Here is a 57,671-nt window from a genome sequence, read left to right on the forward strand (position 1 = left end):
GTGGATCACGAAGTATATCTTGTGGAAGAAGATAGAACAATTATAGTAAACAACTATCACAAGGACGTAGTTCCAATTGATGGATTAGCTCCGTGTTTTAAGCCTCTTGCAATTGATAAAGAAAATCAGACAATAGAGGCATTTGGTTCTGATGAAATGAAGATATTAGCTTTGCAGTGGCATCCTGAAAGAAAATTTGAAACATCGAATGCATTGGGAGAAACAAGAAAGTTAGTAGTTAATTTTATTCAGAAACATATCAAATAATAAATGCGATAAAAAGATAAAAATGTTATGTTTATAAATTGACAGTTTTTTTGACAATGCAAAAAAAACTTATTTTAGTGTATTTTTATCTGTAATTACATTCACATATAAAAAATGATACATATTTTAAAATATAAATACTATATTTATTATATTAAATATGTTAAATTACTATCGTAACAAAGTGTTACGAAAGGGTTTAGATTTTGAAAAGAAACAGGTTTTTAGAAAGATGTCTTTCATAAAACCTGTTTCTTTGTATTTACAAAAAAATGAAAGTTTTGCCTTATTGTGTTATAATTCTTAGAATAGACAATTAATAATGAATAAAGATTATGAAAAGATAAAATTTAAGGAGATAAATTTTGGAAGAGATATTAGAACAATGGAGCAAAACTTTTAATTTGAAAAATTTAAAATTGGTTGGATATCATGGCGGATATCCGATAATACAATTTGATAAAGAAGATAATATGAAATTACTTGCAATGAGTGAAAATGAAAGAAAAAGAATAATCAGAAATTGTGAGACACATGGTGGTATTGAACTTGGTGTTGGTTGGAATTTTGTAAGAACTGCCGTTTTAAGAATTAATGATGATTCAATTGTTATGGCCGGACATGAATATGTGTTAAGAAGAATGCTTGAAAAATTTATTTTATAAAGCATTTGATTTAACAGTAAAAGCATTGATATTTGACTAAATATGCCTAAAACAATGCATACTTGATGTTGAAATGGAAAAAAATTTATTGTATAATCTAATAATTATGAAAACGTTTATATTCTAAACGCTGGAGGACATACAAAATGGAAAAAGAAAACGTGAAAAGTGAAGTAACTAAAAACTTTATTGAATTGATTATCGACAAAGATTTGGAAGAAGGAAGATTTGATCATGTTCAGACAAGATTTCCACCTGAACCAAATGGATATCTTCATATTGGACATGCAAAGTCAATTCTTTTAAATTATGGTTTGGCTAAGAAATATAATGGTAAATTTAATATGAGATTTGATGATACAAATCCTACAAAAGAAAAGACAGAATTTGTAGAGTCAATTTTAAAAGATATAAAATGGCTTGGAGCTGACTGGGAAGACAGATTATTTTTTGCATCTAATTATTTTAATCAGATGTATGAGGCAGCTGTTAAGTTAATAAAAAAAGGTAAAGCATATGTATGCGATTTAACACCTGAAGAAATTAGGGAATATAGAGGTACATTAACTGAACCTGGAAAGAACAGCCCATATAGAGACAGAAGTGTTGAAGAAAATCTAGAACTATTTGAAAACATGAAGAATGGAATGTATAAAGATGGTGAAAAGGTATTAAGAGCTAAGATTGATATGTCATCTCCTAATATTAATATGAGAGATCCAATTATTTATAGAGTGGCTCATATGACACATCATAATACAGGAGATAAGTGGTGCATTTATCCAATGTATGATTTTGCTCATCCTATTGAAGATGCAATTGAACATGTAACACATTCTATCTGTACATTGGAATTTGAAGATCACAGACCTTTATATGATTGGGTAGTCACAGAACTTGAATACCCTAATCCTCCAAGACAGATTGAATTCGCAAAGTTATATTTGACAAATGTAATCACAGGAAAAAGATATATTAAAAAATTAGTTGAAGATGGAATTGTAGATGGATGGGATGATCCACGTTTAGTATCTATTGCAGCACTTAGAAGAAGAGGATTTACTCCTGAATCAATTAAGAACTTCGTTGAACTTTGTGGTATATCAAAGAGCAATAGTTCAGTTGATTATGCAATGTTAGAATATTGTATTAGAGAAGATTTAAAGACTAAGAAACCAAGAATGATGGCTGTATTAGATCCAATTAAGCTTGTAATTGACAATTATCCGGAAGACCAGGTTGAATGGTTTGATGTAGTTAATAACATTGAAAATGAAGAATTAGGAAGTAGAAAAGTTCCATTCTGTAAAGAACTATATATTGAAAGAGAAGACTTTATGGAAGAACCACCTAAGAAATATTTCAGATTGTTCCCGGGAAATGAAGTAAGACTTATGCATTCTTATTTTGTAAAATGTGTAGATTACGAAAAGGATGAAAATGGTAATGTTACTGTAGTGCATTGTACTTATGATCCGGAAACAAGAAGTGGTAATAACTTTACAGCACGTAAGGTCAAAGGAACAATTCATTGGGTATCAGCAAGACATGCTATTGAAGCTGAAGTAAGATTATATGAAAATATAGTTGATGAAGAAAAAGGAAAACTTAATGAAGATGGTTCTCTTAACCTTAATCCAAATTCACTTACAGTATTGAAGAAATGCTATTTGGAACAGGGACTTGCTGATGCAGAGCCTGAAGATAAATTCCAGTTTGTAAGACAGGGTTATTTCTGTGCAGATATTAAAGATTATACAAAAGAAAAACCGGTATATAACAGAATAGTTTCATTAAAGAGTTCTTTTAAATTACCTAAATAGAGCCAATAAAAGGTTGAGGAGGAGAAATCCTTTTCAACCTTTTATTAGTTTTAATTAAACAAAGAGAATTAACTTAAATTATACAAATAGAATTATTTTAAATTATACGCTGCGAATTAATATAAAAATGTAAAAAGATTAAAAAATGGAGAGAAGGAAGAATGGAAGAAAAATTATATACAATACCTGTAATGGATGCATTTAAGGTAGATTGCGAGTGTCCATTATGTAAAATGAGAGATGATATAGAAAATGATAATATCTCTTTTGCTATGGGACCAAGTTATATGGAGGACTATATTAGATTTGAAACTGATGAAAAAGGCTACTGCACAAGACATGTAAAAAAGTTATACGAATACAATAACAGATTAGGACTTGCTCTAATAATGGAAACACATTTAAAGAATGTAAAAAAGCAGGTTGATACGCTGCCTAAGGAGAAATCTTCAGGTGGATTATTTAAAAAGAAAGAAAAGAAGCCAATAACTGAATATCTGGATAAATTAAATGGAAGTTGTTTCGTATGCGACCGTTTAAATGATACATTTGACAGATATGTTGCCACGATACTATATTTATGGAAAAAAGAAGATAAAGATTTTTTAGAATTATATAAGAATTGTAAAGGATTTTGCTTTGAGCATTTAAATGCTTTACTTAAATATGCAGATAAAGAATTATCGGGAAATAAATTTGACGAATTTAATAAAATGACTATAGAAATATTTGAAAAAAATCTAGATAGAACAATTGAGGATGTAGAATGGTTTATAAAAAAATTTGATTATAGATATAAAGATGAACCATGGAAAAATTCAAAGGATGCATTAGTAAGAACATTGTGCAAAACAAACGGTGTTACGGATGAAGAATGAAATAAATAAAATTTTTTTGCTTGTTATGAGGTAGTGAAAAAATAATATAATAAAATAAGACTAATATGTAAAGGAGCCGTTTTTATGAAATTAAGGGATGTTTTAATTGTTGTTAATGATATAGAAAAATCAATAATGTTTTATCATGAATTATTTGGATTGGATGTAATACTAGATAATGATGGAAAATTAATAAACTTATGACAAATAGTTGGAGACAAAAAGTTGTAAGATTTTATGATTTAGATGGAAATTTAATTGAAGTTAGGACAGAAGTTTAGAATTAAATTACGAAAGAGGGATTAAAATGAATATTACAGTTTATCTTGGGGCATCAGACGGAAATGATAAAACATTTAAAAGTGCAATTAAAGAATTGGGAACATGGATTGGAATAAGTGGCAACACACTTGTGTATGGTGGATCTAAAACAGGACTTATGGGAAAACTTGCAGACAGTGTATTAAATGCAGGTGGCAAAGTTATAGGAGTTGAACCACAATTTTTTATAGATGCAAAAGTTCAACATGAGGGATTAACCGAATTATTTATTACAAAAGATATGTCAGAAAGAAGAACTAAAATGATAGAATTAGGAGATGTATTTGTGGCTTTTCCAGGTGGTACGGGTACTCTGGAAGAAGTGTCTGAAGTTATGTGTAAAATTTCAATGAAACAGCTTAATAATCCTTGTATTTTATATAATTTGGATGGATATTATAACAGTTTAAAAGAATTGTTAAATCATATGATTGAAAAAGAATTTTCGTCTAAACAAAGACAGGAAGGAATTTTTTTCGCAGACAATTTAGAGGATATAAAGCAAATAGTAAATAATATATAAAAAATATATAAGCCTAAGAAGTGTATTTATTTTCATTGTGAATTAAATACACTTCTTTTTTGGCAATCTAGCTTTAGTATGGAAAAAACATGCAGTATTTAGCAAGGCATCAAAAGTATTCTTGAAAAAATTAAAGAATTATAGAAAATATAATATAAAGTATTGTCAAATCTGTGGAAAAATTCTATAATTTTTTGTGGCGAAAACTTACAATATGTCAATTAAAGAAGACTAATGATTGCAAGTGCTGATTAAGTAAAATATATATTAACGAAGGAGACTGAAATGAAAACAAGAATTGGTATTTTAGGTTATGGAAACCTGGGAAAAGGTGTAGAATGTGCAGTTAAAGAAGCTAATGATATGAAATTAGTTGCTGTATTTACAAGAAGAAATCCTAAGAATGTAACTATTTTAACAGAAAATGTTCCGGTATGTCATATTGATGAAGTTGCAGACTGGAAAGATAAGATAGATGTTATGATTTTATGTGGTGGTAGTGCTACAGATCTTCCTGTACAGACTCCACAGTTTGCTTCAATGTTTAACGTAATTGATAGTTTTGATACTCATGCAAGAATACCTGAACATTTTGCGGCAGTTGATAAGGCAGCAAAGGAAGCTGGAAAAATAGCAGTTATTTCAGTAGGTTGGGATCCTGGAATGTTCTCGCTTAACAGAGTTTATGCAAATGCAATTCTTCCAGATGGAAAAGATTATACATTCTGGGGAAAAGGTGTTAGTCAGGGACATTCAGATGCAATTCGTAGAATTAAAGGCGTTAAGAATGCAAAGCAGTATACAATTCCTGTAGAAAGTGCTTTAGAAAGAGTTAGATCGGGCGAAAATCCGGAACTTACAACAAGAGATAAGCATGAAAGAGAATGTTTTGTTGTATTAGAAGAAGGTGCAGATGCCGCTGCAGTTGAAAAAGAAATCAAGGAAATGCCAAATTATTTCTCAGATTACAATACAACAGTTCATTTCATTAGTGAAGAAGAATTAGAAAAGAATCATAGCGGAATGGCACATGGTGGATTTGTAATCCGTTCAGGAAAAACAGGAATGAATAAAGAACATAATCATATTATTGAATATAGCTTAAAGTTAGATTCAAATCCTGAATTTACTACAAGTGTTTTAATTGCATATGCAAGAGCTGCTAAGCGTCTTTATGATGAAGGACAGAAAGGCTGTAAGACAGTATTAGATATTGCACCTGCATATTTAAGCGAAATGAGCGGAGAAGAATTAAGAGCTCATTTATTGTAAAATATATTCGTACAAATTTCGAAATTTATTTTTTCGGTTACATTGTGAAAAATCTCTATAGACCTAGAATAGGGAGATTTTTTACGGGAAGATAACAAGAGGAGCCATTACAGTATGATACTTCTTAACTAGTCAGAATTATCATACTGTAATGGCTCCTTTATATTTTTTTATTATAAATTATTTAGATTTCATCAAGTTCATCATCTAAGAAATCAGTATCTTCAGTAGAAGTGTTAACATCACTCTTATCTGATGCTTTTTTTAAAAAAGAGAAATGTTCTTCAACAATAGCAGAATCTTTTTCGCTGTTATATTTATTGCTATTTAAAGAATCATTATTTACTTCGATATTATCAAATGTATCATCGTTTAATTCGTCATCAAGTTCATTAAATTCATCAGGTTCTGTAGCAGCCTGATTTTCTGAGGTATTATTTGAAATACTGCTTTTATTATCAAGCTCATCATCGGTAATATTAGATTCAGTATCATATTCTTCATCGTCAGTTAGACTTGATTCGGTATTATGTTCCGTAACATTTGGTACAGATTCTTCTTCAAATATGTCTGTGCCTTCTTCAGAAATATTTGTATCTTCAAATGAATCATCGTCCTGCTTTATATCATCAATGTCTTCGAAAATATGATTTCCTTCAGAAGGTATGTCATTGTTATCAAATGTTTCGTCATTAAATGAAGAAGCCTCATCTTCCTCTAATTTGACAGATGAAACAAAATCATCATTATCAGAGTAATTTTCATCAAAGTCGTTATTTAAATCGTCAGATTCATCAACAAAGTCATCATCTAAAGATTCAAAATCATCAATGTCACTATAATCTGCATCAACAAAATCATTTTCATTATTATAATTCTTTACTTTATCAATTAATTCAGATGTTTTATCCTTTGCAAAATCAACGGCATCATTGAATAAATCTTTAGCGTTGTCAATTCTGTCTTCACCAACAAAATCTGTGATTTTGTCTTTTGCATCATTTGCTTTATCTTTAGCAAAAGTAGCAGCATCAGTTACTTTTTTTACAGCAGAATCATATTTTTCTTCGCCAACAGCATCTACAATTTTTCCTTTAGCAGAATCAGCAGCTTCTAATACTTTATCAGCAGCATTATTAGCCATTGATTTAGCTTTGTTAGAATTAAATGTAATTGTTATTTTCTGAGTTCCGTTTTTGTTAGAATTTGTTTTAATATCAAAAATCTTTTCGTCATCAAAGTCTTCAAAAATATCATCTTCAGTATATTTTTCCTCTTTGCGCTTCTTTAAATAAGATATCCCTCCAACAGCAGCGCCAATAACAGCGGCTGAACCAACTAATTTTTTAAAAAATCCCATAATACAGTCTCCTTTCGTTGTCAACATTTTAATATAATTATATAACTATTTTGGACTAAAATAAAGGAGAAATACATTAAATAATGTAAAGAAATTATGACAATTTTAATATTAATTATTAAAAAAAGAGGACATAATGTCATAAGTTATTGTGTGAGTAAAAAGTGAGTAAATATAAACTTATGTATATTACATACGCTAAAAAAATAGAATGTAATAAATTTACATAAATATCTATATTGAATGTGAATAATAAAAATGATACTCTACCTATTAGATTAGTTAAATATTCGTAAGAAAAGAGGAAAAACAAATGAAAATTACAGAGAATGGAAAAAATACTCTAATAAATGAACTTAAAGATTTTGATTTGGAACAGACATTAGAATGTGGTCAGTGTTTTAGATTTTATAAGTTAGATAAAGAAGAATATGTTATTGTTGCAAAAAATAAAATGCTTCATATAAAACAAGATGAAAATCAACTTATATTTTATAATACTTCAAAGGAAGATGTAGAAAAAATATGGACTAATTATTTTGATTTAGATAGAGATTATGATGAAATTAAATCATATTTGTTAAAGAAGGATAATAAATTAGAAAGTGCAATTAAAGAAAATTATGGAGTTAGAATTTTAAATCAGGATTTCCATGAAGTGTTAATATCTTTTATTATTTCACAAAACAAACAAATACCTCAAATCAAGCAGATTGTAAAAAGAATAAGTGAACAATATGGTGAATATCTTGGTGAGGTAAATGGTGAAAAATACTATAGTTTCCCAAATCCTGAAAAGTTAGGGAAAATAACAGAAGAAGCATTTAGGGAAATGAAGTCCGGATTTAGGGCACCTTATTTATATGATGCATCACAAAAACTTGCTTTGGGTGAAATAAATGAAGAATTATTTGCAAATCTAAAAGAAGAAGATGGAAGAGAATTATTAAAGTCAATAAAGGGAGTGGGAGATAAAGTTGCAAACTGTGTTTTGCTATTTGGACTTGGATATAGAAATGCATTTCCTATTGATGTGTGGATTAAACGTATAATGGAAGCCATTTATTTTGGAAAAGAAACAAGTAAAGAGGAAATACAAAAATTCGCATCTAATCATTATGGTGAGTATGGAGGCTATGCACAGCAGTATTTATTTTGCTTTGGAAGAAATGGTAAAATTGGAACGAATACAGATAAAAAGAAGAAAAGTAACAATAAAAAATAAAAATAAGGGGTTGCATATTTGAAATAATTGATATATTATTAGGTTATTGGGTTAGCACTCAAAAAGAAAGAGTGCTAACAAGCTGAAAAGGAGGTAGTTTTAAATGAAATTAGTACCATTAGGAGACAGAGTAGTATTGAAACAGGCTGAACCTGAAGAAAAGACACAGTCAGGAATTATTTTGACAACACAGTCACAGGAAAAACCACAACAGGCAGAAGTAATTGCTGTAGGTCCCGGTGGAGTTGTAGACGGTAAAGAAGTAACAATGCAGGTTAAAGCCGGAGATAAAGTAATATATTCAAAATATGCAGGAAATGAAGTTAAATTAGATGGCGAGGAATATATTATAGTTAGACAGAATGATATTTTAGCTGTAGTTGAATAGCTTTAATATCATACTTATAAATTGGAAATTTGAATGGAGGTTATAAAAATGGCTAAAGAAATTAAATTTGGAGCAGATGCCAGAGTTGCGTTAGAAGCTGGAGTAAATCAGTTGGCAAATACAGTAAAAGTAACACTTGGACCTAAAGGAAGAAATGTTGTTTTAGATAAATCATATGGTGCACCACTTATTACTAATGATGGTGTAACAATTGCTAAAGAAGTTGAATTAGAAGATGCATTTGAAAATATGGGTGCACAGTTGGTTAGAGAAGTAGCTACTAAGACAAATGATGTTGCAGGTGATGGAACAACAACAGCTACAGTTTTAGCACAGGCTATGATTAATGCAGGAATGAAAAATTTAGCTGCAGGTGCTAACCCAATTATTTTAAGAAAGGGTATGCAGAAAGCTACAGATGAAGCTGTTAAGGCAATTTCAGAAATGAGTAGTAAGGTTACAGGTAAGGAACAGATTGCTAAAGTAGCTGCAATTTCAGCTGGAGATGAAGAAGTCGGAGAAATGGTTGCAGATGCAATGGAAAAAGTTTCTAACGATGGTGTAATCACAATTGAAGAATCAAAGACAATGAAAACTGAGCTTGACCTTGTTGAAGGTATGCAGTTTGACAGAGGATATATTTCAGCATATATGGCAACAGATATGGAAAAGATGGAAGCAAACCTTGATAATCCATATATTTTAATAACAGATAAGAAGATTTCAAATATTCAGGAAATTCTTCCAATTCTTGAACAGATTGTACAGAGCGGCTCAAAGCTTTTAATTATTGCTGAAGATGTAGAAGGTGAAGCTCTTACAACATTAATTGTTAATAAACTTCGTGGAACATTTAACGTTGTTGCAGTTAAGGCTCCTGGATACGGTGACAGAAGAAAAGAAATGTTAAAAGATATTGCAATTCTTACAGGTGGTCAGGTTATTTCAGAAGAATTAGGCTTATCACTTGCTGAAACTAAGATTGAAGACCTTGGTCGTGCTAAATCAGTTAAGGTTCAGAAAGAAAATACAATTATCGTTGATGGCGAAGGAAATTCTGAAGAAATTCAGGGAAGAATTGCTCAGATTAAAGCTCAGCTTGCTGAAACAACATCTGATTTTGATAGAGAAAAATTACAGGAAAGACTTGCTAAGATGGCAGGTGGAGTTGCAGTTATCAGAGTTGGTGCTGCTACAGAACCTGAAATGCAGGAAAAGAAACTTCGTATGGAAGATGCTTTAAATGCTACAAGAGCTGCTGTAGAAGAAGGAATTATTTCAGGTGGTGGTTCTGCATATATTCATGCATCAAAGAAAGTTGCTAAATTAGTTGATACATTAGAAGGCGATGAAAAGACAGGCGGACAGATTATTCTTAAAGCTCTTGAAGCACCATTATTTACAATTGCACAGAATGCCGGACTTGAAGGTTCAGTTATCGTAAATAAAGTACGCGAATCAGAACCTGGAAACGGATTTGATGCATATAATGAAAAATATGTACAGATGGTTGATGCCGGAATCCTTGACCCTGCAAAGGTTACAAGAAGTGCATTGCAGAATGCAACAAGTGTTGCTAGCACATTATTAACAACAGAATCGGTTGTTGCAAACATTAAGGAAGATGCGCCGGCTATGCCTGCAAATCCGGGAATGGGAATGATGTAATTAAATAAAAATTGTATATAAATATATTTTATATCTTAAGAAGTGCTGACTTACATATGAATGTTTTGTCAGCACTTCTTTTTTTGACCACAATATTAAAATATGCTATGATATTTGAATACTTAAAAATTTATGAAAAGGGTTTGGAAATAAAAACAATAAGAAATTATGGAGGAAAAACAAAATCATCTTCATATTTAAATAATGCAATCAGTGTTCCTGATAAGCCTGAAGTTTCAATTACTAATGCATGTTCAGTTGTGCTAAGTGGTAAGGGTGGAATTGATAATGTTGTAAATAATGCAGGTGCTTATGCTTTATTCTCAGGAGATATAAGCAGAGTTATGTCTTATTGCAATGGTAATGCAGTTGCTGAACCAAGATTACAGAAATTCATTACTATGACAACAGTAAACGGTGTGCCAAAAAAGAAAGTGTATACAGGTAAAAATATTACATTTAAAAATATTGAAATCACATATAGAGATGTAACTTTAAGAGAAGGCATTGATTATACAATAACATATAAAAATAACAAAAAAATCGGTAAAGCCACAGTTAAAATTAATGGAATAGGTATTTACAAGGGAACACAGAATGTTACATTTAATATTGTTCCTGCAAAAGCAAATATTAAGGCAAAAGGCTTGAAGAACAAAATTAATGTAAAATTATCGAAGATTAAAGGTACATCAGGTTTTGAAATAGTATATTCTTTAAAGAAAAATTTCAAGAAAAAACATATAGTAACATGTAAGAAAAATAAATATACAATCAAGAAACTTGCAGGCAAAAAGACATATTATGTAAAAGCCAGAGCTTTTAAGAAGAATAATAAAAAGAAAATTTATGGAAGCTTTAGCAAGACTATAAAGGTAAAAGTAAAAGCGTAGAAGTAAACAAAACTAGTACTTAGAATTTAATCATAATTAAATCTTAGGAAATTGAGTGACGGAATTTAAAAATCATTAGATATTCTATAATCAAATAGAATGTGTTTTAGAAAAGGAGCAGAAAATGTACAACATATTAGTATGTGATGATGACAAAGAAATCGTAGAAGCGATTGATATTTATTTATCAAAAGAAGGTTATAATGTAATTAAGGCTTACGATGGATTAGAAGCAATTGAAAAATTGAAGTCAAACGAGGTACAGCTTCTATTAATTGATGTAATGATGCCTAAGCTTGATGGATTAAGAGCTACTTTAAAAATCAGAGAAAACAGTAGTATACCTATTATTATTTTATCGGCTAAATCAGAAGATTCAGATAAAGTAGTAGGACTTGATGTGGGAGCGGATGATTATATTACAAAGCCGTTTAATCCGTTAGAGTTGGTTGCCAGAGTTAAATCACAGATACGAAGATATACACAGTTTGGAAATATAGCCGAAAAGAAAAGCAATACATATGTTGTTGGAGGCCTTGAGATTGACGACGACAGAAAAAAGGTTACGGTTGATGGTGAACCTGTAAAAGTAACACCATATGAATATAACATTTTGCTTCTGCTTATCAAGAATCCGGGAAGGGTTTATACAATTGAGCAGATATATGAAAGTGTTTGGAATGAACCTGCAATTTCTGCTGACAACACTGTAGCTGTTCACATAAGACACATTCGAGAAAAGATAGAGATTAATCCAAAAGAACCAAGATATTTAAAAGTAGTTTGGGGTTTAGGATATAAAATCGAAAAAATGTAGGAGTGTACCTTATGAAAAAATGGAAAACAATTTTTAATGTTTTAATTGCCATAGGAATTGTGGGAATATGTTATTCTTCTATGTACTTCGAGTTTAACGATAAAACTATAATGTCCAGAAATGAGGCAATGAGAAATTACAATAATATTGTTGAATCATCATTTTCAGCATTGTTATCAGATGTTGGAAATATTGCAACATATTATGATAAATATGGTAAAGATGAAAATGCGGTATTGCCTAACTCCAGTTATACTATAAAGCAATTGATTGAAATGTATGATAAACAGGATATTTCATCAGAGTATAATATGGGTGACTATTATGGAAATAGTGATTATTATGATAATGGCAGATATGAAGACGACAATAATGCATATAGTGATTATTTAGAGTATTCAAGTGATTATAATTTACAGGATTTTATGGATAGAAATCCTGAATATAGTTCAACTGAAAGTAAAGCAATTTTTAATTTCTTTTGTGATTATTCACTGTATAAATATTCGAGTAAGTATATGAATAATATAGATTCAAATGTATCGTACAAGATTTCGTATACCGATGTAGATGGGCAGCATATAGAATATAATACACAGGATGCCGAGAAGATTCTTACATCAAATGAATATAAAGAATATTTTTTGTATGACCAGTTGAACGATATAAAAATCTGTACTTTAGATAAACAGTTTTTTACAGCTGAAATATTTAACAGCAAGTGTAAAACATTTACAGATTACAATGATTTATATGTTTTAATGGCTGTTAATACAACATACCCATATGATACTAATTTAAGTTATTATGTAAAAGATGTAGTTACTTCAAAAAAGGAAATTTTAAAATACAACATAATGATTGTTATTCTTGGACTTAGTTGTGTGATTGCAGGTATAGCAGGTATTGGACTTGCTATTACAACAGGCAAGAATAAATGGAAGGAACCGGCATATTTATATACTATTGATTATTCATGGTGGGATTTAGTTGCAGTATCAGGTTTTGTTGTGGCCTTAATTATTAATGCAGCATCCAGAGGTTTTTATACTGATGAAATTGATAATGTAATTAATCAAAACATTCTTAAAATAGTTTTATCAGCAATAATTTTTGTATGCTCAGAAATTATCGTTCAATTTGTAATGAGTATTATACGTAGATTAAAAGCAAAATCCCTCATTAGAACAAGTCTGCTTTATATTGTATTTAAGAAAAGCGAAGCGTTGTGGACTAATTTAAAAACAACGGTTAAAGTTATTATTTTTATGATAGCGATTATTGCAGTCGCTTTAATAGACTGTGCAATTTATAGTATATTTTATTCATTTGGTTTATTAGTTTTAGCAATAGCAATAGAAACAATAACTTTAGCGGCTATATTGTGGAAGTTTTTGGTTGAATATGAATTTATAAATGAAGAAACAGATAAGATTGCAAGCGGAGATACAAAAAGAACGATAAACGAAAAGCTTTTTTTTGGAATTAACCGTAGAATGGCACATAGTGTAAATAGTATTGGAATGGGAATTGATAAGGCAGTTGATCAGAATGTTAAGAATGAACGTATGAAAACAGACCTGATAACTAATGTATCACATGACATTAAAACACCTCTTACATCAATTATTAACTATGTTCATTTGTTAGATCAGGAAGAACTCGAAAATGAAAAGGCACAAGGATATGTAAAGATTTTGGAAGAAAAATCAAATCGTTTGAAGATACTTGTAGATGATTTAGTTGAAGCATCTAAGTTAATCTCCGGAACAATTAAATTGACAAAAACAAAGATTAATCTTACAGAACTTATCAGACAAAGTTTAGGTGAATATGAAGAAAAATTTGAAGATAAGAAACTAAATATTGTTACAAATTTTCCTGAAGATGAAGTTTATATTTTTGCTGATGGAAGAAAAATGTGGAGATTATTAGAAAATCTTTATGGAAATATTTACAAATATGCTTTGGCTAATACAAGAGTATATATTGATGCGAATATTGTTGGCTCAAAAGTAAGAGTTGAAGTTAAAAATATTTCTGAGAGTCAGTTGAACTTTAACAGTGATCAGTTAACGGAAAGATTTATTAGAGGTGATGTTTCAAGAAGTACTGAAGGTAGTGGATTAGGATTATCTATAGCACAAAGTATAGTTGAAAATCACGGTGGAACATTTGATATTATTTTGGATGGAGATTTATTTAAAGTAATATTTGTAATGGATTTAATTAAATAAAAAGTTTTTTCCTAATAAGAAATGTGATAAAATAAGTTTATATGTTATCATAGATATAGTTATGATAAGAAATGATTTAACAAAGCAGATTTGGAGCAATCATATGAATATAAATGAATTGAAGGGCATTGGAGAAAAAACAGAAAAAGTATTTAATAAAGCAGGCATTCATACAACGGATGACCTGCTTAAATACTATCCAAGGAATTATGATATATATGAAATGCCGTTGTGGATACGTGATTTTAAATGTAATCAAATATGTGCGGTTAAAGCAATAGTTTATAAGCAGATTGAAATCAGACGTGTTCGTAATTTACAAATTGTAACAGCATATTTACAGGATGATACTAAAAATGTTATTCGGGCAACGTGGTTTAATGCAGCATATCTAAAGAACACATTAAAACCAGGATCAAGTTTTGTATTTAGAGGTATGGTTAAGGAGAATAGAGGAGCGTTTGTTTTAGAACAGCCAAAAATTTATAAGATAAATGAATATAAAGAATTGTTAGATAAAATGCAACCTATTTATCCTCTAGTTTCGGGTTTAACTGAAAAAATGGTTACAAAAGCGGTTGTGCAGGCTATTAAAGTTGAATTGCCGGTTAAAGAATATATGCCAGGTGCGGTACTTAAAGAGAGAGGTCTGATTGATATAAATAAAGCATATATGCAGATTCATTTTCCTAAAAATAAAATGGAGTTAAAGCAGGCGAAGGACAGAATAATTTTTAATGAATTTTTTGATTTTACATATTCACTTAGAAAATTTAAAGATAGTGATAAAGATAATGAAAATAGGTTTGTTATAAATAATTCAGAAGTAATTTCAACGATAATAAATGATTTGCCATATAAACTGACAAATGCACAGCTTAGAACATGGAATGAAATTGAAAAAGATATGTCCGGTTCTAAAGTAATGAATAGACTGATACAAGGAGATGTAGGTTCGGGAAAAACGATAGTTGCAACATTGGCTCTTATAAGTGCAGCATTAAGTGGATATCAGGGAGCAATAATGGTACCGACTGAAGTTCTTGCAAGACAACATTTGGAAAGCGTTAATGAATTAATTGCAGAAAATGAACTAAATATAAATACTGTTTTACTTACAGGTTCAATGAAGGCAAAAGAAAAAAGAGAAGCATGTGCAAAGATAGAAAGTGGAGAAGTGTCAATTATTATTGGAACACATGCATTGATTCAGGATTCAGTAAATTATAAAAATTTAGCATTAGTAATAACTGATGAACAGCATAGATTTGGAGTAAGACAGAGAGAATCTATTGCAAATAAAGGTTCAATGCCACACATAATTGTAATGAGTGCAACTCCGATTCCAAGAACTCTTGCAATTATTATGTATGGAGATTTGGATATATCAATAATTGATGAATTACCGGCGAACAGATTACCAATCAAAAACTGCGTTGTTGGTACAAATTACAGACCGAATGCTTATAAGTTTATAGAACAACAGGTAGTACAAGGCAGACAGGCATATATAATTTGCCCGACTGTTGAATTTAGCGAAGCTATTGAAGGTGAAAATGTAATTGACTATTGCAATACATTAAAAAACATATTTCCACCATATATAAACATAGAATATTTACATGGAAAAATGAAGCCTGCAATGAAGAATGAGATAATGGATAGATTTGCTAAAAATGAAATACAGATATTAGTATCAACTACGGTGGTTGAAGTTGGAGTAAATGTCCCTAATGCTACAGTTATGATGATTGAAAATGCAGAAAGATTTGGACTTGCAGGGCTGCACCAACTTAGAGGACGAGTAGGAAGAGGAAAATATCAGTCGTATTGCATTTTTATTAATGCCTCAGAAACAAAGAAAGCTTCTGAGAGACTTGAAATACTTAATCATTCAAATAATGGATTTGAAATAGCCAACGAAGACCTTAAATTACGAGGCCCGGGAGATTTCTTCGGTGTAAGACAAAGTGGTGATATGGAGTTTAAACTAGGTGATATTTACAGTGATGCAAGCATTTTAAAAACTGCAGCTGATATGGTAAATAGAATTGAAGATGGCGAAATTGAAGTGTCAGATGTAGAAAAACAAAGGCTTGATGAATATATAGACAAATATATATATTCAAGTGGCTTGAATATTTAAATTACTATGGTATAGTTAAATGTTGAATGGCATTTAAGTAATTATGTATTATGCTATTTATTAAAATAAAGGAAAATATCGGCAGTAATTTGTGCATATAAATAAATTGGAGGTAACACAATGAATATTGTAGTTTTATGCGGTGGAACAAGTACAGAAAGAGAAGTATCATTGAATTCAGGTTCAATGGTGTGTGATGCTTTAAGAAGTATTGGACATAATGCTGTGCTTTTAGATGTATTTTTTGGAAATGAAAATAAAAATCTTTTAGATGTAAGTGATTTTGATGTACAGGCTGAAAAGGAAAAATTACAGAAATTATCAAAAGATGTTGATAAAGTAAAGAAAGAAAGAAAAGGCTTCTTTGGTGAAAATGTATTTGAAATATGCCAGCAGGCAGATATTGTATTTATGGCTCTTCATGGTGCAAATGGAGAAGATGGAAAATGTCAGGCTGCATTTGATCTGCAGGGAATAAAGTATACAGGAGATGGAAGTGTTGCAAGTGCATTAGCTATGGATAAAAGTATTACAAAGCAGATATTTATGGCTCAGAATGTATCTACTCCAAAAGGAATATGGATAAAAAAAGGTGAAAGTACAAATTTAAGTGATTATGGAATGAAGATTCCGGTTGTAGTTAAAGCAAGCAATGGCGGCTCTAGTGTAGGAGTAGTTATTGTAAAAGATGAAAAAGATTACGATGCAGCTTTAAAAGAGTGTTTTGCATTAGAAGATACAATTGTAATTGAAGAATTTGTTGAAGGAAGAGAATTTTCTGTAGGTGTTGTTGATGGAAAGGCTTTACCGATAGTTGAAATTATTCCAAAAACAGGATGGTATGATTACAAGAATAAATATCTTCCGGGTGCAACAGAAGATGTATGTCCGGCACAAATTAATGAAGAACTTACAAAGAAAATGCAGAAATTGGCAGAGGAAGCATGTAAAGCACTTGGAATAGTAACTTATTCGAGAGCAGATGTTTTGATGAAAAAAGATGGCTCAATGTATTGTATAGAAGTAAATACTTTACCAGGAATGACAGTTACAAGTCTTGTGCCACAGGAAGCAAGAGCAATGGGAATGGAATTTCCACAGCTTTGTGAACATTTGATTAATGTTTCAATGAAAAAATATAAGTAAAAATTAAGGAGAAAGTTGAGTTAATATTGCTATTTGAAATAAATTCAATAAATAATACAGTATAATAAACGTATATATTTAATATTAAATCAACAGGAAATATTGATGAAAAATATGACAATTGAAAACATTACAAAGGCATGTAATGGTAAGTTTTATGGAGATAAATCATTATTAGACAAAGAAATAACAGGTGTTGAAAAAGATAGCAGACTAATAGAAGAAGGATATTTATATATACCTTTTGTTGGTAATGTTGTGGACGGACATAAATTTATTCCACAGGTTTTTGAAAAAGGTGCGCTTGTAACATTGTCAGAAAAGATTCTGGAAACAGAAGAATATCCTTATATTAAGGTAGAGTCTACAGCGTTAGCATTAAAAGAAATTGCGACATTTTACAGAGAACAACTTGACTGTAAAATAATTGGAATAACAGGAAGTGTTGGAAAGACAAGCACAAAGGAAATAATAGCGTCTGTTTTAGAACAGAAATTTGATGTTTTAAAAACACAAGGTAATTACAACAATGAAATCGGAATGCCTTTAACAATACTTAAAATAAGAGAAAATCATGATATCGCTGTTATTGAAATGGGAATTAGTGATTTTGAGGAAATGCACAGATTGTCTGCAATTTCAAAACCGGATGCGTGTGTTATAACAAATATTGGTACATGTCATTTGGAAAATTTAGGTGATAGAGATGGTGTATTTAAGGCAAAAACAGAAATTTTTGATAACCTTAAGGAAAATGCATATGTAGTTTTAAATGGTGATGATGACAAATTATCACAGATAAAAGATGTAAGAGGAGTTAAGCCTGTTTTCTTTGGAATAGAAACAGATAGAGATGTTTGTGCAGTTAAATACCAGTCTTTAGGAATTGAAGGAACAAAAGTTACAATAAGATATTTTGACGAAGAGTTTGAAACAATAATACCAATTCCTGGTCATCATATGATTTACAATGCGATGGCTGCTTCATGTTTTGGAAAACATTTTGGAATGACAACAGAAGAAATAGATAAGGGTATTAGAAGTCTTAAGGCTATAAGTGGAAGAAATAATATTTTCCACACAGATAAATATGTTGTTATTGATGATTGTTATAATGCTAATCCTATGTCCATGAAAGCTTCTTTAAGCGTATTGAATGAAGCAAATACTAGAAAAGTAGCAATTCTTGGAAATATGTATGAATTAGGAGAAAATGAAAAACAACTCCATAGAGAAGTTGGAATACATGCTGCAAATCTTAGCATTGATGTTGTTATATGCATAGGTGAATTAGCAAAAAATATTGCAGATGCTGCAAAGGAAAATAATAAAAATATTAAAGTGTTTTATTTTGAAGCAAAGGAAGAATTTGAAAACAAAATGGATGACATATTAAAAGAAAATGACTCTATTTTAGTAAAAGCTTCAAACAGCATGAAATTTAAAACAATAGTTGAAAAATTGTCATAACAGTTTATCTTTAGCAGATTGACGGATTTAGAAAATATGTATTATCGGAATTTTACATAAAATAATTTATAATTGAAAGGTAAAAAAACATATGGAAAAAATTGTTTTAGAAAATGAAGAATTGTACGTGGAAATTAATTCTGTTGGTGCTGAATTATCAAGAATTAAAAACAAGAAAAATGACAAAGAATATTTATGGAATGCAGATGAAAAATATTGGAAAAGACATTCACCTGTTTTATTTCCTTTTGTTGGAAGCTTAAAAGACAAGAAATATAAGTATGATGGAAAAGAATATTCTATGGGACAGCATGGGTTCGCAAGAGATATGGAATTCCAACTTCTAACTAGTAAGTCAGATGAAATATGGTTTGTCTTAAATGCATCTGATGAAACAATTACAAAATACCCTTTTATTTTTTCTTTAGAAATTGGGTATAAATTAGAGAAAAATAATATTAAGGTAATGTGGAAAGTTAAAAACAATGATACAAAGGAAATGTACTTTTCAATTGGAGCACATCCGGCTTTTTATTGTCCTATTAATGATGGTGAAGAACAAAGTCAGTGTTATATTAAAACGGATTGCAAAAATGAATTTACATATTTCAAAATTGCCGAAGGTGGTGTAAAGGATACAAGTGCAACATATAAAATAACTGTTGATAATAAAGGAATATTTAATATAACAAAAAATATGTTTGACGATGACGCTTTAATTGTAGAGGATAATCAGATTCATAGTCTTTCATTATTAGATTCAAATAGAAATGAATATGTAAAAGTTGAATTTGATATGCCACTTTGTGGTATTTGGTCTCCTGCAAAGAAAAATGCTCCATTTATCTGTTTAGAACCATGGTGCGGTAGATGTGACTCTAAGGATTTTGATGGAGAATTACAGGATAGAGAATACGGAAACAAATTAAAACCATCAGAAGAATTTGAAAATGGATATTCAATAACAATTTATTAAATTATTTTGCAAAAAAGTTCCATAATAATATTGTAAAGTTATCATTTTGATGCATATTATATTAAAAAAAGAGCTGCCTTTCGGCAGCTCTCGTTTTTCATACTCTAGAGTGAAATGTCTTATTTACCTGACATCTGTTTTTCCTGAGCTTCGATCATTTTCTTAACCATCTGACCACCAACACTTCCGGCCTGAGCTGAAGTTAAGTTTCCGTTGTAACCATCTGATAAAGTTACTCCTACTTCGTTTGCACATTCCATTTTAAATCTGTTCATAGCAGCCTTTGCTTCAGGAACGTTAACATTGTTTGTGTTACTCATAATTTCATACCTCCGAATTTAACATTACTTCCGGTTTTATAAACCTTCAGTATATTTTGTAACTTAAACCATCAACTGAAGGTTTATGTTACAATACTATTATGTGGAGATAGGTAAATAATAAACTGGTAAGTTGAACCTAAATTTACAAATTTTTCTTAATATTAAAATAGCTAAATATTATTGTGTTAAATGATTAAAAACAGTTTAAGGCTCTTAATACAAATAATCCAGTATGCATTTGACATATTTTAATACACAATCTTCATCTTTTATGCTCTCTAATTGAATAAAACCATTCTTTTCGCCGTAGTTTTCAATGAAGATCTGGTTAAAATCTGGGCTTTTGACTGAAAATATCGGTAAAAAGTTATCAGTTACTTTTGTAAAGCAGTTAGAGGCGGTTGCCTGAATTCGGTGATTTTTATCAACATATGTTGCCACATCTTTATGTATTGTGATATCTTCTTCAGGAAGATAATAATAGTCTTTATAATTCTTAAAAAAGTATTTAAGTAAAAGATGTGGACTAATAATGGTAATCTGTGCATTATTTCCATTTAGCTTAAAATAAATGTAGTCTGTTTTTTTAGTAACCGTAAATGGAGCATATACATCTAAGTCTAAATTTATATATAATTCTTTACCGATGATTCCATCTATTGATTTATAATCACGTATTTCATAACTGTTTAGTGTGTAATTTCCTTCAAAAAAATCATTTAATGAAAGAAGAGAAGTGAGTGTGCCCATGTACCATACATCTTCTTTATTGTGTAATAATAGTGGAAACACTAACATTTCATCATGTGTACGCATAAATTCTTTATAGACTTCAATTAAATCACCGCCTGAAAAAGGATCATTACGTTTTATTCCAAGAAAATCTTCGTATGTTTTTTGCTTGTTGTTTTCTAATTTAAGTAAATCAGAATATTTTTTTACTGTTTTATAAATGTCGATGCTTTCAAATGAATTAAAATCAAAATTTATATTATATTTTTCGCCACGCTCCTTTAAAAATGGCATATCAAAAGTATTTCCATTAAAATGGATTATTATTTTATAATTTTGAATAAATTTATGAAAAGCCATCAAAACATTTGCTTCGTCATTTGCATTTTCAGCAACCCATTGTGTATAAATTGGTTCACCGTTAACAAAATACATACATCCTATCATATAAACCATACAATATTTTCGGGAAAAACCTGTTGTTTCAATGTCAAAATAAATCATATGGTCAACATTTCCTAATCTTTCTAATGGGTATTCAATTTTATTTTCAACTTTATCTTTTATAACAATCATAAACGTATGATAACATATAAAAACATAAGGGTCAAAAGTCTAAAAATTGAAGAATACTTCGTTGTAAAAAAGCATAAAAAGTATTATTATAAAGAGTGGCAAGTTAGTTGTACAAAAATGAAAGAGAGGAAGTTAGATGTCTATTTTAACATTTAAGGGTGGAGTTCATCCATATGATGGAAAAGAACTATCGAAAGATATTCCGACCAGACAAATTTACCCTGATGGTGAAGTAGTGATACCTGTAGCTCAGCATATTGGTGCACCTGCTAAACCAATTGTAAATGTAGGAGACAGAGTCCTTGTTGGTCAAAAGATTGCTGAAGCTAATGGATTTGTTTCAGCTAATATTCATTCATCGGTATCGGGAACAGTAAAAAAGATTGAACAAAGATTAGTTCCTAATGGAAGTAAAGTTTTATCTGTTGTTATTGAAAATGATGAACAGTATGAGAAGTTTGAATACGAAAAACCAGATGATAATTTATCCAGAGAAGAGAAAATTGAATTAATAAAAGATTGTGGCGTTGTAGGTCTAGGCGGCGCATGTTTTCCAACTCATGTAAAATTATCACCAAAAGAAATTGATAAAATTGATTATGTAATAGTAAATGCGGCAGAATGTGAGCCATACATTACAGCTGATTACAGAAGGTTAAAAGAACAGCCTAAAGAGGTAATAGAAGGTCTTAAAATTGTATTATCACTATTTGAAAATGCACAAGGTGTTATTGCTGTTGAAAATAACAAAAAAGATGTAATTGAAGAGTTGAGTAAACTTACGGAAAATGAACCAAAAATCTCAGTGGCTGAATTAAAAACAAAATATCCACAGGGTTCAGAAAGACATATTATTTATGCTGTAACTAAAAGAAAGATTAATTCAAAAATGCTTCCTGCTGATGCCGGATGTATAGTTGATAATGTAGATACTATTTATAATATTTATAATGCAGTTAAATTTCATAAACCATTAACTGAAAGAATAGTTACTGTATCAGGAGATGGTATTAATACACCATCTAACTTTGTAGTTCCAATTGGAACAAGTCATGCAAAATTAGTAAAAGAAGCTGGCGAGTTAAAAGATGGAGTTGTAAAACTTATTTCAGGTGGACCTATGATGGGGCAGGCAATGTTTAGTTTAGATGTACCTGTAATAAAAGGTTCTTCAGCACTTTTAGCATTTCTTCATGATGATGTTGCTGATGCAACAATGACAAATTGTCTTAACTGTGGGAAATGTGCAAGTGTCTGTCCTGAAAATCTTATATGTGCTAAATTGGCACAGGCTGCAGCGGCAGATGACATGGATACATTTTTAAAATATCATGGAATGGAATGTATAGAATGTGGAACATGTAATTATATTTGTCCTGCAAACAGAAATATTACACAGTCTGTAAGAACTATGAAGAGAAAAGTTATTGCAGCAAGAAAGAAAGGGTAAGAGTGAACTAAAAATGTATCATGTATCATCAAGCCCTCATGTTAAGTCAAAACTTACAACAAAATCTATAATGGGCGATGTAATTATTGCATTATTACCACCATCTATTTTTGGTATTATTAATTATCAAAATTTATTTGGAATGGAATATGGAATCCGTTCAGCATTGCTGATTTTATTAACAGTAGCTGCTTGTGTGATTTCGGAATATATATTTGATTTAATAACTAAAAGACCATCAACTATAGGCGATTTAAGTGCTGTAGTAACAGGAATGATTCTTGCACTTAACCTTCCATGTACATTTCCTTATTGGAAAGCAATGCTTGGAGGTGCATTTGCAATAATAATAGTTAAACAGTTGTTTGGTGGACTTGGACAGAACTTCATGAACCCTGCATTAGGTGCAAGATGTTTTCTTGTATTATCATTTGCAGGAAATATGACAGCGTTTTATCCTGAAATGTACAGAGTCGTAGATGGAGTATCTCAGGCAACACCGCTTACAGCATTAAAAGCCGGAGAAAATGTTGATTTGTTATCAATGTTTATTGGTACACATGCAGGAACAATAGGTGAAACAAGTATTATCGCACTTTTACTTGGAGCTTTATACCTTGTAATTAATAAGATAATTGATTTAAGAATACCAATTACTTACATAGTTGTATTTTCAATCTGCATTATGTTATTTAACGGACAGACAGATATTACATTCTTACTTAAACATCTTTGTGGTGGTGGATTAATTTTTGGTGCTTTCTTTATGGCAACTGATTATTCTACATCTCCGATGACAAAGAATGGAAGAATTTTATTTGGAATATGTTTAGGTGTACTTACTGCAATTTTCAGAACATTTGGAAATACAGCTGAAGGTGTATCGTTTGCAATTATATTCTGTAACTTATTAGTACCTTTAATTGAAAAAATAACAATTCCTAAAGCATTTGGAATGGTTAAGGAAAAGAAGGAGGGCAAGTAATATGAATAAAATGATAAAAGATGCGTTAATATTATTTGCTATTACTTTAGTTTCGGGTTTAGGACTTGGAGCTGTGTATAATATTACATCACAGGCCAGAGCGCAACAGGAGCAAAAAACAAAAAATGCAGCTTATCAGGCAGTATTTGACGGCGCAGATCATTTTGATGAATACAAAATAAATGACAGTGACCAGAAAAAGATAGCGGACTACATTAAGAAAATGGATACTGATGAAGTTAAAGCTAATGGTGCATCAGATATTAATGCAGACATCAATGAAATAATGGAAGCAAAAGATAAAGATAACAACGTACTTGGATATGTAATAACTGTTACAGATAATGAAGCTTACGATGGCAAGATTCAGTTTTCAGTTGGAATTAAGGAAGATGGAACTGTTAATGGCATTTCCTTCTTATCTATAAGCGAAACACCAGGACTTGGAATGAGAGCAAAAGAAGACAGTTATAAAAATCAGTTTAATGATAAGAAAGTTGACTACTTTAAATATTCAAAAACAGGAGCATCAGAAGATAATGAAATTGACGCAATGAGTGGAGCAACAATAACAACAAATGCAACAACTAATGGCGTTAATGCAGCAATTTTCTGTTTTAAATATATTACAGGAGGTGCTGAATAATGGGTAAATGTTTAGAAAGATTATATAACGGAATTATAAAAGAAAATCCAACATTTGTTTTAATATTAGGTATGTGCCCGACACTTGCAGTTACATCTTCATTGATTAATGGTGCCGGAATGGGACTTAGTACAATGGTGGTACTTGTTTTGTCAAACTGTTTTATTTCATTACTTAGAAATATAATACCAAATGGGGTACGTGTGCCTGCATTTATAGTTATTGTTGCAAGTTTTGTTACTATTTTACAGTTTATGCTTGAAGCATATTTGCCATCACTTAATGCAGCGCTTGGAATTTATATTCCATTAATAGTTGTTAACTGTATTATTTTAGGTAGAGCAGAAAGTTATGCATCAAAAAATCCTGTTTTACCATCTATTTTCGATGGACTTGGAATGGGACTTGGATTTACAATAGCCCTTTCTATATTGGGCGGATTTAGAGAAATAATCGGTGCGGGAACAATTCTTGGAATTAACATTCCACATTGGGATGGAATCGGAATTTTTGTAATGGCACCGGGAGCGTTCTTTGTTCTTGCAGCTTTAATAGCTACACAGAACTATATTAAAATGAAACATGGTCAAAAGCCAAAAGATAAAATATGCGATGGTAATTGTCAGGGTTGTGCAATGGCAACAGAACATTGTAAAGAAGATACAAAGGAGGAAGCGTAAATGGTTCAATGTATGTTAATAGCAGTTGCAGCTGCTTTAGTTAATAATGTAGTTTTAAGCCAGTTCCTTGGTTTGTGTCCTTTCCTTGGAGTTTCAAAAAAGACAGATACTGCAGCCGGAATGGGAGCAGCGGTTATTTTTGTTATTTTGATTGCTTCAAGCGTAACATATGGAATTTATTATGGAATTTTAAAACCTTTTAATCTTGAATATTTACAGACTATTGTCTTTATTCTTGTAATTGCTGCGTTAGTTCAGTTGGTTGAAATGATATTAAAGAAATATGTAAAACCTTTATATCAGGCATTAGGTGTTTATCTTCCTTTAATTACAACAAACTGTGCAGTTTTAGGTGTAGCAATTTCGAATATTGATGACGGATATACTTTTGGACAGAGCCTTGCTAATTCACTTGGAACATCTGTAGGATTTTTGATTGCAATTGTTATTTTAGCAGGTATCAGAGAAAAGAGTGAAAACAATAATATTCCAAAACCTTTCCAGGGAACTCCGATGGTTTTAATTGCCTCAGGGTTAATGGCAATTGCATTTACCGGATTTACAGGAATAATATAGGAGGTGCTTGAATATGAGTGGAATTTTAGGAGCAGTTATTGTTGTAGGCGGTGTTGGTATAATTATTGCAGTTATCCTTGTAGTTGCCGGAAAGTTTTTTGCAGTTGAAGTTAATGAAAAAGAAGCAGCGATTAGAGAAGTGCTTCCGGGAAATAACTGTGGTGGATGCGGTTATCCGGGATGTGATGGTTTAGCGGCTGCAATTGCAAATGGAGAATGTGATCCGGGAGCATGCCCTGTTGGAGGAGCACCTGTTGCGAAGATTATAAGTGAAATTGTAGGTGTTGAAGCAGACGTTGTTAAGAAATATGCGTATGTTAAATGCTCAGGTGATTGTGATAAATCAAAAGATAAGTACGAATATTATGGAAATATGTCATGTCAGGATGCTGCAAATATTCCCGGTGGTGGTGCAAAAGCCTGCGCATATGGATGCCTTGGACTTGGTTCATGTGTTAAAGCATGTGAATTTGGTGCAATATCAGTTGTTAATGGTAAGGCAGTAGTAGACAGAGATAAATGTGTCGCATGTGGTAAATGTGTAAAAGCGTGTCCAAAAAATCTTATTGAAATAATTACGGAAAATGCACAGTATATGGTTTCCTGTTCATCTAAGGATAAAGGAAGAGATGTTATGCAGGCATGTTCTGTTGGTTGTATAGGATGTGGAATGTGCGCTAAGAATTGCCCAAATGGTGCAATTGAATTTGAATATAATTTAGCTCATATTGATCAGAGTAAATGTAAAAACTGTGGAATATGTGCTGAAAAATGTCCGAAAAAAATTATTACTAAATTGCATTAATTGTTTTATTGCATTATGAAAATGCCGGAATTAACATATAATGCGAATAAAATTAAGAAAATCTCACACTATATACTAGTGTGAGGTTTTTTTATGGAAAAATTTATTGACTCAAAAATTGAAATTACTGAGAAGAAAATAGATGAAATACTAGCTATTGGAACAAGCTATGATTTATTGAAAAGGAAAATTACTATTGGAGATAAAAATGCTGTTCTATATTTTATTAATGGATTTTGTGATGAAGATGTAATGGAAAAAGTTATTGAAGCTTTAACATCAGTTAAATCAGAAGATATTCCGAATGATAAAGAAAATTTTATTGCAAACATCATTCCTTATATTGAAACTTCAGATGAAAGTAACGAATATAATATTATTACTGCGATTTTATCCGGGATTGTTTGCTTGATTGTAGATGGATATGAAAGTGCTTTTTTAATTGATGCAAGAGAATATCCGGCAAGAGGAGTTGAAGAGCCTGAAAAATATAAGGTATTAAGAGGTTCAAGAGATGGTTTTGTTGAAACTTTAGTATATAATACTGCATTAATCAGAAGAAGAATACGAAGTCCTGAGTATAGATGTGAAATAACACAAATAGGAGAATGTTCAAGAACTGACGTGGCAATATGTTATATTGAAGGAAGAGTCGATAAAGAGGCACTTAATTTGATTAAAGATAAACTGGCAAATGCAAAAATAGATGCGTTAGCAATGAATCAGGAAAGTCTTGCTGAATGTATTTATAAAGGAAGCTGGATTAATCCTTTCCCAAAGTTTAGATACACAGAACGACCTGATACTGTTGCTGCATCAGTAATTAATGGACAGATTGCAGTACTGGTAGATAATTCGCCGGCGGCTATGCTTTTACCAACTACAGTATTTGATGCTATAGAAGAAGCAGATGATTATTACTTTTCACCTCTTACCGGTACTTACCTTAGATTGGCAAGAGCCTTTATTACAATTATATCCATACTTCTGACTCCATTATATCTTTTATATGCAGTGCAGCCGGAATTGCTTCCAAATTGGTTAATATTTACAAAGGTATCTGATGAGTTAAATATCCCAATTATCTGGCAACTATTAATGCTTGAAATTGGTGTAGACGGTTTGAAATTGGCGGCAATTAATACTCCTAATATGCTAAACACACCGTTAAGTTTGATAGCAGCAATAATTATTGGGGAATTTACAATAACTACAGGGTGGTTTGTACCTCAAACTCTTTTATACATGGCTGTAGTAGCAATTGCAAATTTTACTCATGAAAATTATGAATTTGCATATGCGATAAAATTTTTAAGAATTATTTTACTAATTTTAACAGCGATATTTGGATTATATGGATTTATTGGAGGAGTTATATTTACAGCAGTTGTAATCGGAATGAATAAAACGATTACAAACACAAGTTATATATATCCTTTAATACCATTTGATTTAAAAAAATTTTGCAGACAGTTCTTTAGAACAAGTAAAAAATAATTATAAAACAGTTATAATTTGAAAAAAATGATAGTTTATAAAAAATGTATTTTACAGATATATATTTCTATCAGATTATAACTGTTTATTACATAAAAATGTCCTACAAATCGCAAGAGTAGTTAATACAAGACAATTCGTAAGACATTTTATTTTCTATATCAAAATATGAAATAATTTTAGTTTGTGTTTATTATTCAGCTTCATTTACTTCTTCTGTTAATGATTCTGGAGAAACAACTGAAATTGTAGGAACTCCATCTTCTCCTTCATCCAAGACAAGTCCGCTTGAAGTATGGATTGTGTAATCTTTATCAATAAATACTGCTTCGATTTCTGGTGTATTTTCTATTAAACGCATGCCTTTTTTTAACCCTAAAGCAAAACAAGTTGTACTTAATGCATCACCACTTAAGGAATCCTCGGAAATAATAGTTACAGATAAAAGTCTGTTATCAACAGGATAACCTGTTTTTGTGTCTAAAATATGATGATATATTTTTCCGTCCTGTTTGAAATATCGTTCATAAGAGCCTGAAGTTACAATTGATAAATTTGAACCTTTTACAATTGCTGAATATTCTTCGGATGAACCAAATGGTTTTTGAATTCCTATATTAAAATTGCCACCATTTTTTTTGCCACCAATTGTAACAATATTTCCACCAAGATTTATTATTGCTGAAGTAACACCTGTCTGAATCATATAGCTTTTTATTTTGTCTGCAACAAATCCTTTTGCAATTCCACCTAAATCTATTTTTGCTTCAGGGTCTGCTAGTGTAACTGTAGAATCGTTGACGGATATATTTTCGTAGTTTACATGTGACAATGCATTAGTAATATCATCTGATGACGGAACGGATGGATTATCACCTGTAATGTTCCAAAGTATACTCAATGGGGCAATAGTAATATCAAATGCACCATTAGATAATTCGCTATAATAAATACTATCTTCTATTAATTCAGCAACTACAGGTTTTACCTCTACAGGCTGCCCATTTGAATTGTTAATGGCTGAAACGTCACTTGAATCTTTGGTTCTGCTAAATAGTTTTTCGTAATTATAACAAAGACCAAAGCATTCATTTATTATATCATCAGCTGATTCATCACCACTACAACTGTTTATTGTAAGTGTAACAACAGTATTGAAACATTCGTGTGTTGCTGTTGCCGTAGTACTTGATGATGTGGAAACACATCCTGTAAGAGGCATAGCAAGAAGTGTGATGACTATTGTAAGAGATAACAGCTTTTTTAATAAAGTTTTTTTCATAATATTCTCCATATTCATATATCGTTTAGTATGATGTCGTGGTTAAAATTTTTTTGCCCAATTATAAGCAAACTTATGTGAACTTAGACCATTTTGCTTTGGCATCTTAATATATAACTATCGCTTATTATAACACATTTTATTTTATAAATTAGCAGAAAATACTGATTGTATAAAAAATATAATTATGTTATCATTCTATAGGTAAACGTTTGTTCTGATTTATATAAAAATATATAAATTAATGAAACTAATAAATGATGTCGGGGTCAAAAACTCTCAATTTTGGTGTGATAATGAAGTTAAAAAAATATGATATTATAGCTATTATTTGTGTTGCTGTAATTGTAATTATAAGTTATATTACGGTAAATTTGTTAAGAAACGATGAAGCGGATACAGTTGTTATATATGTAGATGGAAAGATAGAGAAAAAGCTTGATTTAAACAAAAATCAGGAATATAAAGTTAATGTTGATAACGGATATAATATTATTCGGATTAAAGATAAAAAAGCAAAGATAAAAGAGTCGGATTGTAGTAATCAGACATGTGTTAATATGGGAACTATCAGTAAAGATGGACAGACATTAATTTGTCTTCCACATAAGGTAGAAGTTACTATAGTTTCAGATGATAAATCAGAAGTAGATGTAATTGCCAGGTAGGAGAATGACATGAGTAAGAAAGTACCTTTGTTAGGAATGTTTGTTGCTTTTGCTGTTATTTTAAGTTATGTTGAGTCATGCATTCCTGTTTTAGGCATCCCGGGAATGAAAATAGGACTTGCTAATTTAGCTATTATAATAGTACTTTATTTGGAAGGAACAAAAGAAGCGACCGTATGTAATTTTGTCAGAATATTAATAGTAGGATTTATGTTTGGAAATTTGTTTAGCATTTTTTTCGCATTAGCAGGTGCAACTTTAAGCATGATAGTTATGGTGATAATGAAGAAAACTAATAAATTTTCAATTATGATAGTAAGTATGTTTGGCGGAATTTTTCATAACATAGGACAGATTGTTGTCGCATCATTTGTAGTTGATAATTATTATATTTTTGGATATTTACCTATTTTAATTTTAACTGGTGCTGTTACAGGTGCAATAATAGGTATAGTAAGCAGATTGGTCCTTGATAGAATAGATAAATTTTACAATAATAAAGGAGATATACAGTGATAGGATTTGTTGAAGGAATTATTGAATATATTGATGTAGATAAGATTGTTGTGAATAATAATGGTGTTGGGTATAACGTTTTTATGCCGGCATCTCAGATAGATACATTGAATGTGGATGAAACAGTAAGAGTGTTTACATATTTGAATGTAAGAGAAGATGCAATGCAATTGTTTGGTTTCCTTACAAGAGACGATTTAGAAGTATTTAAATTGCTTATTACCGTAAATGGAATAGGACCAAAAGGAGGACTTGCCGTCTTATCTACAATTACTACGGATGACTTGAGGGTTGCCGTTATTTCAGAAGATGCAAAAGCTATTTCAAAGGCTCCTGGAATTGGTGCAAAGACAGCACAAAAAGTTATTATTGAGCTAAAGGATAAATTAAATTTAGAAGATGTACTTGAGCCTAAATTAGATGCAAACTTTCAAGTTAATGATAATAATTCTATGTCAGAAGCAGTTATGGCACTTGTAGCACTTGGCTATTCACAGGCAGATGCTTATAGGGCAGTTAAGAGTATTGATAATATAGAAGAACTAGACGTAGAAAACGTAATTAAAATGGCATTAAAAAAGATTTACTAATCAATGTAGAATTATGTGAAAAAGGAGTAGAGTAATGTCCAGAAGAATAATTACTACTGAACCTGAATATGAAGATATTGCTATAGAAAAGACGCTAAGGCCTCAGGGATTAGATGAATATATAGGTCAGGAAAAAATTAAAACTAATTTAAAAGTTTATATAGAAGCTGCGAAAGCAAGAGGTGAATCTTTAGACCATATTTTGTTTTACGGACCACCCGGTTTAGGAAAGACAACATTGGCATCGATAATTGCTAACGAGATGGGAGTAAATCTTAAAGTTACATCTGGACCTGCCATTGAAAAGCCCGGCGAAATGGCAGCAATATTAAATAACTTAGGCGAAGGTGATGTGCTTTTTATAGATGAAATTCACAGATTGAATAGACAGGTAGAGGAAGTACTTTATCCTGCAATGGAAGACTTTGCAATAGACATAATGATAGGAAAAGGTACAACAGCACGTTCAATAAGACTTGATTTGCCTAGATTTACTTTAGTTGGTGCAACTACCAGAGCAGGTTTACTTACTGCACCACTTAGAGATAGATTTGGTGTAATTAACAGGCTTGAGTTTTATACAGTTGATGAATTAAAGACAATCATTACACGTTCAGCTAAAGTATTAAATGTGGAAATTGATGAGGATGGTGCAGTTGAAATGGCAAGACGTTCAAGAGGAACCCCTAGACTTGCTAACAGACTTTTAAAAAGAGTGAGAGATTTTGCACAAATTAAATATAACGGACATATTACAAAAGAGGTTGCAGATTATGCACTGAATCTTTTGGATGTAGATAAGATTGGATTAGATAAAGGGGATAGAACAATACTTGAAACAATTATTTATAAATTTGCAGGAGGACCTGTAGGACTTGATACTTTGGCGGCCTCAATTGGTGAGGATTCAGGAACTTTAGAGGATGTATATGAACCATATTTAATTCAGAATGGTCTTATACAACGTACTCCTAGAGGAAGAATTGCAACACCTATCGCTTATGAGCATTTAGGGATAAAACAATAAATGGTTGTATTTGTAAAAAATTGTGATAAAATTAACGTAGTTTATACTTGAATACAATGAGGAGAGTACATATGTCAGCGAAGAATGTAATTGACGTGATAATAGATGGAAAGATATATACTATAGGCGGATTTGAAAGCGAAGCTTATTTACAGAAACTTGCTACATATATTAGTAGTAAAATATTAGAATTTAAGCAGGATGATGCCTATCGTAGACAGAAAATTGATACACAGAAGACTTTATTAGAAATTAACATTGCAGATGACTATTTTAAGGCAAAGAAGCAGGCTGATTTTCTTCAGGTAGAGATAGAAGAAAAAGATAAAGAAAATTATGATTTAAAACATGATTTAATTACAGCAGATATGAAGATTGAATCGTTAGAGGCACAGCTTCAGGAAGCAAAAGATAAGAATATCGAACTTCAGAAAGAAATAGTAAAATTGCAGACAGAATTAAAAAATAAGAAATAACAAAAGCACATATAATATAAGCTTAATAAGTTATTGTGACTGGGAAACAATAAAAAAGACCTGTAGCCGGTCTTTTTTAAGTTTAAAGCAGTTAACGACCGGAGGAATAATGAAAGTAGAACTTTTAGCACCAGGTGGTTCATATGAAACTGTTATTGCGGCACTTAATGCAGGGGCAGATGCAGTTTATACCGGTGGTGAAAAATTTGGAGCAAGGGCAAATGCGGACAATCTAACTATTGAACAATTAAAGTCCGTAATCGATTACGCTCATTTGCATGGCAGAAAGATATATTTGACAATAAATACACTGCTTAAGGAGAATGAAATAAAAAAGGAACTTTATGATTATCTTGAACCATTATATGTTCATGGCTTAGATGCAGTTATAGTTCAGGATTATGGAGTTTTGGAATTTGTAAGAAAATATTTCCCGCAGTTACATGTTCATGCCAGTACACAGATGACAATATTAGGTGAACTCACTGTAAAAGAGTTGAAAAATAAAGGGGTAACAAGAATTGTTACTCCAAGAGAACTATCAATTCCGGAAATTAAAAAAATTATAGAAAATTGTGATATAGAAATCGAAAGTTTTGTACATGGTGCTTTATGTTATTGTTATTCAGGCCAGTGCCTTTTAAGTAGTTACATTGGCGGTAGAAGTGGAAACAGGGGGAGATGTGCCCAGCCATGTAGAATGGAATATGATGTTGTAAAGAATGGTAAAGTGCTTAATCCGGGAGATTCAAAGTATGTATTAAGTCCTAAGGATATTTGCACATTGAAAATATTGCCGGATATTATTGAATCAGGTGTTTATTCTCTTAAAATCGAAGGAAGAATGAAGAAACCTGAATACACGGCAGGAGTTGTAAGTATTTATAGAAAGTATATTGACTTATATTTACAGTTTGGTCGAAAAAAATATAAAGTAGATAATAATGATATAAAGAAATTGAATGACCTTTTTAATAGAAAAGGATTTAGTGAGAGTTATTATAAAACATATAACGGTAAAGAAATGATTACATTTTCTAAACCTGATTTTAGAGCAGCTAATGAAGGTTTAATAAAGGAAATTCAGAACAAATATATTAATACTAACTTAAGAAAAAATATAGATATATTTGTTACAATAAAAAAAGATTCTCCAATGGAAGCTGTTGGAATATGTGGTGAAAATGTTGTTACCGTATATGAAGATTTGCCTGATGAAGCAAAAAAACTACCTACAACTTCTGATATGGTAAATGAAAAAATGGCAAAGCTTGGAAATACACCATTTAAAGTTGAAAAAATAGAAACTTATATCGATGACAATTTATTTGTAACCATTGGTAAAATAAATCAATTAAAGAGAAAACTGATTGATGAAATGACAAAAAGCATTATTGACAGATATAAAAGAAATAATGCTTTACCATATGAAAATGTAGAGAAAAATACAATAATATGTAATGATAAAAAACTAGAGACAGCGTTGGTTTCTAATTTTGAACAGTATAAAACTATTGAAAAATGGAATAGAATATCAAGAATATATATAGAAGCATCAGAATTTACAAGACAGGAAATTGAAGAAGTAGTAAACAACAAAACTAAACAGATATATATAGCAATGCCATATATATTCAGGGAAAAAGACAAGGCTTATTTTTCAAAAGAATATATAGGAATGTTAAATAAATTTGATGGTGCATTAATTAGAAATATGGAGGAATATTTCTGGCTTAAAAATATAGATATGGTAAAAAATTATATTTTTGATTATAATGTATACGTTATGAATAGTTTTTCACAACAATTTATCTGTAAAACAGATGATATAACATATACTGTTCCTGTAGAATTGAATTATAAAGAAATGTTTGATATGGGATGTATCGGTCAGGAAATGATTATATATGGTTATATGCCTGTAATGACAACTGTAAATTGCATTGCTAAAAGTTGTGATATGTGTCAAAAGTCAAAAGAGATTTACAGTTTAAAAGATAGAAAGAGTGAATATTTTAAGGTGAAATGCGTTTGCGATTATTGCTATAATCTTATATATAATTGTAAGCCGCTTTCATTGATTGATTATAATAATAAAATTGATAAACTAAAGTTAAACAGTATAAGATATTCTTTTACATTCGAATCAAAAAAACAAATTAAAAATATGATTGAACATATAGATAATAAAGAATATGATTTGTTATTTGAAAATAATAGTGAAATAACAAGAGGACATTTTAACAGAGGAGTGTTATAACCGGAGATAAGATATGGAAACTTTGTACGTTACTGCAGCTAAATATATTTTTGTGTTACTAATGGCGGTATATACATGGGAATGTTTTAGTGCATTAAAAACAAGAAAAGAAAGAAAGACAGCAAGAATATTTCACAGACAGAATGCAATAATATTTATTGTTTATGTTTTGGGAATATCCGTTGTATATTTGAAAAATCCCTCTAATTTTACAGTTATATTAGCGGGAGCACAGTTATGCTATTTAGTAATAGTATTAGGTATTTTTCCAATAATTTATTCTAATATAAGCAGAGCGGTATTAAGCAATATGTGTATGCTTTTATCTATTGGATTTATCATGCTTGCACGACTTAATTTTGAAACAAGTGTCAGACAGTTCATTATTGTTGCCGTTGTGACAATGGCATCTCTTATTGTTCCATTTTTGATGAGTAAATTCCAATTATGGAAATATCTGACATGGGTATATTGTTTCGTTGGAATAGCAGCTCTTATAGCAGTTTTGTTCCTTGGAGATGAAGATTATGGAGCGAAACTTGCAATTGAAATTGGAAATTTTAAATTCCAACCATCAGAATTTGTTAAAATTATCTTTGTATTTTTTCTTGCAGGTTATTTGGCTGAACATAATAAATTTAAAGACGTGTGTATTTCTGCAGTTTTAGCAGCTATATATGTTTTGATTTTAGTAGCTTCAACAGATTTAGGAAGTGCTTTAATCTTTTTTATGATTTATTTATTTATGCTATTTGTTTCAACAAGAAATATTATATATTTGTTTTTAGGAGCCGGAGGGCTATCAGGTGCTTCGGTAATAGCGTATCATCTTTTTTCACATGTGCAGGAGAGATTTATTGCATGGAGAGATCCATGGTCAGTTATAGATAATGCAGGCTATCAGGTTGCACAGTCATTATTTGCTATTGGAAGTGGTGGATTTATGGGAACTGGATTGTATGAGGGCTCGCCTAAATATATTCCTGTAGTTACTGAGGACTTCATCTTTTCTGCTATAGCAGAAGAATTTGGCGGTCTATTTGCAATGCTTTTAATTTTAGTTTGTTTTAGTTGTTTTATTGCATTTTTGAAAATTGCGATGGAACAGGCAAATATGTTTAATAAACTTGTGTGTGTAGGTCTTGGTGTAGGCTATGCAGTACAGGTATTTCTTACAATAGGTGGTGCACTTAAAATGATTCCATCAACAGGTGTAACTTTACCTTTAGTAAGTAGTGGTGGTAGTTCAATACTAAGTACATTATTTGTGTTTGCAATTATGCAAGGTTTAGCAATTGTGGGAACTAAAGTAAAAAGAAACGTAACGCGAAGAATTCCAACGGAAGGATTAGTCAATGAACAGAGACAGACAGAGAGAATACGACAGCTTGAAAGAACAGGCGAAATTGGAAAAGTCGGAAAGAAAAAAAAGAAAAAAATTAAATAGTGAAATTATGACTACAACGATAATTTTTGCACTTATTTTCTTTGTAATGATAGGATATTATGTGTATTTTCTTGTTGTAGAGAGTCATGATGTTGTAAATAACGATTATAATAAAAGAATTGATGGATATGCTGAAACTGTAGTAAGAGGAACTATATTTAGCGCTGATGGAGATAAACTTGCATATACTAAAACTGATGATGCAGGTAATGAAACCAGAGAATATCCATATGATGAATTATTTTCTCATGTAATCGGAATAAAAAATCATGGAAAATCAGGTTTAGAGAAAGTTTACAATTACGAGCTTTTAAGTACAAATGTCAGTCCTATTCAAAAAATAGTCGACGATTTTATGAATGTAAAAGAAAAAGGAAATGATGTATATACAACATTAGATGTTTCTTTGCAAAAAAGTGCTACTGATAGTTTGGGTAAAAATAAGGGAGCTGTAGTTATCATTGATCCAGAGAGTGGAGCAATCAAAGCTATGACTTCGAAGCCAAATTATAATCCGAATACAATTGATGATATTTGGGATAAACTGGCAAAAGATACAAGCGATAGCAGACTTGTTAATAGGGCTACTCAGGGAAAATATACACCGGGTTCAATATTTAAAATTGTTACAACATTAGAATATATGCGTGAAAATAAAAATTATAATGATTTTCATTTTAATTGTAAGGGTAGTACAACTATAAATAATGTATCTATCAAATGCTTTGATGGACATGCACATTATAGTGAAGAATTGATTGACGCATTTGCATATTCATGTAACAGTGCTTTTTCAACTATTGGAACTGAACTTGATATGACAAAGTTTGCAAGCACAGCAAAAGGATTGTTATTTAATGAAAAATTACCTGTTGAAATTGAATATAACAAGAGTGAATTTAATTTGTCAAATGAATCAACTACATTTGACATAATGCAGACAAGTATAGGTCAGGGAACTACATTAGTTACACCAATTCATATGGCCATGATAGCTTCATCAATAGCTAATAATGGAAAATTGATGAAGCCATATCTTGTTGATAAAATAGAATCAAGTGATAAATCTGTAGTTACAAAGACAGAGAATGAAGAATATGCCAGCTTAATGACTAAAAAAGAAGCAAAGCAGCTCCAGAAATATATGAGAGCCGTTGTTGAATATGGAACTGGTAAAATCATGGCATATTCAAAATATACAGCGTATGGTAAAACAGGAACTGCTGAAATAGATAAGAATAATAATGTAAATTCGTGGTTTGTCGGATACGGAGAAAAAGATGGTAAAAAAATTGCCATTGCAGTTGTAATTGAAGACATGCCTGAAGGAAGCGATTCAGCAGTAAAATGTGTAAAAGCAATATTCGATGATTATTTTGAGTAATGTGTGTCATTATAATAAATGATGCCAGAGTCAAAAGGTTTAATCCTACATGAACCTGCTCATAAGTGGGTGAAAGCTCTTGTGACCCGTTCCAAGATCATATAATTTTGTTGAATAATAATTTAATAACAATGTTTTATTGAAATACCAGATAAGATTTTGTATACTAAAGTATGAATGTTTGATATGTATTGATGATAATTTTGTATATAATCTTTACATACGTTAGATGCGTTTAGGCAACTCTCAAGCATATGAACACCATAAACATATTGACTTACAGGAGGATTGTTATGCAGAAAGCAGTAAGTTGTGGTGGTGTTGTAATATTTCGTGGCAAAATATTAACTTTATATAAGAATTATAAGAATCGATATGAAGGATGGGTTTTGCCAAAAGGTACGGTTGAACAGGGAGAAGAGTATAAACAGACTGCATTGCGTGAAGTGTGTGAAGAAACAGGAGTTAATGCACATATTGTTAAGTATATCGGAAAAAGCGAATATAATTTTAACATACCAGGCGATACAGTTCATAAAGAAGTTCATTGGTATTTAATGATGGCGGATAGTTACTACAGCAGGCCACAAAGAGAAGAATATTTCCTTGATTCAGGATACTATAAGTTTATAGAAGCTTATCATTTGCTGAAATTTCCTAATGAAAAGCAGATACTTGAAAAAGGATATAATGAGTATCTTGAGTTGAAAAGACAAAATTTATGGGGAAATAAAAAATATTTATAAGGAAGTAGAGGCATTTGCATCCGCAGAGGCCTCTTTATATGTAAATGAATAAAATAAATTATCAAAAGGAATTAGAAAAAACAATTAATGGAATTGTAAAAAATAATGAAAAACCTAAATTGTTACTTCATGCATGTTGTGCACCATGTAGCAGTTATGTTCTTGAATATTTATCAAATTATTTTTTGATTACAGTCTTGTTTTATAATCCTAATATATCAACAAAGAAGGAATATGATTATAGAGCCTCAGAATTAGAGAGACTTATTAAAGAAATGCCATTGGTTAATGAAGTAGATTTGGAGATTATGGAATATGACGATGGAGAATTTTATGATATTGCAAAAGGATATGAAGAATGTAAAGAGGGAGGAGAAAGATGCTTTAGATGTTATGAACTTCGCCTAAGAAAGGCTGCAAAGTATGCATCAGAAAAGAACTTTGATTTCTTTACAACAACTTTATCCATTAGCCCATTAAAAAACTCAGAAAAATTAAATTCTATTGGAGAAAAACTGTCGATAGAATATAAAATTCCATATTTGTTTTCAGACTTTAAGAAGAAAGAGGGTTATAAAAGATCGATAGAGTTGTCGAAAGAGTATGATTTATATCGACAAAATTACTGTGGATGTGTATATTCACAGAGAGATGAATAGAGTATATGTTTACAAAGAAATGGTAATTATGATATATTCAAGTAAAATCCATAATTAAGAAGGAGATGTAATTATGAATTGTCCAAAATGTGGAGCAAAATGCGAAAGTGATCAATCTTTTTGTGTTGTTTGTGGAGCACCGTTATATTCAAATGGTGACAATGAGACCGTCAATAATATTGATTTGAATAATGATGATCTCTCTGCAACCAGAATAGTAAGCGGGATTAGTTCAGATTTAAATACCACAAAGACCAATATTGATTTACATAAAAAAGATGTAATGGAAACCACGATTAATAGAAAACCGATTGATTTTGAAGAGAATACTTTTGAAGAAAATGAAAAGAAAAAAGAGCCTCAGATAAGTAGATTTGACAATCAGAAATCGAGAATTAAGAACGATGAACCATCTTATCAAAGTGTAAATAAAAAGCCTAAAAAGAAAAGTAAAAAGAATATAATTATATTAACAATATTAGGAATATTATTTGCAGCTGTAATAGTTGTTTCTGTTGTGCTGTTTACAAGATCAAAAAATGAAGAAAAGTTTAATAAGTATTATAAAGCAGGAAACGATTATTACGATGCTAAAAACTATGCAGCTGCAGCGACTCAATATAATAGTGCATCTAATCACGCAATAAATAATTCAGAAAGAGTGTCCGTATATGAAAAATTATGGCATTGCTATGAATATATGGGTGAATATGCCGATGAAGAAATTAGTGTTCTTGAGAAACTTATTTCATTAAACCCAAAAGAAATATCATATTATGAAGCGTTGATTATTTTGTATCAAAATAATGATATGAGTGATAAAATTGATAAATTAATTGATTCGGTTGAAGATTATTCCATTAAAGAAAAATTGTCTAATTTTGATGGAACAATTCCAAATCCAAGTGTGGAAACAGGAACATATAGCAAACCGATAGAAATATCATTACATGTATCTAATAATTTGGATATATATTATACTCTCGATAGTTCAGAACCATCAGAAGATAGTATAAAGTATTCCACGCCAATTAAATTTGAAAAACAGGGTACTTATACTATTAAAGCTATTTCTATTGATTCAAATGGAAAGAGTAGTAAAGAATTGACTGCCAGATATAGATTAGAGTTTCCTACAGTAAATATGCCGGTGGTAAGCATTGACAGCGGAGTTTATGATACTCAGAAGAAAATAACGGTAACTGCCGATGCAGATTGCAAAATATATTATACTAAAGATGGAAGTATTCCTGATTCTAAATCAACAGAATATACAAAAGAAATTAAGATGCCAAAAGGAAATACGGTATTTTCATTTATTGCAATGAATTCTGAAGGAATATACAGTAAAGTTGTAACAAGAGTTTATGATTACGAAGAAGTATATGAATATTCATATGATCAGGCAGTAAGCATGCTTACAACAATTCTTGTAAAAAATAAAACAATGGAAAATGAATATGGTGAGTATAAAAATGGTGATGTAGCATACTTTACGTATAAGAGCATTGCCAAAGTAGAAAAAAAGAACTATTATATTGTTTCGTTTTCAATAGAATCTGATTCAGGTTCAATAACAAAAGAAGATACATACGCAATTTCATGCGACACAGGGGCATGTTTTAGAGCAAATGTATCTGGAGATTCGTATTCATTAGTTGAAATTAAATAATGTAAATATAAATTGCCAGCTTAAAAAAATATAAAGCTGGCAATTTTATTTATGCACATGGCTTTGCCATAAATAACACTTCGAATCCGCTACGCTACTTCTCAGTGATTATACATTCGTCAAATACTATCAGCCTTTTTTTGCAAGCAAAAGGCAAAAAGCCTGACATATTATAATTTTTGTTATGCACATTGCTTTGCCATGAATAACACTTCGAATCCGCTACGCTGCTTCTCAGTGATTATACATTCGTCAAATACTATCAGCCTTTTTTGCAAGCAAAAGGCTGATAGTATTTGACTCATTGTGCATAACAAAAAGGCACAAGATATATCTTGTGCCTTTTATATAATGCGGATGGCGGGACTTGAACCCGCACGGGGAAACCCCGGCAGATTTTGAGTCTGCTTCGTCTGCCATTCCGACACATCCGCATACAACGAAATAGATTGTAACATTGATATATAAAAAAGTCAATTACTTTTTTGCTTTGACGTGTAATAGTAAATGATGTATTATAATGGTATTGCAAAGAGGTTGAATTTTTGTGTAAAAAGGAGAATAATAAGTAAATTACTTGTTATGAATAAATGTATGGAATGCAGAGAATTTCAAAATTTAATTCATGATTTTATTTTTGATAAAATTGAATATACAGATGAACTTGAAGAATTTATTGAACATGCAAGAACCTGTAAAAAATGTAGGGAAGATTTAGAATTATATTATTTAATTAATAGAGGTTTAGGTGATGTACCGGCACCTGACAATAGTGGAGAGGATGTTGGGTATGACCAGGAATTAGAAGATATATTCAGTTTTTATGATGAATGGTTTACAAAACAAAAAAAACAAAAGTGGGCAACTAAAATATCAATTGTTGTATGTGGCATTATAGTTATATGTATAATTGGATTTTTAATTGGCGTTCTTATTGGATATATATAAATAAACAGATGGAAATGGAGAAATCAAGTGAGAGATAAATTAGTATTAATAGATGGACATAGTATTTTAAACAGAGCATTTTATGGTGTCCCTGATTTTACAAATTCTGAAGGAACACATACAAATGCTATTTTTGGTTTTTTAAATATTTTGTTTAAAATTATTGATGAGGAAAATCCAAAATATTTATGCGTTGCATTTGATGTACATCAACCTACATTTAGGCATGAAATGTACAAAGAATACAAGGGTACAAGAAAGCCAATGCTTCCTGAATTAAAACAGCAGGTACCTTTGATGAAAGAAATGCTTAAGGCTTTGAATATTAAAACAACTGAACTTGCTGGATTTGAAGCTGATGATATACTTGGAACACTATCTAAAGCAGGTGAAGAGCAGGGACTTGAGGTGTCTGTTATTTCAGGAGATAGAGATTTACTTCAGTTAGCAACAGAACATGTTAAAATCAGAATCCCTAAAACAAAAAAAGGAAAAACAGAAATTGAAGATTATAATGTTACACAGGTATTAGAAAAATACAGCGTGACACCTAAGGAATTTATTGATGTGAAGGCACTTATGGGAGATTCTTCTGATAATATTCCAGGAGTTCCGGGGATTGGAGAAAAAGGTGCAACTACAATTATAAGTGAATATGGTTCTATTGAAAATGCATTTGAACATGCAGATGATATAAAAAATAAAAGAAACAGAGAAGCTTTAAAAGAACATTTTGATATGGCCCAAATGAGCAAAACACTTGCTACTATAAATACAAGCGTACCTGTTGAAGTGAAAATATCTGATTGTGTTTTAGAAGATATGTTTAATAAAGAAGCACTTGCAATGGTAAAGAAATTTGAATTTAAAAGCATGATTTCTAAATTTGATTCAATAAGCACAGAAAATACTTTTGAAGAAAACTTTAAGATAATGGAGGATTTTGGTGAAGTTGAAAATCTATTGTCAGAAATTCAAAAATTAAAGAAAGTTGGATTGTTTATCGATTTAAATAATGATGAAATCAGAGGAATTTCTATAACTATAAGTGATGATGAAACATACTATATTCCTGTAAGTGGGTTTATAACAGGTGAATATTTAAAAGAAAAATTAAATTATATTGTAAGTAATGCTGTAGAAGTTAGTGTGAATGATATAAAAAGTAATCTTAGATTTGTAGAAACGGAGACTGAAAATAAATTATTTGATGCAGGAATTGCAGCATATTTACTTAATCCCTTGAAATCTACTTACGAATATGATGATATAGCAAGAGACTATTTAGAGTTTGAAGTGCCTGCATATGATGAAATTTTCGCAAATTATAAAAAGGATAAAAGTGTTTTAGAAAACATAGATAATATTTCTAAATATGCTTCATATAATTCTTATGTATTGTATAAATCTATTGAACCTTTAAAAGAAAAATTAGAAAACGAAGGAATGATAGATTTATATGAAAAGATTGAGCTTCCTTTGACGTATGCATTGTATGATATGGAAAAAACAGGTATTAAGGTTGAGGCTGATTCATTAAAAGAATATGGTGATAAGCTAGCTGAAAGTATTAAAACGCTTGAAGAAGAAATTTATAAAGAGGCCGGACATGAATTTAAAATAAATTCACCTAAACAGCTTGGTGAAATTTTATTTAACGAAATGGGTCTTCCGGGTGGCAAAAAGACAAAAACAGGTTATTCGACATCTGCGGATGTTTTAGAAAAATTAAAGCCGGATTATCCGTTTGTTGAAAAAATATTATCTTACAGACAGGTTACAAAATTAAAATCAACTTATGCAGATGGACTTGCCGGGTTTATAGAAGAAGATGGTAGAATTCATGGCAAATTTAATCAGACAATTACTGCGACAGGAAGAATCAGCAGTACTGATCCAAATCTTCAGAACATTCCTGTTAGAACTGCACTTGGTAGAGAAGTTAGAAAAGTATTTGTTCCAAAAGAAGGATGTGTGTTTGTAGATGCAGATTATTCTCAGATTGAACTTAGAATTTTAGCTCATATGTCAGATGATGAGAATCTGATAAATGCTTATAAAGAAGCAAAGGATATACATCAAAGCACAGCATCTTTGGTATTTAATGTACCTTTAGATGAAGTTACTAAAGAACAGAGAAGCAATGCTAAAGCAGTAAATTTTGGAATTGTTTATGGAATCAGTTCATTTGGATTAAGCCAGGATTTATCAATCAGTAGAAAAGAGGCTGATAAATATATCAAGGACTATTTTGTAAGTTATCCGGGCGTAAAAAAATATTTGGATGATGCTGTCGAAAGTGCAAAAGAAAAAGGCTATTCAGTTACTTTATTTGGAAGAAGACGTCCGATACCGGAATTGAAAAGTGGCAATTTTATGCAAAAATCGTTTGGGGAAAGAGTTGCCATGAATGCACCGATTCAGGGAACAGCTGCAGATATTATGAAAATCGCAATGATTAACGTGGACAAAGCTTTAAAAGAACAAAATTTAAAATCAAAGATAGTATTGCAGGTTCATGATGAATTGTTGGTTGAAGCTTACAAAGATGAAGTGGAACAGGTAAAACAAATTTTAGTTGATAATATGAAGAATGCGGCTGATTTGCGTGTGGCGTTAGAAGTTGAGGTTGAAGTTGGGAACAACTGGAATGAAGCTCATTAAAGATTACTTCATAATACAAAATTATAAATAACAATAAAAAATGTATTTAATATACATCTAATAAGGAAACAAAAAAATGATAATAGGAATAGTAGGTGGTGTGGGCTGTGGAAAGTCTACAGTCCTCACATATTTAAAAGAAAAATACAATGCTTATATAATCGAAGCTGATAAGGTGGCTAAAGAAATCATGGAAAAGGGAAATGAAGTATACAATAAGGTGATACGAGAATTTCCCGAGAGCCTAGATAAAGATGATAATATAGACAGAAAAAAACTCGCGGAAATTGTATTTAATGATGCAAAAAAATTAGAGACATTAAACAATATTACTCATCCGGGAACAATTAAGGAAATAACTGACAGAATCAATAATAGTTCAAATCAACTTGTTATTGTTGAGTCAGCTATCTTAATTGGAAGTGGTATTGATAAAATGTGCGATGAAATATGGTATGTTTATTGTGATTTAGAAAAAAGAATTAAGAGATTGATGGATAGCAGAGGATATAGTGAAGAAAAGACAAGAAACGTTATTATGAATCAAATGTCCGAAGAAGAATTTAATCGTGTTTCAGATGAGTTTATAGACAACTCTAATAGCGAAGAAGAAACACATGAACAAATAGATTTCATACTTTCTTCACAATTTTGTTAAAATAAATTATTGACTTAAAGATGAAAAAATCTTACAATATGTAGCGTGCTACATGTTGTAAGATTTTTTAGTATGAGGTGAAAATTTGGAACATTATGGAGTGTTAATTAAAAAGCTTGATAAAGTATTCAAGCAAAACTTTGATCAGGAACTTGAAAGAGTTGGACTAACTTTTTCACAAATGCGTGTTTTACGTTTTCTTGAAGATAATCCCAATACAAAAATAACTCAAAAAGACATTTCCAAGGAACTTGATATTCAGCATTCTACAACTATAGGTTTGCTCAAAAGAATGCAGGAAAAAGGACTGGTTACTGTTGTTGTGGATGAAGACAACAGGAGATGTAGGAATATCTTTCTGACTAGTAAGGCAGAAGAAATAAGCTGTGAAATGGAACGGGGCAGAACTATTATGGAAAACAGGGTAGTTGCTTCTTTTACAGAAGAGGAAAAAGAAATATTTTACAGACTGTTAAACAAAGCTATTGATAATTTAAAAGAGTAAGGAGGAGAAGATGATTAAAAGATTATTAAAGGAAGTCAAAGAATACAAAGCGGCTTCAATATTGACTCCTATTTTTATGATTGGAGAAGTAATTTTTGAAACATTAATTCCATTTATTATGGGCTTAATTATTAATAATGGAATTAATGGAAATAATGGAAAAGGTGACACTTATTATATTGTAATGATGGGCGTAATAATGTTTGTATTTGCATTATTAGGTCTAATTGCAGGAATGGGTGGAGGAATTACAGGTGCTAAGGCATCCACAGGATTTGCTAAAAATTTGCGTGAAGCAATGTTTAGAAATATTCAGACATTTTCATTTGCAAATATTGACAAATTTAGTACATCAGGACTTGTAACAAGAATGACAACGGATGTTACTAATGTACAGAATGCATATCAGATGATTCTTAGAATGTGTATTAGAGCACCATTTAGTATGATATGTGCTATGGCAATGGCATTTTACATAAGCCCAAGAATTGCAACAATATATTTAATTGCAGTTATAATTTTAGGAATTATTTTAGTATTTATTATGTTAAATGCAAATAAATATTTTAAACAGGTTTTTAGAAAATATGATGATTTAAACGAAAGCGTGCAGGAAAATGTATCAGCAATTCGTGTAGTTAAAGCTTATGTAAGAGAAGAATATGAAACAGATAAGTTTCATAAGGCAAGTAATAATGTATATAACATGTTTGTAAAAGCAGAAACAATTATTTCTTATAATTCACCTGTAATGCAGATAACAGTGTATACATGTATTCTTTTAATAAGCTGGGTAGGTGCACACATGATTGTGAATGCAAATCCTACGCTCGATACAGGAGAACTAACAAGTTTGCTTGCATACTGTATGAATATTCTTATGAGTTTAATGATGCTTTCGATGGTATTTGTTATGGTAACAATGAGTGCTGCAAGTGCAAAACGTATTGTAGAAGTATTAGACGAAAAGAGCAGCATTACAAACCCTCAAAATCCTATATTTGAAATAAAAGATGGAAGTGTAAAATTTGACAATGTTAATTTTAAATACAAAGAAAATGGTAAGAACTATGTTTTAAAAGACATTAATTTAGATATTAAATCTGGAGAAACAATAGGTATTATCGGTGGAACAGGTAGTGCTAAAACAAGTCTTGTTAACCTTATATGTCGTTTATATGATGTTAACAAAGGAAAAGTTTTAGTTGGTGGAAAAGACGTAAGAGAATACGATTTAGATACATTGCGAAACGAGGTTTCTGTAGTTTTGCAGAAAAATGTATTGTTTAGCGGAACTATTTTAGACAATCTTCGCTGGGGAGATGAAAATGCAACTGAACAAGAGTGTATAGCAGCTTGTAAACTTGCCTGCGCAGATGAATTTATTGAAAAGTTTCCTGAAAAATACAATACATATATTGAGCAGGGAGGTACAAATGTATCAGGTGGTCAGAAACAAAGAATTTGTATAGCAAGAGCGTTGCTAAAGAAACCTAAAATTCTTATATTAGATGACTCAACAAGTGCTGTTGATACAGCAACTGATGCAAAAATCAGAAAGGCATTTGCACAGGAAATACCAAATACTACAAAATTTATTATTGCACAACGTATTTCAAGTATTGAAAGTGCAGATAAAATAATCGTTATGGAAAACGGTGAAATTAATGGATTTGGAACTCATGAAGAATTACTTAAAAATAATGAAATTTATAAAGATGTATATGAATCTCAGACTGAAGGAAGCGGAGATTTTGATGAGAACGGAGGTGAACAGTAATGGCTGAAAAAGTAAAAGAATTTAAAGGAGGACCTGGAAGCAGAGGACGTGGACCAAAGCCAAAGGTTGATAATCCGGGAATTATTATGAAGCGATTATTTGGTATGCTGTTCAAATCTTATGGAGCAGCTCTTATAGTTGTTGCAATTTGTATAGTACTTAGTGTAGTAGCAAATGTTCAGGGAACATGGTTTACAAAAAATCTTATAGATATTTATATAATACCAATGGTTAAAACTTTAAATGCCGGAGGAACCCCTGATTATACACCACTTATGTATGCAATGTTAAAGGTAGCTGTATTTTATGGAATAGGTGCATTATCTACGTTTGCATACAACAGAATAATGGTTTATGTTACGCAGGGTACTTTAAGAAATTTAAGAAATCAGATGTTTGAACATATGGAAAAACTTCCAATCAAATACTTTGACACCCACTCACATGGTGACATTATGTCTATGTATACAAATGATATTGACACATTAAGACAGATGATTAGTCAGAGTATGCCACAGTTTTTAAATAGTGGTATAACAATTGTTACGGTATTTGCCAGCATGGTTGCATTAAGTATACCTTTAACAATTGTAACTTTAATTATGATTGCGATTATGCTATATGCAACAAAAAAATCAGCAGGACTTAGTGGTAAATATTTTATTAAGCAGCAAAAAGATATAGGTAAAGTTAATGGATTTATCGAAGAAATGATGGAAGGACAGAAAGTAGTTAAAGTATTCAACCATGAAGAGATAAATATTAACGATTTTGTTGAAATAAATAATCAGCTATATAACAGTGCAAATAATGCAAATAAATTTGCAAATATATTAGGACCTATAAATGCTCAGCTTGGTAATGTAAGTTATGCATTGACAGCGATTGTAGGTGGATTTTTAGCAATAAATAAAGTTACATTTTTAGGTAATGCATTAACATTGGGTGGATTAGTAAGTTTCCTTACATTTAATAAGAATTTTTCAATGCCTATAAATCAGATTAGTCAGCAAGTAAATGCAATTGTTATGGCATTAGCGGGTGCTGACAGAATATTTAAGCTGTTAGATGAAACACCTGAAACAGATGATGGTTATGTAACATTAGTAAATGCAAAATACGAAGGCGATAAACTTGTTGAAACAAAAGAAAAGACAGGAATCTGGGCATGGAAACATATTCACAAGGCAGACGGAACATTAGAATACAAACAGTTAACAGGAGATGTTGTATTTGACGATGTTGACTTTGGATACAACGATGACAAAATTGTTCTTCATAATGTCGATTTGTTTGCAACACCGGGTCAAAAGATTGCTTTTGTAGGTTCAACTGGTGCCGGTAAAACAACTATTACAAATCTTATTAATAGATTTTATGATATTCAGGATGGAAAAATCAGATATGATGGCATAAATATAAATAAAATCAAAAAAGATGATTTAAGACATTCTTTAGGAATTGTATTACAGGATACACATTTATTTACAGGTACTGTAGCTGAAAATATATCTTTTGGTAAATTAGACGCAACAAAAGAAGAAATTGAGTCTGCTGCAAAACTTGCAAATGCACATAATTTTATTATGAGTCTTCCTAATGGATATGACACAATGTTAACTGGAGATGGAGCAAATTTATCACAGGGGCAGCGACAGTTATTGGCAATTGCAAGAGCAGCAATTGCAGACCCACCGGTATTAATTTTGGACGAAGCTACAAGTTCAATTGATACACGAACTGAAAAATTAGTGCAGGAAGGTATGGATAAATTAATGAAAGGTCGAACAACATTTGTTATTGCTCATAGATTGTCGACTGTTAAAAATTCTGATTGTATAATGGTTCTTGAACAGGGACGAATTATTGAAAGAGGAACTCATGATGAACTAATTGAACAAAAGGGTAAATATTATCAACTTTACACAGGAAATAAAGCACTTGCATAATTGACTTTTTAGATGCGATTTGATAGCATTTATTGAGAGAAATATAATTAGAAAACAAAATCAACAAACTTAATTTTGTGAAAGTTTTCGACAATTAGTCTTTTATAAAAAGAGGCTATACATATTAGTTATAGGAGGAATTTAACATGAAGAAGATTATCACAGACAAGGCCCCTGCAGCAATAGGACCTTATTCACAGGCAGTTATTGCAAATGGAATTTTATATACATCAGGACAAATTGCATTAAATCCTGCAACAGGTGAAATTGTTGGGACAACAATTGAAGAACAGACTACTCAGGTAATGAAAAATTTAGGGGCAATTTTAAATGCAGCCGGTGTAGATTATGAAAACACAATTAAAACAACATGTTTCTTAGCAAATATGGAAGATTTTACAACTTTTAATGGAATTTATGAAAAATATTTTACAGGAAAACCTGCAAGAAGTTGTGTAGCAGTAAAGCAGCTTCCTAAAAATGTTCTTTGTGAAGTAGAAGTTATTGCAGTTGTAGATTAATTATATTAAAATCTGCCTTTATAATTTGTAAAATATGATTAGATAGGATTGTGTGAGTGCGTAACACGGAACAAACCGCATGCATCAAAGTTGGGGCCTTGGGCCCTAACATATTAAATATAAAAGTAGAGAAGGAGAAGCGATGAAAAAAGAATGGATAGATGTGTGCTCTTATGATGGTGAAGGATATTTACCTTTAATTACATATCAGTCATGGAGGGTTGCAGAACTTCGTTATTGCGAAGAATTAGAAGTTAAGAATTTAGATAAAATGCAAAAGCATGATGAAACGGATGAGGTTTTTGTGCTTTTAGCAGGCGAATGTACTTTATTTACAGGTGGAAATGGTGATGTCATATCAGAAATAGACGGTATAAAGATGGAACCACTTAAAATATATAATGTAAAGAGAGGAACGTTCCACACACATACACCTGAGAAAGGAAGTACTGTTCTCATTATAGAGAATTCTAATACAGATGATAATATAAATTCTCCAACATTAAAGATGACACCTGAACAGATTGAACAGGTTAGGAAAATTTATTATAAATTAAATAAGTAGTTTTGTTATATGTAATAAAAATTAAATATTGATTTATACGCAAAAACTGTTCCTGTCAGCGATATGGAGCAGTTTTTTGCTTATATATATATAATGTCGAAGTTAAAATTCCTCAACTTTGATGCATATGTAAAAACAACTTGAAAATTATTAAAAGATATATATGTATACATAATAATAGATTACATAAAAACATTACATTTTATATAAAAATAAAAATCATAATAGCATGATTTCTTTAATAGTGGTAGAATAGTAAATATATTTAAAAAGGGAGTAGGGCGTTGAGACTAGACAAATATTTGTGTGATATGAATATTGGCAGCCGCAGTCAGGTTAAACAATATATCAGAAAAGGATGCGTTGATGTTAACGGAGATATTATAAAAAAACCGGAACTGCACATAGATGAAACAAAGGATATAATTTCCGTTAATGGTAAAACAATTGCTTATAAGAAAAATATATATTATATGCTTAATAAACCGGCAGGTGTCGTAACTGCCGTTAAAGATTCAAGAGATAGAACAGTAATGGATTTATTTGACGCATCTATATCAAAAGGTTTGTTTCCTGTTGGTAGATTAGATAAGGATACGGAAGGGCTTTTGCTTGTCATGAATGATAGTGAGCTAGCACATATTCTTACTTCACCAACAAAACATATTGATAAAACATATTATGCAAAGATTAATGGCAGAGTGAAAAATGAGCATATTGAACTTTTTAAAGAAGGACTGGATATAGGTGAAAAGAAATTAACTAAGCCTGCGGTATTAAACATTTTAAAATCAGATGATATTTCAGAAATTGAGCTAACAATAACAGAGGGTAAATTTCATCAGGTTAAGAGAATGTTTAAAGCCATAGGTATGGAAGTTATATATTTAAAACGTATATCAATGGGAAAACTAAAACTTGATGATACACTTATGTTAGGCGAATATAGAGAACTTACAGCGCAGGAAATTGCGCAGATTGGAGGCAATGTATGAGAATAGTGATTATTACAGGAGCATCTTCCGGAATGGGAAGAGAATTTGCATTACAATTAGACAAAAAATTACATTCAATTGACGAATATTGGCTTGTCGGAAGAAATGAAGAGGAATTAGCAAAAACAAAAAAGAAAATGCATACAAAAACAAGAAATTTTATTGCTGATTTTAATTCCAGAAAGGCATTGTTTCCACTTGTACAGGAAATAAACAATATACAGCCGGAGGTAAAGATGCTTGTAAATTGTGCCGGATTTGGAATGGTTGGAGATTTTGACAGAATTTCATATAATGATAATTTAAGCATGATTGATGTCAACTGCAGAGCTTTAACTTCTTTGACGCATGATTGCATTCCGTTTATGGCAGTTAATTCAAGAATTATTAATATAGCTTCGGCAGGGGCATTTAATCCACAGCCGGGATTTGCAGTTTATTGTGCTACTAAATCATATGTATTGAGTTTTTCAAGAGCTTTAAGAGGAGAGTTAAAAGATTTAGGAATATATGTTACGGCAGTATGTCCGGGACCTGTTAACACTCCATTCTTTAATAAAGCAGAAAGATATGGAACGGTTTATACATTTAAGAAATTGTTCATGGCTGACCAAAAATCAGTTGTTAGTAAAGCAATTGATGATAGCATTAGATGTAAAGAAATTTCAGTTTATGGAAGGACAATGAGAGCTTATAGAGCTTTAGCCAAAGTTGTTCCACATCGTTTTATAATCGAATTATTGAATTTAATGCATAAATTGAAAAAATAAATATTTAAATTTGACATTGTTACAAGAATAATTGATAAATTAAAATGCAAAGAATTTATAATAGTTAAAATTTATATTAATCAAAATGCTATAACATAAAACGTGACTGATTATCAGCATTAGGAGATAAAATGAGAGAAATAATTATAAATAAAAATGAGGCAGGGCAACGTTTTGACAAGTTACTTTTTAAGTATTTTAACGCTGCACCTGCCAGCTTTGTGTATAAGATGCTTAGAAAAAAGAATATTACATTAAACAATAAAAAATCTGACGGAAAAGACAAACTTGCAGTTGGAGACTGTGTGAAAATATTTATGACAGATGAAACTATAGATAAGTTTAGAAGTTCAAAAAATATTGAAGCATCTGGCAAGGCAACGCATAAATTTTCGTTAGATGTAGTTTACGAAGATGAAAATGTAATTATAGTAAATAAACCGGCAGGCGTTTTAAGCCAAAAAGCAAAGAAGAATGATATTTCAATGAATGAATATATAATCGAATATTTACTAGATACAAAACAGCTTAGTGAAAATGAATTAGAAACTTTTAAGCCGGGCATTTGCAACAGACTAGACAGAAATACAAGCGGTCTGTTAATTGCAGGAAAAAGTTTATTAGGACTACAGGTGATGTCGGATATGTTAAAAGATAGAACATTTGGCAAATACTATATTACAGTCGTTTCGGGAGAAATTAATGGAAAAACAAAGATTAAAGGATATTTGACAAAAGATTCTAAATCTAACAAGGTGAAAATATACGATAAACCATTGAAAGAAAGTTCATATATAGAAACAGAATATGAATGTTTAAAAACAAATGGCAAATATACTATTTTGAAAGTTAAACTTATTACGGGAAAACCGCATCAGATAAGAGCGCATCTTGCATCCGTTAGACATCCTATAATAGGAGATACCAAATATGGAAGAGCAGATATTAATGAAATTTTCAGAAAAAAATGTGGTGTAAAATATCAACTATTACACGCATGGCAACTTAAATTTGATGAAATGCCGGATGAATTAAAAAAACTTAAACAAAAAACATTCGAAGCTAAAATTCCCCAATTATTTGAAAATGTATTTAGTGAGATTGGATTAAATTTATAAAGGAAAGAAAATGGGAACATGGAATTCACGTGGGCTTAGAGGCTCTACTTTAGAAGATATGATTAATATGTCGAATGAAAGTTATAGGGAAAAAGGATTGGCGTTAATTCAAAAAATTCCAACACCAATTACCCCGGTAAGAATTGATCAACAGACAAGACATATAACATTAGCATATTTTGATCAGCAAAGTACAGTAGATTATATAGGTGCTGTGCAGGGAATACCAGTGTGCTTTGATGCCAAAGAATGTGCAACAGATACATTTCCGATGATGAACATACACGAACATCAGGTTAAATTCATGAAGGATTTTGAAAAACAGGGTGGAGTATCTTTTATTATATTATTTTATAGTCATAAAAATGAAATGTACTATATTCCTTTCTGTGATATAGAAAAATTTTATGAAAGAAGTATAAATGGAGGAAGAAAAAGTTTCAGATTTGATGAAATAGATAAGAAATATAAAATAAAATCTGCGCCGGGTATACTGGTTCATTATTTAGAAACGATTAATATTGACCTCGAATCTAGAGAAGAATAGGCATTGACACGAAAAAAAATATATTGTATTATATTTGCTGTGCTACCGTGGTAACACATTAGCATACTAAAGTGTAAAGGAAAGATAAAAATGAGTAAAGAATTATTACACACACCAGAGGGTGTAAGAGACGTATACGGAAAAGAGTGTGCAAGAAAGTTAACAATAGAAAATAAAATTAATAATATATTTAATTTATATGGATTCCATAATGTTCAAACCCCAACATTTGAATTCTTTGATATTTTTAATAAGGAAAGAGGTTCAGTACCATCAAAGAATTTATATAAGTTTTTTGATAGGGAAGGAAATACTTTGGTATTAAGACCTGACCTTACTCCATCAATAGCAAGAATTGCAGCAAAGAATTATATGGATGTCAATGTACCTATTAAGCTTTGCTATAACGCAAATACATATATTAATAATTCTGAATTACAGGGAAAACTAAAGGAAATAACACAACTTGGTTGTGAACTAATCGGGGATGATTCAGTTGAAGCTGATGCAGAAATGGTTGCCCTTGTTGTAAATTCATTAAAGAGTTCAGGATTTGATAAATTTCTTGTTGAAATTGGTCAGGTTGACTTCTATAAGGGACTTTTAGAAGAATGTGGATTTGAAGACGATGTTGAGGAAGAACTTAGAGTTAGAATTGAAAATAAGAATTTCTTCGGTGTTGAAGAATTACTTGATTCTAAAGACATCCCTTCAAACGTAAAAGACACATTTCTTAAATTGCCTTCATTATTTGGAAGTTCAGATGTACTTGATAAAGCAAAAGAACTTGCAACGAACGAAAAATCATTAAAGGCAATTGAGAAATTAGAGGAAGTATATTCTATTTTAGTTGATTATGGAGTTGCTGATTATATTTCATTTGATTTAGGAATGCTTAGCAATTTTAATTATTATACAGGAATTATTTTTAAGGCATACACATATGGAACAGGAGATGCAATTGTTGCAGGTGGCCGCTATGATAAACTATTAAGTCAGTTTGGGAAAGATAGCGCAGCTATAGGATTTGCAGTATATATGGATCAGCTCCTTATGGCTATGAGCAGCCAGAAAATGGAAGGTGATACAGATTATGCATATGAAGTGTTAATATATGATACAGAACTTAGAAAGACGGCATTGCAGCTTGCAACAGGTCTTAGGGAAAAAGGTATTAAGACAGAGCTTATTCCTAAGAAAGAAAATATTTCGATTGATGAATATGTTGAATTCAAAAAAGAAGACGGAGCTATAAATGTAACATATGTATCTAAAGATGGTGTAAAGGAATTATAGGAGTTTAAATAAAATGAGATATTTAACATTTGCCCTTGCAAAGGGAAGATTAGCTAAAACAGCAATGAAAATGTTTGAAGATATAGGTATTGAATGTGAAGAAATGAAAGACGAAAAAACACGTAAGCTTATTTTTGTAAATGAAGAATTAAAATTAAAATTCTTCTTAAGCAAGGCGAGTGATGTACCTACATACGTTGAATATGGAGCTGCTGATATAGGAATTGTAGGAGCAGATACAATTCTTGAAGAAGGGAGAAAATTGTACGAAGTATTAGATTTAGGATTTGGAAAATGCAACATGTGTGTATGTGGTCCTGAATCTGCGAGAGATTTATTAAAAAATCATGGAATGATAAGAGTTGCTTCAAAATATCCAAATATTGCAAAAGATTATTTCTATAATAAAAAACATCAGACAGTTGAAATTATTAAACTTAATGGTTCAGTAGAACTTGCGCCTATTGTTGGTTTATCAGAAGTAATAGTTGATATTGTAGAAACAGGTACAACATTAAAAGAAAATGGACTTACTGTATTAGAAAAAGTTTGTCCTTTATCAGCAAGAATGGTTGTTAACCAAGTAAGCATGAAGATGGAAGATGAAAGAATTAGAAAAATCATAAAGGATTTGAGGGCTAATATTAAATAATTCCTATATAAATTATTGTAAATTTGATGTATAGTAGTATGTGGTAAAAGGAGAAGAAATTATGCGTATTGTAAAGTTAGATGAAGCTTCTAAGAAAAATATTTTGACTGATTTACTTAAAAGAAGTCCTAATAATTACGGAAGTTATAATGACAGTGTAAATGAAATACTTAATAATGTTAAAGAAAATGGCGACAAGGCTGTTTTTGAATATACAGCAAAATTTGACAAGGCAGATATTAATGCAGATAATATCGTGGTAACAAAGGAAGAAATTGAGGAAGCGTATAATTCTCTTGAAAATTCTGAATTAGTAGATGTTATTAGAAAAGCAATTAAAAATATAAGGGAATATCATGAAAAACAGCGTCAATACAGTTGGTTTGACAGCAAGCCTGATGGAACAATTTTAGGTCAGAAAGTTACTGCACTTGAAAAAGTAGGTGTATATGTACCTGGTGGAAAGGCAGCATATCCATCATCTGTATTAATGAACATTATTCCTGCAAAGGTTGCCGGTGTTGACAGAATATGTATGGTAACACCTCCGGGAAAAGATGGAAAAGTTAATCCCGGAACACTCGTAGCTGCAAATGAAGCAGGTGTAGATGTAATTTATAAAGTAGGAGGAGCACAGGCGATTGCTGCTTTGGCATTTGGAACTGGAAGCATTCCTAAGGTTGATAAAATTGTAGGCCCTGGAAATATTTATGTTGCTCTTGCTAAAAAGGCAGTATTTGGTTATGTAAGTATTGACAGCGTTGCAGGGCCAAGTGAAATCCTTGTGTTAGCAGATGAAACATCAAATCCAAGATATGTTGCTGCAGATTTGCTTTCACAGGCAGAACATGATGAATTAGCGTCAGCAATTTTAGTGACAACAAGTATGGATTTAGCAAAAAAAGTATCAGAATATACAGATATGTTTGTTTCTAAATTATCAAGAAAAGCAATACTTGAAAAATCATTAGATAATTTTGGATATATTTTAGTTGTTGATACATTAGATGAAGCAATTTCTGTTGCAAATGATATAGCAAGTGAACATTTAGAAATTGTTACTAAAAATCCGTTTGATGTAATGACAAAAATTAGAAATGCAGGGGCTATTTTCCTTGGAGAATATAGCTCAGAACCACTTGGAGATTATTTTGCAGGACCAAACCATGTTTTACCGACTAATGGAACAGCAAAATTCTTCTCGCCACTTAGTGTTGATGATTTTATTAAGAAATCAAGTATTATTTCATATTCAAGACAGGCATTAGAACCTATAAGCGAAGATATTCAGAAGTTTGCAAAGGCTGAAGGATTAACAGCTCATGCAAATTCTATTCGTGTAAGATTCGATGAAAATGATGAAATATAAAATATAAGGAAGGTAACGGTATATGAACAGAGTAGGTACTTACAGCAGAAAGACAAATGAAACCCAGATTGATATTACATTTAATATAGATGGAAAGGGAAAAGCTAATATTGATACAGGAATTGGCTTTTTTGACCATATGCTTAATAATTTTGCAAGACATGGTTTATTTGATTTAGATGTAAAAGTTAAGGGAGACTTATTTGTTGATTGCCATCATACAATTGAGGATACGGGAATTGCTCTTGGTATTGCCATAAAA

Annotated in this window: 55 protein-coding genes and 1 tRNA gene (2 of these 56 cut by a window edge); 51 read left to right on the forward strand and 5 right to left on the reverse strand. The window is 30.9% G+C overall.

The window, feature by feature from the left end:
- The 7 genes from DWX29_RS01905 to DWX29_RS01935 form a co-directional block, all read left to right on the forward strand.
- Positions 1-267, forward strand: partial view of a gamma-glutamyl-gamma-aminobutyrate hydrolase family protein gene (locus tag DWX29_RS01905; RefSeq protein WP_118565053.1) — the 3' portion only. Its footprint begins 2,805 nt before the window's first position; only the last 267 of its 3,072 coding nucleotides appear in the window; its start codon lies beyond the left edge, outside the window; its stop codon occupies positions 265-267.
- 365 nt (positions 268-632) lie between these two features.
- The gene (locus DWX29_RS01910) at positions 633-932 is read left to right on the forward strand and encodes a hypothetical protein (RefSeq protein WP_022089517.1); all 300 of its coding nucleotides are present in this window, start codon (positions 633-635) and stop codon (positions 930-932) included.
- A gap of 146 nt (positions 933-1,078) precedes the next feature.
- Positions 1,079-2,755, forward strand: coding sequence for a glutamine--tRNA ligase/YqeY domain fusion protein (locus DWX29_RS01915; RefSeq protein ID WP_117909292.1), 1,677 nt, complete (start codon positions 1,079-1,081; stop codon positions 2,753-2,755).
- Between the two features lie 161 nt (positions 2,756-2,916).
- Positions 2,917-3,633 (forward strand): DUF6062 family protein, encoded by a 717-nt coding sequence (locus tag DWX29_RS01920; RefSeq protein WP_118565054.1) that lies wholly within the window; start codon positions 2,917-2,919, stop codon positions 3,631-3,633.
- Between the two features lie 84 nt (positions 3,634-3,717).
- A complete protein-coding gene (locus tag DWX29_RS13095) occupies positions 3,718-3,837 on the forward strand; it encodes a VOC family protein (protein WP_347497641.1) in 120 nt (39 codons plus the stop codon).
- A gap of 103 nt (positions 3,838-3,940) precedes the next feature.
- Complete coding sequence (locus DWX29_RS01930) at positions 3,941-4,477, forward strand: TIGR00730 family Rossman fold protein (RefSeq protein WP_118565055.1); 537 nt, start codon at positions 3,941-3,943, stop codon at positions 4,475-4,477.
- Positions 4,478-4,762: 285 nt separating this feature from the next.
- Positions 4,763-5,749 (forward strand): diaminopimelate dehydrogenase, encoded by a 987-nt coding sequence (locus DWX29_RS01935; RefSeq protein ID WP_118565056.1) that lies wholly within the window; start codon positions 4,763-4,765, stop codon positions 5,747-5,749.
- A gap of 184 nt (positions 5,750-5,933) precedes the next feature.
- On the opposite strand, the gene DWX29_RS01940 is transcribed toward DWX29_RS01935, so the two are convergent.
- On the reverse strand, positions 5,934-7,109 hold the full coding sequence (locus DWX29_RS01940; RefSeq protein WP_118565057.1) for a hypothetical protein: 1,176 nt from the start codon (positions 7,107-7,109) through the stop codon (positions 5,934-5,936).
- 313 nt (positions 7,110-7,422) lie between these two features.
- Here DWX29_RS01940 and DWX29_RS01945 point away from each other — a divergent pair, with 313 nt between their 5' ends.
- From DWX29_RS01945 to DWX29_RS01990, 10 genes are all read left to right on the forward strand, one after another.
- A complete protein-coding gene (locus tag DWX29_RS01945) occupies positions 7,423-8,334 on the forward strand; it encodes a DNA glycosylase (RefSeq protein ID WP_118565058.1) in 912 nt (303 codons plus the stop codon).
- A 103-nt stretch (positions 8,335-8,437) separates the two neighbouring features.
- The gene (gene groES, locus DWX29_RS01950; RefSeq protein WP_022089525.1) at positions 8,438-8,722 is read left to right on the forward strand and encodes a co-chaperone GroES; all 285 of its coding nucleotides are present in this window, start codon (positions 8,438-8,440) and stop codon (positions 8,720-8,722) included.
- Positions 8,723-8,770: 48 nt separating this feature from the next.
- Positions 8,771-10,390: a chaperonin GroEL gene (groL, locus tag DWX29_RS01955; RefSeq protein ID WP_118565059.1), complete on the forward strand. Its 1,620-nt coding sequence runs from the start codon at positions 8,771-8,773 to the stop codon at positions 10,388-10,390.
- Between the two features lie 143 nt (positions 10,391-10,533).
- Positions 10,534-11,283 (forward strand): hypothetical protein, encoded by a 750-nt coding sequence (locus DWX29_RS01960; RefSeq protein ID WP_158574480.1) that lies wholly within the window; start codon positions 10,534-10,536, stop codon positions 11,281-11,283.
- Positions 11,284-11,407: 124 nt separating this feature from the next.
- Positions 11,408-12,100 (forward strand): response regulator transcription factor, encoded by a 693-nt coding sequence (locus DWX29_RS01965; protein ID WP_118565061.1) that lies wholly within the window; start codon positions 11,408-11,410, stop codon positions 12,098-12,100.
- An 11-nt stretch (positions 12,101-12,111) separates the two neighbouring features.
- A complete protein-coding gene (locus tag DWX29_RS01970) occupies positions 12,112-14,337 on the forward strand; it encodes a HAMP domain-containing sensor histidine kinase (protein ID WP_118565062.1) in 2,226 nt (741 codons plus the stop codon).
- Positions 14,338-14,440: 103 nt separating this feature from the next.
- Entirely contained in the window at positions 14,441-16,483 is a 2,043-nt protein-coding gene (gene recG / locus DWX29_RS01975) for an ATP-dependent DNA helicase RecG (protein WP_118565063.1), read from the forward strand.
- Positions 16,484-16,603: 120 nt separating this feature from the next.
- Complete coding sequence (locus tag DWX29_RS01980; RefSeq protein ID WP_022089531.1) at positions 16,604-17,629, forward strand: D-alanine--D-alanine ligase; 1,026 nt, start codon at positions 16,604-16,606, stop codon at positions 17,627-17,629.
- A 105-nt stretch (positions 17,630-17,734) separates the two neighbouring features.
- Positions 17,735-19,099: a UDP-N-acetylmuramoyl-tripeptide--D-alanyl-D-alanine ligase gene (murF, locus tag DWX29_RS01985; protein ID WP_118565064.1), complete on the forward strand. Its 1,365-nt coding sequence runs from the start codon at positions 17,735-17,737 to the stop codon at positions 19,097-19,099.
- Positions 19,100-19,190: 91 nt separating this feature from the next.
- Positions 19,191-20,075, forward strand: coding sequence for an aldose 1-epimerase family protein (locus tag DWX29_RS01990; RefSeq protein ID WP_118565065.1), 885 nt, complete (start codon positions 19,191-19,193; stop codon positions 20,073-20,075).
- Between the two features lie 119 nt (positions 20,076-20,194).
- On the opposite strand, the gene DWX29_RS01995 is transcribed toward DWX29_RS01990, so the two are convergent.
- Positions 20,195-20,395 (reverse strand): alpha/beta-type small acid-soluble spore protein, encoded by a 201-nt coding sequence (locus tag DWX29_RS01995; protein ID WP_022089534.1) that lies wholly within the window; start codon positions 20,393-20,395, stop codon positions 20,195-20,197.
- 216 nt (positions 20,396-20,611) lie between these two features.
- A complete protein-coding gene (locus DWX29_RS02000) occupies positions 20,612-21,706 on the reverse strand; it encodes a ribonuclease H-like domain-containing protein (protein ID WP_022089535.1) in 1,095 nt (364 codons plus the stop codon).
- Between the two features lie 136 nt (positions 21,707-21,842).
- Here DWX29_RS02000 and rsxC point away from each other — a divergent pair, with 136 nt between their 5' ends.
- From rsxC to DWX29_RS02035, 7 genes are all read left to right on the forward strand, one after another.
- Positions 21,843-23,156 (forward strand): electron transport complex subunit RsxC, encoded by a 1,314-nt coding sequence (gene rsxC, locus DWX29_RS02005; RefSeq protein ID WP_117909317.1) that lies wholly within the window; start codon positions 21,843-21,845, stop codon positions 23,154-23,156.
- A 70-nt stretch (positions 23,157-23,226) separates the two neighbouring features.
- Entirely contained in the window at positions 23,227-24,141 is a 915-nt protein-coding gene (locus tag DWX29_RS02010) for an RnfABCDGE type electron transport complex subunit D (protein WP_336306548.1), read from the forward strand.
- 1 nt (position 24,142) lies between these two features.
- Positions 24,143-24,787: an RnfABCDGE type electron transport complex subunit G gene (locus tag DWX29_RS02015; protein ID WP_118565066.1), complete on the forward strand. Its 645-nt coding sequence runs from the start codon at positions 24,143-24,145 to the stop codon at positions 24,785-24,787.
- The gene (locus DWX29_RS02020; RefSeq protein ID WP_022089539.1) at positions 24,787-25,467 is read left to right on the forward strand and encodes an electron transport complex subunit E; all 681 of its coding nucleotides are present in this window, start codon (positions 24,787-24,789) and stop codon (positions 25,465-25,467) included. The genes DWX29_RS02015 and DWX29_RS02020 overlap by 1 nt, the downstream gene beginning before the upstream one ends.
- Positions 25,468-26,043: an RnfABCDGE type electron transport complex subunit A gene (locus DWX29_RS02025; RefSeq protein ID WP_022089540.1), complete on the forward strand. Its 576-nt coding sequence runs from the start codon at positions 25,468-25,470 to the stop codon at positions 26,041-26,043.
- Between the two features lie 13 nt (positions 26,044-26,056).
- Entirely contained in the window at positions 26,057-26,848 is a 792-nt protein-coding gene (locus DWX29_RS02030) for an RnfABCDGE type electron transport complex subunit B (protein ID WP_347497642.1), read from the forward strand.
- 93 nt (positions 26,849-26,941) lie between these two features.
- A complete protein-coding gene (locus DWX29_RS02035; protein WP_022089542.1) occupies positions 26,942-28,345 on the forward strand; it encodes a spore germination protein in 1,404 nt (467 codons plus the stop codon).
- 193 nt (positions 28,346-28,538) lie between these two features.
- Here DWX29_RS02035 and DWX29_RS02040 read toward each other — a convergent pair whose 3' ends face one another.
- The gene (locus DWX29_RS02040) at positions 28,539-29,627 is read right to left on the reverse strand and encodes an FAD:protein FMN transferase (RefSeq protein WP_022089543.1); all 1,089 of its coding nucleotides are present in this window, start codon (positions 29,625-29,627) and stop codon (positions 28,539-28,541) included.
- A gap of 296 nt (positions 29,628-29,923) precedes the next feature.
- Between DWX29_RS02040 and DWX29_RS02045 the strand changes: the two genes are divergently transcribed.
- The 11 genes from DWX29_RS02045 (at position 29,924) to DWX29_RS02095 (ending at position 41,072) form a co-directional block, all read left to right on the forward strand.
- Positions 29,924-30,295: a NusG domain II-containing protein gene (locus DWX29_RS02045; RefSeq protein WP_158562645.1), complete on the forward strand. Its 372-nt coding sequence runs from the start codon at positions 29,924-29,926 to the stop codon at positions 30,293-30,295.
- A 9-nt stretch (positions 30,296-30,304) separates the two neighbouring features.
- Positions 30,305-30,811: a Gx transporter family protein gene (locus DWX29_RS02050; protein ID WP_118565068.1), complete on the forward strand. Its 507-nt coding sequence runs from the start codon at positions 30,305-30,307 to the stop codon at positions 30,809-30,811.
- Complete coding sequence (gene ruvA / locus DWX29_RS02055; protein WP_118565069.1) at positions 30,808-31,401, forward strand: Holliday junction branch migration protein RuvA; 594 nt, start codon at positions 30,808-30,810, stop codon at positions 31,399-31,401. The genes DWX29_RS02050 and ruvA overlap by 4 nt, the downstream gene beginning before the upstream one ends.
- 34 nt (positions 31,402-31,435) lie before the next feature.
- Positions 31,436-32,428, forward strand: a complete 993-nt coding sequence (gene ruvB, locus DWX29_RS02060; RefSeq protein WP_022089547.1) for a Holliday junction branch migration DNA helicase RuvB — start codon at positions 31,436-31,438, stop codon at positions 32,426-32,428.
- A gap of 71 nt (positions 32,429-32,499) precedes the next feature.
- The gene (gene zapA, locus DWX29_RS02065) at positions 32,500-32,904 is read left to right on the forward strand and encodes a cell division protein ZapA (RefSeq protein ID WP_022089548.1); all 405 of its coding nucleotides are present in this window, start codon (positions 32,500-32,502) and stop codon (positions 32,902-32,904) included.
- Between the two features lie 109 nt (positions 32,905-33,013).
- Positions 33,014-35,164 (forward strand): U32 family peptidase, encoded by a 2,151-nt coding sequence (locus tag DWX29_RS02070; RefSeq protein WP_118565070.1) that lies wholly within the window; start codon positions 33,014-33,016, stop codon positions 35,162-35,164.
- 13 nt (positions 35,165-35,177) lie between these two features.
- Entirely contained in the window at positions 35,178-36,611 is a 1,434-nt protein-coding gene (locus DWX29_RS02075; protein WP_022089550.1) for an FtsW/RodA/SpoVE family cell cycle protein, read from the forward strand.
- Positions 36,520-37,995 carry a penicillin-binding transpeptidase domain-containing protein gene (locus tag DWX29_RS02080; protein ID WP_118565071.1) on the forward strand — a complete coding sequence of 492 codons (1,476 nt, stop codon included), beginning with the start codon at positions 36,520-36,522 and terminating at the stop codon, positions 37,993-37,995. The genes DWX29_RS02075 and DWX29_RS02080 overlap by 92 nt, the downstream gene beginning before the upstream one ends.
- Positions 37,996-38,288: 293 nt before the next feature.
- Positions 38,289-38,741: an NUDIX hydrolase gene (locus tag DWX29_RS02085; protein ID WP_022089552.1), complete on the forward strand. Its 453-nt coding sequence runs from the start codon at positions 38,289-38,291 to the stop codon at positions 38,739-38,741.
- Positions 38,742-38,785: 44 nt separating this feature from the next.
- Complete coding sequence (locus DWX29_RS02090; protein WP_022089553.1) at positions 38,786-39,400, forward strand: epoxyqueuosine reductase QueH; 615 nt, start codon at positions 38,786-38,788, stop codon at positions 39,398-39,400.
- A gap of 73 nt (positions 39,401-39,473) precedes the next feature.
- The gene (locus tag DWX29_RS02095) at positions 39,474-41,072 is read left to right on the forward strand and encodes a chitobiase/beta-hexosaminidase C-terminal domain-containing protein (RefSeq protein ID WP_118565072.1); all 1,599 of its coding nucleotides are present in this window, start codon (positions 39,474-39,476) and stop codon (positions 41,070-41,072) included.
- Positions 41,073-41,424: 352 nt separating this feature from the next.
- Here DWX29_RS02095 and DWX29_RS02100 read toward each other — a convergent pair.
- A tRNA-Leu gene (locus tag DWX29_RS02100) sits at positions 41,425-41,506 on the reverse strand.
- 160 nt (positions 41,507-41,666) lie between these two features.
- Between DWX29_RS02100 and DWX29_RS02105 the strand changes: the two genes are divergently transcribed.
- The 16 genes from DWX29_RS02105 to hisB form a co-directional block, all read left to right on the forward strand.
- A complete protein-coding gene (locus tag DWX29_RS02105; RefSeq protein WP_158574481.1) occupies positions 41,667-42,020 on the forward strand; it encodes a zf-HC2 domain-containing protein in 354 nt (117 codons plus the stop codon).
- A gap of 27 nt (positions 42,021-42,047) precedes the next feature.
- Positions 42,048-44,684, forward strand: coding sequence for a DNA polymerase I (gene polA / locus DWX29_RS02110; RefSeq protein ID WP_118565073.1), 2,637 nt, complete (start codon positions 42,048-42,050; stop codon positions 44,682-44,684).
- Positions 44,685-44,760: 76 nt separating this feature from the next.
- Entirely contained in the window at positions 44,761-45,342 is a 582-nt protein-coding gene (coaE, locus tag DWX29_RS02115; RefSeq protein WP_117909338.1) for a dephospho-CoA kinase, read from the forward strand.
- 85 nt (positions 45,343-45,427) lie between these two features.
- Positions 45,428-45,847, forward strand: coding sequence for a MarR family transcriptional regulator (locus tag DWX29_RS02120; protein WP_022089558.1), 420 nt, complete (start codon positions 45,428-45,430; stop codon positions 45,845-45,847).
- A gap of 10 nt (positions 45,848-45,857) precedes the next feature.
- Entirely contained in the window at positions 45,858-47,627 is a 1,770-nt protein-coding gene (locus DWX29_RS02125) for an ABC transporter ATP-binding protein (protein WP_118565074.1), read from the forward strand.
- Entirely contained in the window at positions 47,627-49,576 is a 1,950-nt protein-coding gene (locus tag DWX29_RS02130) for an ABC transporter ATP-binding protein (RefSeq protein WP_118565075.1), read from the forward strand. Before DWX29_RS02125 ends, DWX29_RS02130 begins: the two co-directional genes overlap by 1 nt.
- Before the next feature lie 146 nt (positions 49,577-49,722).
- On the forward strand, positions 49,723-50,097 hold the full coding sequence (locus tag DWX29_RS02135) for a RidA family protein (protein WP_022089561.1): 375 nt from the start codon (positions 49,723-49,725) through the stop codon (positions 50,095-50,097).
- A 142-nt stretch (positions 50,098-50,239) separates the two neighbouring features.
- On the forward strand, positions 50,240-50,662 hold the full coding sequence (locus DWX29_RS02140) for a hypothetical protein (protein WP_117909340.1): 423 nt from the start codon (positions 50,240-50,242) through the stop codon (positions 50,660-50,662).
- 284 nt (positions 50,663-50,946) lie between these two features.
- A complete protein-coding gene (locus tag DWX29_RS02145; RefSeq protein ID WP_279218157.1) occupies positions 50,947-51,657 on the forward strand; it encodes a pseudouridine synthase in 711 nt (236 codons plus the stop codon).
- Complete coding sequence (locus DWX29_RS02150) at positions 51,654-52,427, forward strand: SDR family NAD(P)-dependent oxidoreductase (RefSeq protein ID WP_118565077.1); 774 nt, start codon at positions 51,654-51,656, stop codon at positions 52,425-52,427. The genes DWX29_RS02145 and DWX29_RS02150 overlap by 4 nt, the downstream gene beginning before the upstream one ends.
- A gap of 131 nt (positions 52,428-52,558) precedes the next feature.
- On the forward strand, positions 52,559-53,545 hold the full coding sequence (locus tag DWX29_RS02155) for an RluA family pseudouridine synthase (RefSeq protein ID WP_118565078.1): 987 nt from the start codon (positions 52,559-52,561) through the stop codon (positions 53,543-53,545).
- Positions 53,546-53,555: 10 nt separating this feature from the next.
- Positions 53,556-54,092, forward strand: a complete 537-nt coding sequence (locus DWX29_RS02160; protein ID WP_022089566.1) for a Holliday junction resolvase RecU — start codon at positions 53,556-53,558, stop codon at positions 54,090-54,092.
- 90 nt (positions 54,093-54,182) lie between these two features.
- Positions 54,183-55,388 carry an ATP phosphoribosyltransferase regulatory subunit gene (gene hisZ, locus DWX29_RS02165; protein ID WP_118565079.1) on the forward strand — a complete coding sequence of 402 codons (1,206 nt, stop codon included), beginning with the start codon at positions 54,183-54,185 and terminating at the stop codon, positions 55,386-55,388.
- A gap of 13 nt (positions 55,389-55,401) precedes the next feature.
- Positions 55,402-56,040: an ATP phosphoribosyltransferase gene (gene hisG, locus DWX29_RS02170; protein ID WP_022089568.1), complete on the forward strand. Its 639-nt coding sequence runs from the start codon at positions 55,402-55,404 to the stop codon at positions 56,038-56,040.
- Positions 56,041-56,101: 61 nt separating this feature from the next.
- A complete protein-coding gene (hisD, locus tag DWX29_RS02175) occupies positions 56,102-57,409 on the forward strand; it encodes a histidinol dehydrogenase (protein WP_118565080.1) in 1,308 nt (435 codons plus the stop codon).
- 22 nt (positions 57,410-57,431) lie between these two features.
- On the forward strand, positions 57,432-57,671 hold the 5' end (the start) of the coding sequence (gene hisB / locus DWX29_RS02180) for an imidazoleglycerol-phosphate dehydratase HisB (protein WP_117909346.1). The gene runs 348 nt beyond the window's last position; 240 of the gene's 588 nt are visible here — the first part of the coding sequence; its start codon is at positions 57,432-57,434; its stop codon lies off the right edge, out of view.

The organism is Eubacterium sp. AF19-12LB, from assembly GCF_003479125.1.
Taxonomy (GTDB): Bacteria; Bacillota; Clostridia; order Lachnospirales; family Lachnospiraceae; genus Eubacterium_U; species Eubacterium_U album.

Coding starts and splice junctions, on each gene's coding strand:
- DWX29_RS02050 (WP_118565068.1), top strand. CDS start 30,305: ATGAGTAAGAAAGTACCTTTGTTAGGAATGTTTGTTGCTTTTGCTGTT.
- rsxC (WP_117909317.1), top strand. CDS start 21,843: ATGTCTATTTTAACATTTAAGGGTGGAGTTCATCCATATGATGGAAAA.
- DWX29_RS01990 (WP_118565065.1), top strand. CDS start 19,191: ATGGAAAAAATTGTTTTAGAAAATGAAGAATTGTACGTGGAAATTAAT.
- DWX29_RS02150 (WP_118565077.1), top strand. CDS start 51,654: ATGAGAATAGTGATTATTACAGGAGCATCTTCCGGAATGGGAAGAGAA.
- DWX29_RS02030 (WP_347497642.1), top strand. CDS start 26,057: ATGAGTGGAATTTTAGGAGCAGTTATTGTTGTAGGCGGTGTTGGTATA.
- hisG (WP_022089568.1), top strand. CDS start 55,402: ATGAGATATTTAACATTTGCCCTTGCAAAGGGAAGATTAGCTAAAACA.
- DWX29_RS02125 (WP_118565074.1), top strand. CDS start 45,858: ATGATTAAAAGATTATTAAAGGAAGTCAAAGAATACAAAGCGGCTTCA.
- DWX29_RS02025 (WP_022089540.1), top strand. CDS start 25,468: ATGGTTCAATGTATGTTAATAGCAGTTGCAGCTGCTTTAGTTAATAAT.
- DWX29_RS02160 (WP_022089566.1), top strand. CDS start 53,556: ATGGGAACATGGAATTCACGTGGGCTTAGAGGCTCTACTTTAGAAGAT.
- ruvB (WP_022089547.1), top strand. CDS start 31,436: ATGTCCAGAAGAATAATTACTACTGAACCTGAATATGAAGATATTGCT.
- DWX29_RS02085 (WP_022089552.1), top strand. CDS start 38,289: ATGCAGAAAGCAGTAAGTTGTGGTGGTGTTGTAATATTTCGTGGCAAA.
- hisZ (WP_118565079.1), top strand. CDS start 54,183: ATGAGTAAAGAATTATTACACACACCAGAGGGTGTAAGAGACGTATAC.
- zapA (WP_022089548.1), top strand. CDS start 32,500: ATGTCAGCGAAGAATGTAATTGACGTGATAATAGATGGAAAGATATAT.
- DWX29_RS02000 (WP_022089535.1), bottom strand. CDS start 21,706: ATGATTGTTATAAAAGATAAAGTTGAAAATAAAATTGAATACCCATTA.
- DWX29_RS01915 (WP_117909292.1), top strand. CDS start 1,079: ATGGAAAAAGAAAACGTGAAAAGTGAAGTAACTAAAAACTTTATTGAA.
- DWX29_RS02130 (WP_118565075.1), top strand. CDS start 47,627: ATGGCTGAAAAAGTAAAAGAATTTAAAGGAGGACCTGGAAGCAGAGGA.
- DWX29_RS02035 (WP_022089542.1), top strand. CDS start 26,942: ATGGAAAAATTTATTGACTCAAAAATTGAAATTACTGAGAAGAAAATA.
- DWX29_RS02010 (WP_336306548.1), top strand. CDS start 23,227: ATGGGCGATGTAATTATTGCATTATTACCACCATCTATTTTTGGTATT.
- DWX29_RS02045 (WP_158562645.1), top strand. CDS start 29,924: ATGAAGTTAAAAAAATATGATATTATAGCTATTATTTGTGTTGCTGTA.
- groL (WP_118565059.1), top strand. CDS start 8,771: ATGGCTAAAGAAATTAAATTTGGAGCAGATGCCAGAGTTGCGTTAGAA.
- DWX29_RS02015 (WP_118565066.1), top strand. CDS start 24,143: ATGAATAAAATGATAAAAGATGCGTTAATATTATTTGCTATTACTTTA.
- DWX29_RS01965 (WP_118565061.1), top strand. CDS start 11,408: ATGTACAACATATTAGTATGTGATGATGACAAAGAAATCGTAGAAGCG.
- DWX29_RS13095 (WP_347497641.1), top strand. CDS start 3,718: ATGAAATTAAGGGATGTTTTAATTGTTGTTAATGATATAGAAAAATCA.
- DWX29_RS01970 (WP_118565062.1), top strand. CDS start 12,112: ATGAAAAAATGGAAAACAATTTTTAATGTTTTAATTGCCATAGGAATT.
- murF (WP_118565064.1), top strand. CDS start 17,735: ATGAAAAATATGACAATTGAAAACATTACAAAGGCATGTAATGGTAAG.
- DWX29_RS02040 (WP_022089543.1), bottom strand. CDS start 29,627: ATGAAAAAAACTTTATTAAAAAAGCTGTTATCTCTTACAATAGTCATC.
- DWX29_RS02105 (WP_158574481.1), top strand. CDS start 41,667: ATGGAATGCAGAGAATTTCAAAATTTAATTCATGATTTTATTTTTGAT.
- DWX29_RS01940 (WP_118565057.1), bottom strand. CDS start 7,109: ATGGGATTTTTTAAAAAATTAGTTGGTTCAGCCGCTGTTATTGGCGCT.
- recG (WP_118565063.1), top strand. CDS start 14,441: ATGAATATAAATGAATTGAAGGGCATTGGAGAAAAAACAGAAAAAGTA.
- DWX29_RS02140 (WP_117909340.1), top strand. CDS start 50,240: ATGAAAAAAGAATGGATAGATGTGTGCTCTTATGATGGTGAAGGATAT.
- groES (WP_022089525.1), top strand. CDS start 8,438: ATGAAATTAGTACCATTAGGAGACAGAGTAGTATTGAAACAGGCTGAA.
- DWX29_RS01945 (WP_118565058.1), top strand. CDS start 7,423: ATGAAAATTACAGAGAATGGAAAAAATACTCTAATAAATGAACTTAAA.
- DWX29_RS02070 (WP_118565070.1), top strand. CDS start 33,014: ATGAAAGTAGAACTTTTAGCACCAGGTGGTTCATATGAAACTGTTATT.
- hisD (WP_118565080.1), top strand. CDS start 56,102: ATGCGTATTGTAAAGTTAGATGAAGCTTCTAAGAAAAATATTTTGACT.
- DWX29_RS01930 (WP_118565055.1), top strand. CDS start 3,941: ATGAATATTACAGTTTATCTTGGGGCATCAGACGGAAATGATAAAACA.
- DWX29_RS01935 (WP_118565056.1), top strand. CDS start 4,763: ATGAAAACAAGAATTGGTATTTTAGGTTATGGAAACCTGGGAAAAGGT.
- DWX29_RS01980 (WP_022089531.1), top strand. CDS start 16,604: ATGAATATTGTAGTTTTATGCGGTGGAACAAGTACAGAAAGAGAAGTA.
- DWX29_RS01920 (WP_118565054.1), top strand. CDS start 2,917: ATGGAAGAAAAATTATATACAATACCTGTAATGGATGCATTTAAGGTA.
- DWX29_RS02090 (WP_022089553.1), top strand. CDS start 38,786: ATGAATAAAATAAATTATCAAAAGGAATTAGAAAAAACAATTAATGGA.
- DWX29_RS02135 (WP_022089561.1), top strand. CDS start 49,723: ATGAAGAAGATTATCACAGACAAGGCCCCTGCAGCAATAGGACCTTAT.
- DWX29_RS02095 (WP_118565072.1), top strand. CDS start 39,474: ATGAATTGTCCAAAATGTGGAGCAAAATGCGAAAGTGATCAATCTTTT.
- DWX29_RS01995 (WP_022089534.1), bottom strand. CDS start 20,395: ATGAGTAACACAAACAATGTTAACGTTCCTGAAGCAAAGGCTGCTATG.
- DWX29_RS02080 (WP_118565071.1), top strand. CDS start 36,520: ATGAACAGAGACAGACAGAGAGAATACGACAGCTTGAAAGAACAGGCG.
- DWX29_RS02155 (WP_118565078.1), top strand. CDS start 52,559: ATGAGAGAAATAATTATAAATAAAAATGAGGCAGGGCAACGTTTTGAC.
- coaE (WP_117909338.1), top strand. CDS start 44,761: ATGATAATAGGAATAGTAGGTGGTGTGGGCTGTGGAAAGTCTACAGTC.
- DWX29_RS02075 (WP_022089550.1), top strand. CDS start 35,178: ATGGAAACTTTGTACGTTACTGCAGCTAAATATATTTTTGTGTTACTA.
- DWX29_RS02020 (WP_022089539.1), top strand. CDS start 24,787: ATGGGTAAATGTTTAGAAAGATTATATAACGGAATTATAAAAGAAAAT.